Source organism: Paraburkholderia tuberum STM678 (assembly GCF_902833905.1).
Taxonomy (GTDB): Bacteria; Pseudomonadota; Gammaproteobacteria; order Burkholderiales; family Burkholderiaceae; genus Paraburkholderia; species Paraburkholderia tuberum.
Genome location: NZ_CADFGP010000002.1, coordinates 57,672 through 113,186, shown reverse-complemented (window position 1 = coordinate 113,186; position 55,515 = coordinate 57,672). Strand labels below are relative to the sequence as shown.

The 55,515-nt window shown below is 63.5% G+C and carries 54 protein-coding genes and 6 pseudogenes (2 of these 60 running past the window's edge); 43 read left to right on the top strand and 17 right to left on the bottom strand.

The annotated features are described in order from the left end of the window. Both HWY30_RS02165 and HWY30_RS02160 read left to right on the top strand, forming a co-directional pair. A protein-coding gene (locus tag HWY30_RS02165) for an RNA polymerase factor sigma-70 (RefSeq protein ID WP_090808130.1) crosses the window boundary here: on the top strand, positions 1-67 show its end. 542 nt of this gene lie to the left of the window's left edge; 67 of the gene's 609 nt are visible here — the last part of the coding sequence; its start codon lies beyond the left edge, outside the window; its stop codon occupies positions 65-67. Further along, a complete protein-coding gene (locus HWY30_RS02160; RefSeq protein ID WP_176078834.1) occupies positions 48-260 on the top strand; it encodes a zf-HC2 domain-containing protein in 213 nt (70 codons plus the stop codon). The genes HWY30_RS02165 and HWY30_RS02160 overlap by 20 nt, the downstream gene beginning before the upstream one ends. Before the next feature lie 24 nt (positions 261-284). Here HWY30_RS02160 and HWY30_RS02155 read toward each other — a convergent pair whose 3' ends face one another. Together HWY30_RS02155 and HWY30_RS02150 are read right to left on the bottom strand one after the other, a co-directional pair. Next, the gene (locus HWY30_RS02155) at positions 285-575 is read right to left on the bottom strand and encodes a DUF1272 domain-containing protein (protein WP_090808133.1); all 291 of its coding nucleotides are present in this window, start codon (positions 573-575) and stop codon (positions 285-287) included. Positions 576-708: 133 nt separating this feature from the next. After that, positions 709-2,080: pseudogene (locus HWY30_RS02150) on the bottom strand (GntT/GntP/DsdX family permease). Positions 2,081-2,326: 246 nt separating this feature from the next. Here HWY30_RS02150 and HWY30_RS02145 point away from each other — a divergent pair. Beyond that, the gene (locus HWY30_RS02145) at positions 2,327-3,310 is read left to right on the top strand and encodes a sulfonate ABC transporter substrate-binding protein (protein WP_090808135.1); all 984 of its coding nucleotides are present in this window, start codon (positions 2,327-2,329) and stop codon (positions 3,308-3,310) included. Between the two features lie 54 nt (positions 3,311-3,364). Here HWY30_RS02145 and arsC read toward each other — a convergent pair whose 3' ends face one another. Then, entirely contained in the window at positions 3,365-3,724 is a 360-nt protein-coding gene (gene arsC, locus HWY30_RS02140) for an arsenate reductase (glutaredoxin) (protein ID WP_090808137.1), read from the bottom strand. Between the two features lie 726 nt (positions 3,725-4,450). Between arsC and parA the strand changes: the two genes are divergently transcribed. Beyond that, complete coding sequence (gene parA, locus HWY30_RS02135; RefSeq protein WP_013092840.1) at positions 4,451-5,113, top strand: ParA family partition ATPase; 663 nt, start codon at positions 4,451-4,453, stop codon at positions 5,111-5,113. A 24-nt stretch (positions 5,114-5,137) separates the two neighbouring features. Continuing rightward, the gene (locus HWY30_RS02130; RefSeq protein ID WP_090808139.1) at positions 5,138-6,193 is read left to right on the top strand and encodes a ParB/RepB/Spo0J family partition protein; all 1,056 of its coding nucleotides are present in this window, start codon (positions 5,138-5,140) and stop codon (positions 6,191-6,193) included. A 58-nt stretch (positions 6,194-6,251) separates the two neighbouring features. Here the strand turns inward: HWY30_RS02130 and HWY30_RS02125 are convergent, their stop codons facing one another. Further along, entirely contained in the window at positions 6,252-7,601 is a 1,350-nt protein-coding gene (locus tag HWY30_RS02125; RefSeq protein ID WP_090808141.1) for a replication initiation protein, read from the bottom strand. 2,022 nt (positions 7,602-9,623) lie between these two features. Between HWY30_RS02125 and HWY30_RS02120 the strand changes: the two genes are divergently transcribed. After that, positions 9,624-10,853: a DNA-binding protein gene (locus HWY30_RS02120; RefSeq protein ID WP_090808143.1), complete on the top strand. Its 1,230-nt coding sequence runs from the start codon at positions 9,624-9,626 to the stop codon at positions 10,851-10,853. Between the two features lie 77 nt (positions 10,854-10,930). On the opposite strand, the gene HWY30_RS02115 is transcribed toward HWY30_RS02120, so the two are convergent. From HWY30_RS02115 to HWY30_RS02105, 3 genes are all read right to left on the bottom strand, one after another. Next, a complete protein-coding gene (locus HWY30_RS02115; protein WP_090808145.1) occupies positions 10,931-12,013 on the bottom strand; it encodes a tyrosine-type recombinase/integrase in 1,083 nt (360 codons plus the stop codon). A 115-nt stretch (positions 12,014-12,128) separates the two neighbouring features. Next, entirely contained in the window at positions 12,129-12,527 is a 399-nt protein-coding gene (locus HWY30_RS02110; protein WP_090808147.1) for a DUF2471 family protein, read from the bottom strand. A 66-nt stretch (positions 12,528-12,593) separates the two neighbouring features. After that, positions 12,594-13,241 (bottom strand): helix-turn-helix domain-containing protein, encoded by a 648-nt coding sequence (locus HWY30_RS02105; protein ID WP_090808148.1) that lies wholly within the window; start codon positions 13,239-13,241, stop codon positions 12,594-12,596. 137 nt (positions 13,242-13,378) lie between these two features. Between HWY30_RS02105 and HWY30_RS02100 the strand changes: the two genes are divergently transcribed. Next, a complete protein-coding gene (locus HWY30_RS02100) occupies positions 13,379-14,584 on the top strand; it encodes a glycine C-acetyltransferase (protein WP_090808149.1) in 1,206 nt (401 codons plus the stop codon). A 28-nt stretch (positions 14,585-14,612) separates the two neighbouring features. Continuing rightward, entirely contained in the window at positions 14,613-15,644 is a 1,032-nt protein-coding gene (gene tdh / locus HWY30_RS02095) for an L-threonine 3-dehydrogenase (protein WP_090810329.1), read from the top strand. A 41-nt stretch (positions 15,645-15,685) separates the two neighbouring features. Here tdh and HWY30_RS02090 read toward each other — a convergent pair whose 3' ends face one another. Further along, positions 15,686-16,336, bottom strand: coding sequence for a YceI family protein (locus HWY30_RS02090; protein ID WP_090808151.1), 651 nt, complete (start codon positions 16,334-16,336; stop codon positions 15,686-15,688). 123 nt (positions 16,337-16,459) lie between these two features. Between HWY30_RS02090 and HWY30_RS02085 the strand changes: the two genes are divergently transcribed. From HWY30_RS02085 to HWY30_RS02020, 15 genes are all read left to right on the top strand, one after another. Then, entirely contained in the window at positions 16,460-17,125 is a 666-nt protein-coding gene (locus tag HWY30_RS02085; RefSeq protein ID WP_090808153.1) for a TetR/AcrR family transcriptional regulator, read from the top strand. Positions 17,126-17,138: 13 nt separating this feature from the next. Next, a complete protein-coding gene (locus HWY30_RS02080) occupies positions 17,139-17,618 on the top strand; it encodes a nuclear transport factor 2 family protein (protein WP_090808155.1) in 480 nt (159 codons plus the stop codon). A gap of 249 nt (positions 17,619-17,867) precedes the next feature. Then, on the top strand, positions 17,868-18,386 hold the full coding sequence (locus HWY30_RS02075) for a hypothetical protein (RefSeq protein WP_090808157.1): 519 nt from the start codon (positions 17,868-17,870) through the stop codon (positions 18,384-18,386). 635 nt (positions 18,387-19,021) lie between these two features. Next, positions 19,022-20,377: an MFS transporter gene (locus tag HWY30_RS02070; protein ID WP_167368731.1), complete on the top strand. Its 1,356-nt coding sequence runs from the start codon at positions 19,022-19,024 to the stop codon at positions 20,375-20,377. Between the two features lie 35 nt (positions 20,378-20,412). Next, positions 20,413-21,630 (top strand): acyl-CoA dehydrogenase family protein, encoded by a 1,218-nt coding sequence (locus HWY30_RS02065; protein WP_090810333.1) that lies wholly within the window; start codon positions 20,413-20,415, stop codon positions 21,628-21,630. A gap of 20 nt (positions 21,631-21,650) precedes the next feature. Then, positions 21,651-22,172, top strand: coding sequence for a 4-hydroxyphenylacetate 3-monooxygenase, reductase component (gene hpaC / locus HWY30_RS02060; RefSeq protein ID WP_090808158.1), 522 nt, complete (start codon positions 21,651-21,653; stop codon positions 22,170-22,172). Then, on the top strand, positions 22,169-22,879 hold the full coding sequence (locus HWY30_RS02055; RefSeq protein ID WP_090808160.1) for an EthD family reductase: 711 nt from the start codon (positions 22,169-22,171) through the stop codon (positions 22,877-22,879). Before hpaC ends, HWY30_RS02055 begins: the two co-directional genes overlap by 4 nt. A gap of 49 nt (positions 22,880-22,928) precedes the next feature. After that, positions 22,929-23,849, top strand: coding sequence for a LysR family transcriptional regulator (locus HWY30_RS02050; protein WP_090808162.1), 921 nt, complete (start codon positions 22,929-22,931; stop codon positions 23,847-23,849). A gap of 171 nt (positions 23,850-24,020) precedes the next feature. Continuing rightward, positions 24,021-25,328, top strand: a complete 1,308-nt coding sequence (locus HWY30_RS02045; RefSeq protein ID WP_090808165.1) for an MFS transporter — start codon at positions 24,021-24,023, stop codon at positions 25,326-25,328. A gap of 136 nt (positions 25,329-25,464) precedes the next feature. Continuing rightward, positions 25,465-26,367 carry a LysR family transcriptional regulator gene (locus tag HWY30_RS02040; protein ID WP_090808166.1) on the top strand — a complete coding sequence of 301 codons (903 nt, stop codon included), beginning with the start codon at positions 25,465-25,467 and terminating at the stop codon, positions 26,365-26,367. Between the two features lie 208 nt (positions 26,368-26,575). Continuing rightward, entirely contained in the window at positions 26,576-27,784 is a 1,209-nt protein-coding gene (locus HWY30_RS02035; RefSeq protein ID WP_090810335.1) for a CaiB/BaiF CoA transferase family protein, read from the top strand. Continuing rightward, a complete protein-coding gene (locus HWY30_RS02030; protein WP_090808168.1) occupies positions 27,781-28,557 on the top strand; it encodes an enoyl-CoA hydratase in 777 nt (258 codons plus the stop codon). Before HWY30_RS02035 ends, HWY30_RS02030 begins: the two co-directional genes overlap by 4 nt. Before the next feature lie 176 nt (positions 28,558-28,733). Then, entirely contained in the window at positions 28,734-29,243 is a 510-nt protein-coding gene (locus tag HWY30_RS41390) for an MFS transporter (protein ID WP_244144746.1), read from the top strand. Next, positions 29,234-29,626, top strand: coding sequence for an MFS transporter (locus tag HWY30_RS41385; RefSeq protein WP_244144745.1), 393 nt, complete (start codon positions 29,234-29,236; stop codon positions 29,624-29,626). The genes HWY30_RS41390 and HWY30_RS41385 overlap by 10 nt, the downstream gene beginning before the upstream one ends. A gap of 120 nt (positions 29,627-29,746) precedes the next feature. After that, a complete protein-coding gene (locus HWY30_RS02020) occupies positions 29,747-30,715 on the top strand; it encodes a PDR/VanB family oxidoreductase (protein ID WP_090808170.1) in 969 nt (322 codons plus the stop codon). Between the two features lie 15 nt (positions 30,716-30,730). On the opposite strand, the gene HWY30_RS02015 is transcribed toward HWY30_RS02020, so the two are convergent. After that, complete coding sequence (locus tag HWY30_RS02015) at positions 30,731-31,651, bottom strand: LysR family transcriptional regulator (RefSeq protein ID WP_090808172.1); 921 nt, start codon at positions 31,649-31,651, stop codon at positions 30,731-30,733. A 174-nt stretch (positions 31,652-31,825) separates the two neighbouring features. Between HWY30_RS02015 and HWY30_RS02010 the strand changes: the two genes are divergently transcribed. Genes HWY30_RS02010 through HWY30_RS01985 form a run of 6 tightly spaced genes read left to right on the top strand, consistent with a single transcriptional unit; the run spans position 31,826 to position 36,465 of the window. Beyond that, entirely contained in the window at positions 31,826-33,109 is a 1,284-nt protein-coding gene (locus HWY30_RS02010) for an aromatic ring-hydroxylating oxygenase subunit alpha (protein WP_090810337.1), read from the top strand. Beyond that, complete coding sequence (locus HWY30_RS02005; protein ID WP_026226450.1) at positions 33,106-33,606, top strand: aromatic-ring-hydroxylating dioxygenase subunit beta; 501 nt, start codon at positions 33,106-33,108, stop codon at positions 33,604-33,606. The genes HWY30_RS02010 and HWY30_RS02005 overlap by 4 nt, the downstream gene beginning before the upstream one ends. A gap of 53 nt (positions 33,607-33,659) precedes the next feature. Beyond that, positions 33,660-34,037 carry a hypothetical protein gene (locus tag HWY30_RS02000; protein ID WP_018424046.1) on the top strand — a complete coding sequence of 126 codons (378 nt, stop codon included), beginning with the start codon at positions 33,660-33,662 and terminating at the stop codon, positions 34,035-34,037. Between the two features lie 4 nt (positions 34,038-34,041). Further along, entirely contained in the window at positions 34,042-34,560 is a 519-nt protein-coding gene (locus tag HWY30_RS01995) for a nuclear transport factor 2 family protein (protein WP_090810339.1), read from the top strand. Then, the gene (locus HWY30_RS01990) at positions 34,557-35,699 is read left to right on the top strand and encodes an amidase (protein ID WP_090808174.1); all 1,143 of its coding nucleotides are present in this window, start codon (positions 34,557-34,559) and stop codon (positions 35,697-35,699) included. The genes HWY30_RS01995 and HWY30_RS01990 overlap by 4 nt, the downstream gene beginning before the upstream one ends. Positions 35,700-35,721: 22 nt before the next feature. Beyond that, entirely contained in the window at positions 35,722-36,465 is a 744-nt protein-coding gene (locus tag HWY30_RS01985) for an SDR family NAD(P)-dependent oxidoreductase (RefSeq protein ID WP_090808176.1), read from the top strand. Between the two features lie 28 nt (positions 36,466-36,493). On the opposite strand, the pseudogene HWY30_RS01980 reads toward HWY30_RS01985, so the two are convergent. Continuing rightward, a pseudogene (locus HWY30_RS01980) lies at positions 36,494-36,823 on the bottom strand (response regulator transcription factor); the annotation flags it as partial. Between HWY30_RS01980 and HWY30_RS01975 the strand changes: the two are divergent. Next, positions 36,815-36,943: pseudogene (locus HWY30_RS01975) on the top strand (4-hydroxyphenylacetate 3-monooxygenase reductase subunit); the annotation flags it as partial. The pseudogenes HWY30_RS01980 and HWY30_RS01975 overlap by 9 nt on opposite strands. A gap of 119 nt (positions 36,944-37,062) precedes the next feature. On the opposite strand, the gene HWY30_RS01970 reads toward HWY30_RS01975, so the two are convergent. From HWY30_RS01970 to HWY30_RS01965, 3 genes are all read right to left on the bottom strand, one after another. Beyond that, positions 37,063-38,709, bottom strand: coding sequence for an NRAMP family divalent metal transporter (locus HWY30_RS01970; RefSeq protein WP_090808178.1), 1,647 nt, complete (start codon positions 38,707-38,709; stop codon positions 37,063-37,065). A gap of 46 nt (positions 38,710-38,755) precedes the next feature. Next, on the bottom strand, positions 38,756-38,890 hold the full coding sequence (locus tag HWY30_RS42415) for a hypothetical protein (RefSeq protein ID WP_018424053.1): 135 nt from the start codon (positions 38,888-38,890) through the stop codon (positions 38,756-38,758). A 731-nt stretch (positions 38,891-39,621) separates the two neighbouring features. Continuing rightward, on the bottom strand, positions 39,622-40,002 hold the full coding sequence (locus tag HWY30_RS01965) for a BON domain-containing protein (protein ID WP_090808180.1): 381 nt from the start codon (positions 40,000-40,002) through the stop codon (positions 39,622-39,624). Positions 40,003-40,328: 326 nt separating this feature from the next. Here HWY30_RS01965 and HWY30_RS01960 point away from each other — a divergent pair, with 326 nt between their 5' ends. Continuing rightward, positions 40,329-40,535: a hypothetical protein gene (locus HWY30_RS01960; protein ID WP_143037235.1), complete on the top strand. Its 207-nt coding sequence runs from the start codon at positions 40,329-40,331 to the stop codon at positions 40,533-40,535. Between the two features lie 391 nt (positions 40,536-40,926). Here the strand turns inward: HWY30_RS01960 and HWY30_RS01955 are convergent, their stop codons facing one another. Both HWY30_RS01955 and HWY30_RS01950 read right to left on the bottom strand, forming a co-directional pair. Next, on the bottom strand, positions 40,927-41,685 hold the full coding sequence (locus HWY30_RS01955; protein WP_090808185.1) for an SDR family oxidoreductase: 759 nt from the start codon (positions 41,683-41,685) through the stop codon (positions 40,927-40,929). 53 nt (positions 41,686-41,738) lie between these two features. Then, positions 41,739-42,701, bottom strand: coding sequence for a GlxA family transcriptional regulator (locus HWY30_RS01950; protein WP_090808187.1), 963 nt, complete (start codon positions 42,699-42,701; stop codon positions 41,739-41,741). Positions 42,702-42,964: 263 nt separating this feature from the next. Here HWY30_RS01950 and HWY30_RS01945 point away from each other — a divergent pair, with 263 nt between their 5' ends. From HWY30_RS01945 to HWY30_RS01920, 6 genes and pseudogenes are all read left to right on the top strand, one after another. Beyond that, positions 42,965-43,606, top strand: coding sequence for an HD domain-containing protein (locus HWY30_RS01945; RefSeq protein ID WP_090808189.1), 642 nt, complete (start codon positions 42,965-42,967; stop codon positions 43,604-43,606). Positions 43,607-43,673: 67 nt separating this feature from the next. Continuing rightward, on the top strand, positions 43,674-43,958 hold the full coding sequence (locus HWY30_RS01940; RefSeq protein WP_090808191.1) for a YlcI/YnfO family protein: 285 nt from the start codon (positions 43,674-43,676) through the stop codon (positions 43,956-43,958). Further along, a complete protein-coding gene (locus HWY30_RS01935) occupies positions 43,955-44,263 on the top strand; it encodes a type II toxin-antitoxin system RelE/ParE family toxin (protein WP_090808193.1) in 309 nt (102 codons plus the stop codon). The genes HWY30_RS01940 and HWY30_RS01935 overlap by 4 nt, the downstream gene beginning before the upstream one ends. Positions 44,264-44,284: 21 nt before the next feature. Further along, positions 44,285-44,521 (top strand): annotated as a pseudogene (locus HWY30_RS01930) (LysR family transcriptional regulator); the annotation flags it as partial. Further along, a pseudogene (locus HWY30_RS01925) lies at positions 44,514-44,972 on the top strand (beta/alpha barrel domain-containing protein); the annotation flags it as partial. The pseudogenes HWY30_RS01930 and HWY30_RS01925, both read left to right, overlap by 8 nt. Then, positions 44,966-45,121, top strand: a pseudogene (locus HWY30_RS01920) (MFS transporter); the annotation flags it as partial. The pseudogenes HWY30_RS01925 and HWY30_RS01920, both read left to right, overlap by 7 nt. A gap of 393 nt (positions 45,122-45,514) precedes the next feature. On the opposite strand, the gene HWY30_RS01915 reads toward HWY30_RS01920, so the two are convergent. After that, the gene (locus HWY30_RS01915) at positions 45,515-46,246 is read right to left on the bottom strand and encodes a GntR family transcriptional regulator (RefSeq protein ID WP_090808195.1); all 732 of its coding nucleotides are present in this window, start codon (positions 46,244-46,246) and stop codon (positions 45,515-45,517) included. A gap of 170 nt (positions 46,247-46,416) precedes the next feature. Here HWY30_RS01915 and HWY30_RS01910 point away from each other — a divergent pair, with 170 nt between their 5' ends. From HWY30_RS01910 to HWY30_RS01895, 4 genes are all read left to right on the top strand, one after another. Next, complete coding sequence (locus HWY30_RS01910; RefSeq protein ID WP_090808197.1) at positions 46,417-47,637, top strand: pyridoxal-phosphate-dependent aminotransferase family protein; 1,221 nt, start codon at positions 46,417-46,419, stop codon at positions 47,635-47,637. A gap of 155 nt (positions 47,638-47,792) precedes the next feature. Next, positions 47,793-49,079, top strand: a complete 1,287-nt coding sequence (locus tag HWY30_RS01905; RefSeq protein WP_090808199.1) for an MFS transporter — start codon at positions 47,793-47,795, stop codon at positions 49,077-49,079. Positions 49,080-49,082: 3 nt separating this feature from the next. Continuing rightward, complete coding sequence (locus HWY30_RS01900; protein ID WP_090808202.1) at positions 49,083-49,832, top strand: 2-keto-4-pentenoate hydratase; 750 nt, start codon at positions 49,083-49,085, stop codon at positions 49,830-49,832. Between the two features lie 47 nt (positions 49,833-49,879). Then, positions 49,880-52,912: an FAD-binding and (Fe-S)-binding domain-containing protein gene (locus tag HWY30_RS01895; protein ID WP_090808204.1), complete on the top strand. Its 3,033-nt coding sequence runs from the start codon at positions 49,880-49,882 to the stop codon at positions 52,910-52,912. A 38-nt stretch (positions 52,913-52,950) separates the two neighbouring features. On the opposite strand, the gene HWY30_RS01890 is transcribed toward HWY30_RS01895, so the two are convergent. Further along, on the bottom strand, positions 52,951-53,826 hold the full coding sequence (locus HWY30_RS01890; protein WP_090808206.1) for a helix-turn-helix domain-containing protein: 876 nt from the start codon (positions 53,824-53,826) through the stop codon (positions 52,951-52,953). A 235-nt stretch (positions 53,827-54,061) separates the two neighbouring features. On the opposite strand from HWY30_RS01890, the gene HWY30_RS01885 reads away from it, so the two are divergent. Together HWY30_RS01885 and HWY30_RS01880 are read left to right on the top strand one after the other, a co-directional pair. After that, the gene (locus tag HWY30_RS01885; RefSeq protein WP_090808208.1) at positions 54,062-54,964 is read left to right on the top strand and encodes a DMT family transporter; all 903 of its coding nucleotides are present in this window, start codon (positions 54,062-54,064) and stop codon (positions 54,962-54,964) included. Between the two features lie 262 nt (positions 54,965-55,226). Next, positions 55,227-55,515: the start of an NHL repeat-containing protein gene (locus tag HWY30_RS01880; protein WP_090808210.1), read on the top strand. It continues 1,895 nt past the right edge of the window; 289 of the gene's 2,184 nt are visible here — the first part of the coding sequence; the start codon lies at positions 55,227-55,229; the stop codon falls past the right edge of the window.

Here is a 55,515-nt window from a genome sequence, read left to right as displayed (position 1 = left end):
GCTGCGGCTACGCACGTGCCTGAGCGAAAAAGGCCTATCCAGCGAGGATGCGAATGGGGAAATGTAAGGACATCACGCGGCTGCTATCCGATGCGCTCGACCGCTCCCTGTCGACTGGCGAATGGCTCGCGATCCGCCTGCATCTGCCGACCTGCAGCGGGTGCCGGAACTATCGCAAACAGATCCGCCTGCTGCGGGTCGCCGCGCATGTGGCGAGCGGAGCGGCGAACGTGGATGGAGAGGTGAGCGGCGACGAGTGATTTGCCGCTTTGCCACACCGCAGTTCAGCACTCGCCGATCGGCACGTCGCGATAGCGTTCGAAAAAGCGAGCACGCGATGCTTCATCGATGCCGACAGGATGCGCATCGGCACGCGCCGGATGTTGGGCGAGTTGCGCGCGGGTGCGAATCGGCCGTTGCGCGAAATTGCCGCCGCAATTCGGACACACGTTGCGCAGCCTCGTCAGCGCGCAGACCTCGCAGAACGTGCATTCGTAGGTGCAGATCATTGCGTCGGGCGCGTTCGGCGGAAGTGACTTGCCGCAGCCTTCGCAGGTTGGTCGCAATTCGAGCATGACGGTGGCTCCTGTTGTTGATGACGCGAGGCGCGGCTTGCTGCCTGGCGTCGCGTGAAGTTCTGCGCGCGTGTTCCGCTGTGCGCGCGTCAATACGCGGCCCAAATGGGTGAGGCTGTCGCGCGCGCCGTGCTCACGTCAACGCGCTCCACAGCACGAGCGTCAACGCGAGACCGACGACCGATACGATCGTCTGCAAGACCGACCACACCACAGTCTGTTTAAGCTGGAGTCCGAAATATTCGCGGACCATCCAGAAGCCGGCGTCGTTCACATGGCAGAAGAACACCGAGCCGGCGCCGATCGCGAGCGCCATCAGCGAATTGTGCGTCGCGCCGAGGCCCGCGACGACCGGCGCGACGATGCCGGCCGTCGTCGTCGTGGCGACCGTCGCCGAGCCGGTGGCCTGACGCAGCGCGACGGCGATCAACCAGGCGAGCAAGATCAGCGGCATAGGCGCCCCGACCGCGATCTTGCCGATCGTCGCGCTGATGCCCGCTGCGACGAGCGCCTGCTTCAGGCCGCCGCCCGCGCCGATCGTCAGCAACAGCGCGGCGATCGGCGGCAGGCTTTTGCGCAGAATGCCCCCGACGCGCTCGCGCGCCATGCCGCGCGACCAGCCGAGCGCGACCACAGCGAACAGCACGGTGAGGCCCAGCGCGATCAGCGGCTCGCCAAGAAAATTCAGCATATCGAAGAGCAACGTTTCGGGCTCGAGCAGCAGCTTCGCGACCGTGCGGCCGAGCATCAGAACGACGGGCAGCAGGAACGTGATCAGAAAGATTGCGAAGCCCGGCGGCTCGAAGCCGTTCTGCTCGGCGGTGAACAGCTTGCCCATTTCTTCAGGCTCGACGACGAGCATGCGTTTCGACAGCCAGATGCCATACAGCGGACCGGCGAGGACCACCGCGGGAAGCGCCACGATCAGGCCGAGGCCCAACGTCAAGCCGAGATCGGCGTGCAACGCGCTCACCGCGATCAGCGGACCCGGATGCGGCGGCAGCAGCGCATGCAGCGTCGTCATACCGGCGAGCGCGGGAATCGCGATGCGCAGAATCGGCTGCTGCGCGCGACGCGCCATGACGAAGATGATCGGCACCATCATCACGAGGCCGACTTCGAAGAACAGCGGCAGGCCGATGAGCAGCGCGACGACGCATCATCCACGGCAGCGTGCGCGGGGTCGAGTGCGCGAGGATCGTCGACACGAGCCGGTCGGTGGCGCCCGATTCGGCCATCAACGCACCGAGCATCGCGCCCAGCGCAATGATGATGCCGACGTCGCCGAGCAACGCGCCGGCGCCTTTGCTGAACGCGCTCGCGACTGCTTCGAGCGGCAGGCCGGCCGTGAAGCCCGCCGCGAAGGTGCCGACCAGGATCGACAGGAACGGCGCGAGCTTGAGCATGCCGATGAAGATGATGATCAGTGCTAGTCCAAGCGCGCACGACAGGATCAGTTGGGTGTCGTGGGCGGCCCCCGGTGTCAGTGTTGTCGTTACAGGCACGGCGGCTTTTTTCCTCTCTTCGTTTGCAGTCGATCGATGCAGCCGCGAGCTGGTGGTGCGGGCGCTTGTTTTGCCGGTCGATTGCAGCGGGAGGGGATAGGTTGGGCTTTGGGCAATGCTTCGCGACTGTCGCATGATTTGCTTATGCGAATTTATCGGTTCGTCCAGGCCCGCAGACGAATTATCGTCAGAGCCAATCGGACCATCTTTTGGCGTCCGTTAAATTCTTTTTCGACGAGTATTCTCATGTCCCGTGATCCGCTGCTGACGCGCCGTACGTTTCTGGCCGGCGTAGGCGCGACGCTGGCCGCCGCCGCGTTGCCGGTCTTCTCCACCGCCGCATTTGCCGCCGATGAACATGCAAAAGAACTTCGCATCGGATATCAGAAAGCCGCAAGCACCCTGGTATTGCTGAAGGCGCACGGCACGCTCGAAAAGCGGCTCGCGCCACTTGGCATCACGGTCAAATGGACCGAGTTTCCGGCTGGGCCGCAATTGCTGGAAGGGCTGAACGTCGGCGCGATCGATTTCGGCTATGTGGGCGAGGCGCCGCCCGTGTTCGCGCAGGCCGCGGGGGCCAATTTCGTCTACACGGCGTATGAAATTCCGACGCCGCACGCCGAAGGCATCCTCGTGCATCCGGACGCGCCAATCAAAACCTTGGCCGATTTGAAGGGAAAGAAGATTGCGCTGAACAAGGGCTCGGATGTGCACTGGTTTCTCGTCGCCGCGTTGCAGAAGAACGGCGTGAAGTTCAGCGAGATCCAACCCGTGTATCTGCCGCCCGCCGATGCACGCGCGGCCTTCGAGCGCGGTGCGGTCGATGCGTGGGCGATCTGGGATCCGTTCCTCGAAGCCGCCAGGCGGCAAACGAACGCGCGGCAGCTCGCCGATGCCGAGGGTATCGTGAGTCACCACCAGTTCTTTCTGAGCGCGCGGCCCTTCGCGCAACAGAACGGCGACGTCCTCGCGATCGTGATCGATGAAGTCGGCAAGGAAGGGGAGTGGGTGCGCGGCCATTACAGCGAGGCCGCCGCCCAACTCGCGCCGATTCAAGGGCTCGACGCGAGCGTGATCGAATCAGGCTTGCGGCATTACGCGCATATCTACAAGCCCGTCGACGCGAACGTGCTTGCGGAACAACAGCGCATCGCGGATACGTTCACCGAACTGCATCTGATCCCGACGAAGATCGTGACCAAGGATGCCGCGCTGTCCGGCAAAGCGTAGCGCAGCAGTTCGAGTCCGCATTGCCCACATCGTTTTACTTCGACGGTCGCGCGATCAGCCGAAAAGCGCGGCGACATTTTCCGGCGGGCGGCCGATGACAGCCCGTCCGTTTCTGACGACGATCGGTCGTTGCAACAGAATCGGATGCTTCGCCAATGCGTCATAGAGCTGGGCGTCCGTCAACGCCGTGTCGGCAAGATTGAGCTCTTTATATTCGGCCTCGGTGTCGCGGATCATTTCGCGGACGGGACAGCCGAGTTGAGCATTGAGCTTCTCAAGCTCTGCGACGGTGAGTGGCTTCTTCAGATATTCGACGATTTCCGTCGCTTCGTTTGCGGAGTTGTAGGTGTTCGCGACGAGTTCGCAGGTGGTGCGAGATTTGGAGCAGCGCGGGTTGTGGTAGACGGTGATCATGGCTGGATTCGGGGGCTTACGCCGTTGAAGGTTGCTGCGACGGTTAGAACAATTCGGGAATTTTAGCGGGTGACTTGATGACGTGGCGCGGGATGACTGCGCGGCATCCGCGTTGTTGAACCATCGGCGAGGTGGGTCGGTTTATGCGCATAAACCAACGCTGCCTTCGAGGCGAGTGGGAATAGTTTAATGCTGGCACCCTGAGTTCTAGTCGCACCTGAGATTTGCTCGCGCGGGCGCGATTCAAACGACAACCTATATCCCCGCTGATGAGGCGCCGGATGCACGTTTGCCGCTTGCCGCCATGTCTGGGGAGAATCGGCGTCGGACGAATTCATGACGAATGGTCCCTCCGGGCCAATTGGCACGCGAACTTTATGCGCATAAAGTCTGGCACCTCTCACCCCTTTGGTCGCTCAGATGCGTGCGCTCCTTTTCTCTACACATCAGCCCGAAAACCGCGAACAGTCACCGACGACTGTGCACGCAGTGCGCGAGCACTCGTTACTTTCCCTTTGCCACCGCCGGACAGCGATCAGCAACGCTTAAGCCCCAGTCCACGCTTGCCCTGATATCCCGCAAGACCCCGGACACGCGTCCGATGCCTCTTTATGCGCATAAACCCTTTGCCGAATGGCCAATTTCCGAACTGCGCTTACGCAAATCATTTGAAATCGCAATTCAACCAGGTAAAATCCATTTGCGTCTAAAAAGAGGAGGTGAAATTTGGCGGCAGAAATCATCGCGGTAACACAGCAGAAAGGCGGGGTCGGGAAGAGCACCATCGCGATGCATCTCGGCGCTGCATTTCACGAGAAAGGCAAACGCGTTCTCGTCGTCGACGCGGATGGCCAAAACACTCTGATTCACTGGGCCAGTGCTGCCTCCGACGGCGACATCGGTATTCCATTCGCCGTCGTCAACCTGTCCGAAGCAGGCAGCCAGATCCATCGCGAGATCAAGAAGTTCGTGGCTGACTACGACATCATCGTCGTCGACTGCCCGCCCTCCATCACCGAAAAAGTCTCGGGCGTCGTTCTGCTCGCGGCGAGCGTCGCGGTGATCCCAACTTCCTCGTCCCCTGCCGATTACTGGTCGAGCATCGGCCTCGTCAAGCTGGTCCAGCAAGCGCAGGTCATGAACGAAGACCTGCGAGCCGTGTTCCTGCTCAACAAGACTGAAGAGAAACGGATGCTGACGCGCGAACTGAAGCGCGCGCTCGAAGAACTCGGCTTCCCTCTCCTCAAGACCCAGATTCCCACGCGCGAAGCCTACAAGCAGGCAATGGCGTTAGGGCAAACGGTGCTTCAGATGAACGACCGCGGCGCGAAGCTCGCCGCGCTCGAAGTACGGGCGTGCGCCAACGAGATCGCCGCCTTGCTCCCGTGAATTTATGCGCATAAAGGACCCTGAATGAAACCGTCCCAGTTCGCCAAAGGCTTTCAAGCACGTCCTGACACGACCAGCAGCGAAAAGCGCACCGCGCTCGACCGTCTGAATGCGATCGACGGCCTGGTCAGCAACGAGGCGAAAACTCCCACGATCGCCGGGCGTGCGATTCCGGCCGTCTTGCCGTCGCGTCTGCAGGACGCGGAGATTCCTGATCCGGACAACGAATCGGCGGCCTACCGCGCCTGGAGGCTCGAACACGGCTATCGCCCCGGCCAGATCATCGAACTGGCGCTCAAGACGATCAAGCCGAGCCCGTTCAATCCACGGTACTTCTATGTGAAGTCGTCGATTGCGGAGCTTGCCGTCAATCTGGCGAAGCAGGGGCAGCAGCAGGCGATTCACGTCATTCCCGACTATGACAACCCTGGCACCTACTTCGTCAGTGACGGCGGCAGACGGGTGCGTGCGCTGAAAGAAGCGAACAAGGAGTCGGTGAAAGCGATCGTCATCGATCTGCCGGTCGGTATCCAGAGCTACAAGCTCGGTTACGACCTCAACGTGCAGCGCGACTCGCAGACGGTGTTCGACAACGCGGTCGTGTGGCGACGCTTTCTGGACGAGCGGCATTTCCAGAGCCAGAAGGAACTGGCCGAACATCTCGGCCTCGACGAATCGACGGTCGCAGTCGCGCTGTCCATCGCCAAACTCCCGGAAACCGTGATGCAGGAAATGGTCGCGCGCCCTGACCGCTTCGGCTCGAACATGGCGTATCAGGTGGGCCGCTACCACACGGCTCGCGGCGCGGAGGCGACACTGCGACTGATCAACCGGATCCTTTCCGACGATCTGAGCACACGCCAGGTCGCCGACATCGTCAAAGGCCGAGCGACCTCGCAGGAAAGCGCCAAACCGGCGGGCCGGCAGCGCTACGCGCAACGTCTGGAAATCAAGCTTGGTGGTGTGTCGGTCGGCGATCTGAAGTCGTACGGGGACGACCGGCTCGAGTTGCGCCTGAAAGGCCTCACGCGTGAAAAGCGCGACGACATCCTGCGGCAGATCGAGAAGATGCTGAAGTAAGACGTGAGGGCGGTGCGCATGCACCGCCGCCTGGATTTCAAAGGCAGTTATCGACCCATCACGCCGCGCGCGACTGGCTCAGCGTAAAGGCGAGCAGGTCGCCGTCGGTCGGTTCGCCCCAGGTCCTGCGCGCGAGCCAGTCGAAGAACGCCGTTTCGACGATCTTCGAATCGAGCCCGCGACGCCGCCAGTCGTCGCGCATGTGCGTGCCCAGCCCCGGCAATTCATCTTCCTCGAACGACTGTCGCGCGATATCGCGCTCCGACTCGCCCTGTTCGTTGTACAACTCGTAGGCCTGCTTGCGACGGTAAGCCGAGTATTCACCGAGCAGACGCGCCTTCAGATCGTCGGCCGGCGACACCGCGGCCTTGCTGGTGCCGCCACCCGCGGGCAGCGCCTCGACCGGCGGCGCATAGCCTTTCTTCAACGCATCCTTGAACAGCGCCGGCGCACTGCGCACCGGCGGCAGTGACGTGCTGCGCATACGCTGCTCGGTCATCTGCAGCGCCGCGCGGATCCGGTTCTCCTCGCTGTCCGCATAAAGCGTCTGCGCCTCCTTGAGCGGAATGCCGATCTTCACCATCCGGTCGACCAGCGTGCTGTCGAACACGTTCGGATGTTCGTCGAGCGCGAGCATCGGCTGCTTGCGCTCGGTCACGCGGAACTGGATTTCAGCGACGCGCCGACCCTCGCGATGCTCGATCAGCTCGACAAAAATGTTCGTGACCGCGTTGACCTCGGCGATGGCCGGGCGCAGGTAGTCGCGCTTGAAATACTTGTACTCGCGCTTCGCCTCGTCGCCGGCTTCAGTGTCCGGCGTGCCCGACAGAATCGGCCGCCACCATTCCCAGGTCTCGCGCATCGTCAGGTGGCTGGGGTTGGTCAGGTAGCGCACGCAGATCTCGTAGAGTGCGAGGCCCGCGCTACTGCGCAGCTGGCTCTGGAACTGCAGACTCAGCCGCGCATACTGAACCGGATCGAGCAGTTTCTTCTTGATCTTCGGCGCAAACGAAAACTCGACCCAGACGCGACGCGTGGTCGGATCTTCGAGAATTTCCGCGTCCGCGATCAGCGTCGAAATACCCCATTTGCGGCCAGGCTTCTGACTCGATGTGCCGGTGCTCCACTCGACCTGCACCGACACCATGCGGCGCAGATGCTCCTTGACGAGCGCGGTGTCATTGGAATCGAACGCGGAATTGGCGACGATGTCGGACAGCAGCGCCCGATAGGTGTCGCCCGACTCATCCGCTTGCTGGGCCACTGCGAGTAACACGTTAAAAAGCTTGCGCGTGAGCAGCGTGATCTTGCCGCTCTTGGGCTGGATCGCGATCGCCTCGACGGCTTTGCGCAGCTCAGCCGAGCTCGGGCTGACAACATCGGTCTTTTTCGCGCGCTTCGTGGCCATGCGTCGAGGTGAGGAGGGGATTTCGCGAGAGCATACCGGCTGTGGTGATACGCGTCTATAGCGCCCATCTCACCATTGCCGGTGAAGCGAGTTTACGAAGCGCAACTCACCTCGAGCAACTCCCGAAAACCCTCACCTCGTGTGCGTGCCGCCAGGATCGGGCTCTCCTTGCCGGTCGCGGCGTCTGCGAATCCGGCTTGTTTCGCCGCGTGCGGCAACGGGGAGCATGTGATCCCGAATCTTCTCACCTCAAAAATTTTCGCGGATTTTTTCGAGAACCTCGTGTAAACGGATGGCGTCCGGGGCGGCTGATGACTTCGTCGTGCGGCCTCGCGATCGTTTCGTCGACCGTCGCGTGCTGCCGGCCGACGCACAGTCCCGGATCGATAGATGGAATGCCCGCACGGTATTGGGCCCGCAACGCGGCGCGGGCCAGCGACGGGCGCCCCGTCAGCCCTGTTGTCGGTGCATCAAGCTTCCTATCGCCGGGCGCGCCATTCGACTGCTTGGTACCTCCGCTGACAATTCAGCCCTCACTACCGAGAACCTGCCGGAGTTAATCACCTGTTTCGACTTCGAGCCTGGTCCGAAGCCGCCGAAAAAGGGGAGATTCAACCACAGGCAAATCCTCACCGCTCCAATGCTCCCGAAAAACCTCACCGTAGCACCGCGGAACGGCACAACACGACACGCGCTCAGGCCGCGCCAGTACCGCTTCCCCAATGCAACCTCCTGAAAAGCGTCACCTTTGACCTTTATGGAGGCCCCGGCGCCCCCTTCCAAAGAACTCCTGAAAACTCTCACCTTTGCTGGAGGACAGGAAAAAAATCAATGATTTCCGTGACTTGCGATAATCCCATCTAGCGCTCGAACCATCGGTGTTCCCGTAAAATCTCACCTTAAGCCAGTTTTTCGCACCGCAGCACTTTTCATTGCGTCCCCGCGGACCTCCCGAAAAGACTCACCTTTGCAATCAGCGACCAGGTATACCTTCGCTCGCAAATTGCCATCCGCCGGGCATCTCCAGCCGATAGCCCGCGTTTCAGTCCCGAATCTCCTCACCTTAACGCGTAAAACCCTATCCAGACCTTCCCGAAAAGCCTCACCTTTGACGGAATCGCCGGCCAAATCGGCTCCCGGATCTAGCTGATCAGCCAGTTCCCCGAATCCCCTCACCTTTCCAATCGCCAGCGGTTCCCGCCGACCAGTCTTTCGGGCGATCGATGCGTCGAATTCCATCCTGGCTCCCGTAAAACCTCACCTCAGCAGTATCGATGCTCAAAAAGAAAGCAAAACTGGACCCCGCGCCCCGAAAAATCTCACCTTCGTTTTCCGTTTTCTCCCGCTACGGCTCACCAAAGCGGTTAGCCACCCCAAAAAACCGGCAAAAAACCATGCTCGCGAGCCTCCCGAAAGCCCTCACCTTGCTCAGACCAAACCGAACAGACACTTTCGAGGGGTGTCGGGCGCTTCGCGGCCGCGAAGTCCCGCAAAACCTCACCTTTGCCCAAACCCCACGTATACGGCGGTTCCTGAACCCGCTCACGTTCCGTCCCGGAGCCGCTCACCGAGCTTCCCGAACCCCATCACTCGAGTTTCCCGCAGACCCTCACCAAGTCTCCCGCAAAGCTTCACCTTGCTGGCCTGAAAGCCGCGCCAGATAAGGGTTTGCCGAGTCGTTAACGTCTTTAACAAGGGTTCAAAGGTGTTTATTTTTATTACTCTCAAGCCTTACACCCGCGAGCCCCGTGAAACACAGGCCCAACACCCCGCAGCCATTGCCGATCCATCGTGAAACAGTGCGCGACCATGCGGAAATCAAACAAAATTCTTCTAATACAATGGCTTATTAGCTATTCTTCGTTTTGTTTCACGGAGAAAAACGGCAGGCGCGTGTTTACCATCGCAATCTGCACGCAAAAGCCCGTCGATATACGCCAATCCGTTCGCCACCGATAAATCGGTAGCAAACACTACGTAAATTGTTATGATCCATCCAATTCGAGCCACATCGAGGTAAACATGAATCTGGATCAGGAGCGGCAAGCCATTCGCGACGAGCTTGAATCGATGCGTGCGCAGGGCGTGCGCCGCCAGGATCTGTCGCTGCATGCATGCAAACGGCTTTTTTTCGATCTCGGCATCCGGCCATCGATGGCGGCCGTGCGCGATCTCACGCAAACCGGCAGCGCGAGCGACATCCCGAAGGACATCGATCATTTCTGGGAGCGCATCCGCAGCGTGTCGCGGGTCAAGGTCGGAGCGGGCGCGATACCAAAGGCACTGGAAGATCGCGCCGGCGAACTGCTCGGCGCGCTATTCGAAGAAGCGGTCGTGCAGGCCAAAGCGTCGCTCGATGGCGAACGTGAAGAGATCCGCGCGCAGATCAGCGCCGCCGATCTACGCGTACGCGAGGCGGAAATTCGTCGGGATGCGGCCGACGACGCCATCAGCCGCAGCGAAGCGCGCGCCGAAGCCGCGTGGGAGCGGGTTCGCGCACTTGAAACCCAGTTATCGAGCGCGACTACGCACGGCAGCGTTCACCTCGAAGGCATGCAGGCAACCACGCGCCGGCTCGACCAGGAGAACGAGGCGCTGCGGCAACGGCTCGAAAACGAACAGACTGCCAATGCTGCGTTGCGCGACCGGATCGACGCGTTGCACGTCGAATTGCGGCAAAGCACGGAGCACTATGCACAGCAGATCAAGGATGCGGTGGCCGAGGCCGAGCGGCGCGTCAAGCCGATGCTAGTCGAACTCGACTCGCTGCGTAGCATGGCCGCGACGTATCAGTCCGGCGTGCGTGATGCGAGCCGCAAGGAGTTCGAGTTCATTCAGCAGATTGCCGCCGCCAAGGCGCGCGCCGATCGGCTCGACGCGCAGCTGCGCGAGCAGTCGGACGAAGTCGACGCGCTGACGAAAGAAGTCGCCACCCTGCGTGGCCAGCAGGGCATCGATCCAGCCATCGCCGTACTGCTGTGCTCGCTGGTTACTGAGGGGCGGCTCACGAGCAAAGAGTTGAGCATGATCGGCACCGCGGCTGACGGCCACGTGACGCTGCCCGCGAGATGCCCGAAATGCGAGGAAGGTGAGCCGGAGCTGTCGCAGGTCGATCACCGTTTCGAACTGTTGTGCCCGGAATGCGAGCACTCTTCCGGCCTCGGCGAATCGAGGCTCGCGGCGGTGAACCAGTTCCTGTCGAACGATGGCGCCACCGCGCCGTCGTCCCGCTCCGTCCACGCGATGCGTTAACCAGAGGCGCAGAGGCGGCCAATCCAACGGAAAAACGTCAAAGGTGAGGAAATTCGGGACCGCAACGGTGAGGTTCTTCAGGGTTTGCCGGCTCCTGTTTCCCTCCTCAAACGCCCGTCACGGCGGGGCTCGGCCAACGGTGCCGCAGCAGGATCCGGCTCCTCTGTCGCGGGCGAATCCTGCTGATCAATCCAACTTTGCCACGCGCGATATAGCCGGTTCGCGGACACCGCCTGCACGAAGCCGAGCCATTGACCGACCTGTTCGGCCTCTACCCCGCTTTCGAACAGGTCCGCCGCAAACGTGTTGCGCAAGGTCTGCGGACTCGCGCGCGATTGGCGCGACGTGGCAATCCCCGCTGCATCGACGAGCGCATCCACCGCGCGCAGCATCGTGGCCTTATGCATCGGCCTGCCCGACGGCGATGCGGGAAACACAAGCTTGCCGGCCAGTTGCGTCAGCCGGCGTTCGGCTAGCCAGGCGTCGAAAATCGCCGTTGCGAACGGCGCGAGTCGCGTGCGCCGCGTCAGCACTGGATTCGCGGACTCGATCGTGACCCACGGCGAGCCCTCTCTCACGCAACTAACCGTAAGCGCTCCCGCTTCGCCCGTCTTCAGTCCTGCGCCCAGAAACACCGCGATCAACGCGCGATCGCGTCGCTCTCTCCAGCGCTGCGCGGTCGACAACGCCGGCAACGGCGCGAACAGCCGCGCGATCAACGCAGTGCGTTCCGCATGCGTGAGAAACCCGGTCGGCTCATTGTCGCGCGCATTGCGCCACGCGGCTTCCCCGTCCTGAGCGATGAAACGAGCCGGGTTGGTCGACGCCGATTCGATCTCGCGCACGTGATCGAGCACGCGCTCGATAAGCCGCAAATAGCGGATCCGCTGCGTTCTGCGAATCTCGAGGCTGGCGACGAATTCGGCGATCGCGGGCGTGTCGACCGTCGCGAGGCTTTGTTGCCGCGCGCCGAGCCAATCGAGAAACTGACCCCACTGCGCCTGATAGACCAACGCCGAAGAGCGACGGAAGTGCTGCTTCGCGAGCCACGCATCGAACGCGACCTGCGGGTCGCGACGCCAGTCTTCGCGTTGCTGATCGAACAGATCGGTGGAGGGCGCGGGACGGGGAACGGGGTCGGACAGATGAGGAGGTGACATGGGCAATCCTTCCGTTAGTTGCACCGTTTGGTCCGCGTATTGTAGGCGCTGACCGCCGCAAGGCCGACCGCGGGGAATGGATGAGGATCCGAGCCATCCCGACGTGGTGCCGCCATTAGCCGCCCCACGCCCGGGCGCGCTTTAAGGGCGCATCGGCCGGCCGTGGCAGCGCCGCCCGGCGCGCCGCTTCCTCGTACGCATTGACGGCAAACGCAAAAACGGCGGGCAATGCGTTGGAGGTGCCGAAATCCACGCCGTCATCGGTTTCTGGATAAGGCAGATCGGACGGGCGCTGGAACAGCCCGAGCATCAGCGCGTCGTGCCGGCTGGCAAAACCGAGATCGGCCAGCGCCTCGGCTTCGATGGCATGGAGCAGACGCCACGTGAGCGGCACCTGCCTGACGATGTAGCGCGTGGCGATGCTGCGCACGATATGTTCGAGATCGCGCGCGGCGGTCTGGAAGCGCAGCGCGGCGAGAGTTTGATCGGTAGGGTCGGTTTTCAGGTTGTTCATTCTCGGCTCCAATCGACACCTGATACTGTACAAACATACAGTACCGGGCGCAACCTGGCCGAACGACTAACCGTGAATCACGACCAGCAGCGCTTTCGCCTCGCTCTTGCCGACGTTGCGGATCGCATGCGGAACATCCGCGACGTAGCGCGCGGTGTCCGCGACCTTGAGCCGCTTCGTCGCGCCGGCCGCCTCGATGTCGATCGAGCCGTGCAGCACGGTCAGATGCTCGCGCGTGCCTGGCTCGTGCGCGTTCGACACGAGGGCCCCGCCTGGCTGCAGCGTCAACTCGTACCACTCGAACTTGCCGGCCAGCTCGATCGGTCCCCACACACGCAACTGGTATTTCGCTTCGTGACCGCTTAGCGTAGGAATATCGCGCGGTCCGGAAACGGCGATTGCCTCAGGCGACTTCGGCGGCGCAAACAGCGAATCGAGACTTACGCCAAGCGCATTGGTCAGCCGCCATGCAACCGCGATCGTCGGATTGGCCTTGTCGCGCTCGATTTCCGAGAGCATCGATTTCGACACGCCGGCCGCGCGCGACAGATCGTCGAGCGTCATGCGCCGCTCGGCGCGCAGCCGTTGAATCTGTTCGCCGACGCGCGGCGGCGCCGCAATCGCCGCACTTGGCGGTAATGCCGCGCTGGCGGAGGTGGGCGCCGCATTGGACGCGGTGCGGCGTGTACCCGAACTTGCCATTTCCTGACCCATCGTTTAGAGTTGTTCGATATACCGGATTTTAGTTCGGAAAAACGAAAATATCCGATAAAGCTGACAACCGACTATAACAGGCCGCCCTTCCCGCGCGCATGCGAATGCGGCCGCCATCACTCTCAGGAGTCCCGTTCATGCGTGACCAATACCTTGCCCATTTGCGCGGCACCCTCGACCAGATCCGCGCCGACGGCTTCTACAAGAGCGAGCGCGTGATCGCGAGTCCGCAGTCGGCCGACGTGCGTCTTGCCGACGGCAGCGACGTGCTGAACTTCTGCGCAAACAACTATCTCGGTCTCGCCGACGACACGCGGCTGATCGAAGCCGCCAAGCAAGGCCTCGACAGCGACGGCTTCGGGATGGCGTCGGTGCGCTTCATCTGCGGCACGCAAACCGTGCACAAGCAACTCGAAGCGGCGCTCGCCGCATTCCTGCAAACCGACGACTGCATTCTCTACTCGAGCTGCTTCGACGCGAACGGCGGCCTGTTCGAAACGCTGCTCGACGAAAACGACGCGATCATCAGCGACGAGCTGAATCACGCGAGCATCATCGACGGTGTGCGGCTGTCCAAGGCGAAGCGCTTTCGCTACAGGAACAACGACCTCGGCGATCTCGAAGCGCGCCTGCAGGAAGCCGATGCGGCGGGCGCGCGCTTCAAACTGATCGCGACCGACGGCGTGTTCTCGATGGACGGCATCATCGCGAACCTCGCCGGCATCTGCGATCTGGCCGACAGGTACGGCGCATTGGTCATGGTCGACGACTCGCACGCCGTCGGCTTCATCGGTGAACACGGTCGCGGCACGCCCGAGCATTGCGGAGTGATGGCGCGCGTCGACATCATTACCGGCACGCTCGGCAAGGCGCTCGGCGGCGCATCGGGCGGCTACGTCGCGGCGCGCAAGGAAGTCGTCGAACTGTTGCGGCAGCGCTCCCGCCCGTATCTGTTCTCGAACACGCTCACGCCGAGCATCGCGGCGGCGTCGCTGAAGGTACTCGAATTGCTCGCCAGCGATGAAGGGGCGTTGCTGCGCGCACGCGTGCGCGAAAACGGCGCGCATTTCCGCCGCGCGATGAGCGCGCTCGGCTTCACGCTCGTGCCGGGCGAACATCCGATCATTCCGGTGATGCTCGGCGACGCGCAACTCGCGGGAAAGATGGCCGATGCGCTGCTGAAGCAAGGCGTCTACGTGATCGGTTTTTCGTTCCCGGTGGTGCCGCGTGGCCGCGCGCGCATCCGCACGCAGATGAGCGCCGCGCACACGCCGGAGCAGATCGACCGTGCCGTCGAGGCGTTCGCGCGCGTCGGCCGCGAGCTCGGCGTCATCCCCACGTGATCGCCGCGTGATTCGAATGGAGAAGCAGATGAAAGCATTGGCAAAACTCGAACGCGGACCGGGCCTCACGCTGACCGACGTGAAGAAGCCCGAAGTCGGTCATAACGACGTGATGATCCGCATCACGCGCACCGCGATTTGCGGCACCGACATTCATATCTGGAAGTGGGACGACTGGGCGCAGAAGACGATTCCGGTGCCGATGCACGTCGGCCATGAATACGTCGGCGAAATCGTCGAGATGGGGCAGGAAGTGCGCGGCTTTGCGATCGGCGATCGGGTGTCGGGCGAAGGACACATCACCTGCGGCTTCTGCCGCAACTGTCGCGCGGGCCGCCGGCATCTGTGCCGCAACACGATCGGCGTCGGCGTGAATCGCGAGGGCGCGTTCGCCGAATACCTGGTGATTCCGGCCTTCAACGCGTTCAAGATCCCGCCTGAAATCTCCGACGATCTCGCCGCGATCTTCGATCCGTTCGGCAACGCGACGCATACGGCGCTGTCGTTCAACCTCGTCGGCGAAGACGTGCTGATTACCGGCGCTGGGCCGATCGGCATCATGGCGGTCGCGATCGCCAGGCACGTCGGCGCGCGCAACGTCGTGATCACCGACGTCAACGACTATCGCCTCGAACTCGCGCGCAAGATGGGCGCGACGCGCGCGGTGAACGTGTCGCGCGAATCGTTGCGCGACGTGATGCACGATCTGCACATGACCGAGGGCTTCGACGTCGGACTCGAAATGTCGGGCGTGCCGAGTGCTTTTACGGGCATGCTCGAAGCGATGAACCACGGCGGCAAGATCGCGCTGCTCGGCATTCCACCCGCGCAAACCGCGATCGACTGGACCCAGGTGATCTTCAAAGGCCTTGAAATCAAGGGCATTTATGGGCGCGAGATGTTCGAGACCTGGTACAAGATGGTGGCGATGCTGCAAAGCGGCCTCGATCTGTCGCCGATCCTCACCCACCATTTCAAGGTCGACGACTATCAGGAAGCCTTCGCGACGATGCTCTCCGGCGAAAGCGGCAAGGTGATTCTCGACTGGACCTCAGCCTGAGTCGGTGCTTCGCCGTCAGAACGCTGACGCCCGCAGCGCGCTTACGCGCCTGCGGGCGTTTTCACGAACTCGGCCTGGATGCGCACGTGAATATCGTCGCCGACGGCCGGATACCAGGTAGACAGACCGAACTTCGCGCGGCTGAAATGACCGTCCGCGGAAAAGCCGAGCGTGTCTTTCTTCGTTAGCGGATCGGGCGCGAAGCCGTTGAACGTGACGTCGAGCGTGACCGGCTGCGTGACGCCGCGGATCGTCAGATCGCCGCTCAGCGTGCCGTGCGCTTCGCCGGTGCGCTCGAAACGCGTGCTCGCGAAGCGGATCTGCGGATAGCGCGCGACGTCGAGCATGCTGTCGCTTTTCACCATCTTGTCGAGCAGCGGCACGTTCGTGTCGATGCTCGCGGCGTCGATCGCGACCGACGCCGTGCTGCGGTCGAGGCCGCCGTCGTTCCAGTCGAGCTCCCCCTGCTTGCGATCGAAACGCATCGTAAAGCGCGTGTATTTGAGGTGATCGATATCGAACGTGATGCTCGTATGGTCCTGATCGATGTCGTAGCGTCCGGGCGGCACGCGCGCCTCGTTCTGACTGACCGAATGCGTGAGCACCTGGATCGGCGTGCAGGCCACCGCGCCCAGCAGCGTTGCGCCGAGCAGCGCGCGTACCCACGCGGTGCGAACGGAGGATGGTTTCATCGAAGCGATTCCGGTTGAGCGGTGATCAAGCTATCTCCATCACGATAGCAGCAAGCGCACCCACAGCGCCGAAGCTCGAAGAAAAACTTGACGATGGAGAATGATCGTTCTACCTTTTCGTCCATGACACACGAAACGATTCCGACCGATCCAAATGACGCGGCCCAGCCCGGCACGGCGCGCGAGCGGCTGCTCGATGCCGCCGAGGCGCTCATCTACGCCGGCGGCATCCATGCAACCGGCGTCGATGCGATCGTGCGGCAGTCCGGCACCGCGCGCAAAAGCTTTTACACGCATTTCGAGTCGAAAGATGCGCTAATCGCGGCCGCGCTCGAACGGCGCGACGAGCGCTGGATGAACTGGTTTATCGCCGGCACGCAACGGCGCGGCAAGGGCGCGCGCAGACGCCTGCTCGGCATGTTCGACGTGCTGCGCGAGTGGTTCGCATCGGCGGATTTTCATGGCTGCGCGTTTCTGAACGCGGCCGGCGAAATCGAATCCGCCGACGATCCGATCCGCGTCGTCGCGCGCAAACACAAGGCACGGCTGCTCGGTTTCGTGCGTGCCGAATGCGTCGCGTTCGTCGTGGAAGCCGAAATCGATGCGCGTCGCGCGGCGCCGCTCGCGCGGCAATGGCTCGTGCTGCTCGACGGCGCGATCGCGGTGGCGCTCGTGAGCGGCGAAGCCGATGCGGCGCTCGACGCGCGGGCGGTTGGCAAGACCTTGCTCGATGCGGCAGTGAAACCCGCCGCAACCAAACGGCCGCCATCGCGGCGCACCACCACCTGACTGAGGAACCATCATGGCCGATACGATCGAAGCCCGCCCGCCGCTGCCGCCATTCACTCGCGATACCGCGATACAGAAAGTGTGCGCCGCGGAAGATGCGTGGAACACCCGCGAACCCGAGCGCGTATCGCTCGCGTACACGACGGATAGCGTGTGGCGCAACCGCGCCGAATTCGTGCATGGCCGCGCGGAGATCGTCGGCTTTCTGCGCGGCAAGTGGGCGAAGGAGCTCGACTATCGGCTGATCAAGGAGCTGTGGGCGTTCACCGACAACCGCATCGCGGTGCGCTTCGCGTACGAATGGCACGACGATTCGAACAACTGGTTCCGCTCGTATGGCAACGAGAACTGGGAGTTCAACGAGCATGGTCTGATGGCGTATCGTCACGCAAGCATCAATGACCTGCCGATCCGCGAAGCCGACCGCTTGTATCGCTGGCCGCTCGGCCGGCGGCCCGACGATCACTCCAGCCTGTCCGATCTCGGTCTGTAGACGTTCCCACCACATTCATCGCCGGCGGCGCACCCGATGCGCGCCGCGAACTTCTTCACCGCTTGTTCATCACGGCGCCATCGGTTCTCCGTTATCGTGGCGGTTCCGGCAGCGGGGGCACGTCGCGTGCCCGGCCAGCCGAGCGAGTCCTCGACATCGACCGCACGGCTTCAGATACAGTGCGCGACGGGCGGCACGCGGATCGCCAGAACACCATGACACCGGCGCTCGACCGGTGACGGAGAAGAAATGCACTTCAGGCAGATGAACAAGAATATCCGGCGCGCCGCGGTGGCGCTTTTCGCCAGCTTCGCGGCGCTCTCCGCGGCGCACGCGGGCAACTGGTGTGACGGCGGTGTATGGGTCGACGCGATGCTCGGCTCGTATCACATCAACCCCGATCCCGATACGCACTTCGAGCAGTTCAATCCCGGGCTTGGCGTCGAATGCTGGCTGAACAACCAGTGGGCGCTGACGGCCGGCGGCTTTCGCAACTCGCTGCGTCGGCCGTCCTACTACGGCGGCGGCGTGTGGGCGCCGGAGTTCGCGCATTGGGGAATCGTGCGGATCGCGGCGATCGGCGGGATCATCTCCGGCTATAACTATGGCAACTGGGGGCTTGGCAGCAATCACACGATCGGCCCGGTGGTCGCGCCGATCGTGATGCTCGAATACAAGCGCGTCGGCGCGAACTTCATCGTCATTCCGCCGATCCCATCGGACAATCTGCCCTTTACGATTGGTTTTCAGCTGAAGGTAAAGTTCTGACGGAGCCGTACGCAACGTGAGCGATCGCCCCCAGGTGAGGTTTTTCGGGAGCCAAAGGCTTCCGTTCTACCCGGATTGAGCAATTGCCGCGAGCGCGAGGTCTCGAATGCGGGGTCGACCTCCTGGAACTCCTCACCATGGCGCACAAAGCGTCGTTCTCTCGACTCCTGGAAATCCTCACCATCCTGGAAGACCTCACCTCAACAGGCTCGCTTCAACTTTTAGGCCTGCATTCGAGCGTGTTTTTCGCGCACTGGACGTCGACGCGCTCCGCGCTCGCTGGTCCGAAACGCAATCGTTCACCGCAACGTTGAAGCCAGCGAAGCACGTGCTGCGCGCTTCGACGCACCTCATCCCCATCGCCGTTCCGACGCGCACCGCGTGAGCCGTCGCGCATCCCGCCCACCGCTCCCGTAAACCCTCACCGTAACGCCACCTCCTGGAACTCCTCACCATTCGCGCGTCGCTCGATCCGGGCCTCGCCCATGCACGCCATTCATATCGACCATTTTTGGCCCGAATTTGACCGCGTTTATCGCCGCTCATATCGTGCAGCCATGTCGTCCGGATGTGATTCGCCCCGCTGCGTAGAGCCATCGTCATGCGGGAACCTCAATCTTCGTTCTCCCTGAGCCATGAACTCTGACGCCGTGAATTCCGATCTGAGCGCCCCGCTCGCATCACGCCGATCCGCCGCCGCGACGAGCGGCGTACGACGCGCGGTCACGACCGCCGTGCTGGGTCAAATCCTCGAATGGTATGACTTCTTCCTGTATGGAACGGCCGCCGCGCTGGTATTCGGCAAGCTGTTCTTCCCCGTCGGCAGCGATCCGCTCACCGGCACCATCGCCGCGTTCGGCGGCTTCACGGTCGGCTTCATCGCGCGGCCGATCGGCGGTGTGCTGTGCGGACATCTCGGTGACCGCTACGGGCGCAAGCTCGTGACGATGCTGACGCTGTTCGCGATGGGCACGGCGACTATGTTGATGGGCGTGCTGCCCACCTACCAGCAGATCGGCCTCGCCGCGCCGGCGCTGCTCGTGTGTCTGCGCATCGTGCAGGGGCTCGCCGCGGGCGGCGAATGGAGCGGCAGCATCCTGCTGATCCATGAGAACGCGCCGCAATCGAAGCGCGGCGCGCTCGCCGCATGGAGTCCGTGCGGCGCGGCGCTCGGCTTCGTGCTGTCGACCGGTGCGTTCCTGCTGGTGCGGAACCTGTCGTCTGCCGATTTCCTGAGCTGGGGCTGGCGCATTCCGTTCCTCTGCAGCGCCGCACTCGTCGCACTGGGTTTGTGGATGCGCCGCTCGGTCGGCGAAAGCGCCGCGTTCGCTCGAGCGAAGGCAACGCGTCGCGACACCCGCATGCCGGTGATCGAAGTGTTGCGGCAATGTCCTCGCGAAGTGCTGACGATCTTCGGTTTGCGCTTCGGCGAAGGCGGTGCGTCGTACATCTTCTTCGCGTTCTCGATCGCGTATGGCCAGTTCCTCGGCATCAAATCGAGTTGGATCCTCGGCGGCCTGACTCTTTCGATGCTGCTGATGATTCCGTTCTCGCTGTTCTTCGGCTACCTGACCGACAAGGTCGGACGCAAGCCCGTGTATCTCGCCGGCGCGATTGCGTTGGTGCTTGTCGCATGGCCGTACTTTGCGCTGCTCGGCTCCGGCGAATACTGGAAAGTGATCACGGCCCTCGTGCTGGCGAACAGCCTCACGCTCGGCATCCTCGAAGGCGCGCAGCCCGCGTTCATCAGCGAACTGTTGCCGGTACATCTGCGCTTCTCGGGGCTTGGCATCGGGCGCGAAATCTCCTCGGTGCTCGGCGGCGGCCTGTCGCCGATGATCGCCACGGCGCTGCTCGCGCACTATCGCAGCGCGACGCCGGTCGCTCTGTATCTCGGCGTGCTCGGTCTGATCACCGTGATCGCGACGCTGCTCGCCCGGGAGACCTATCCGAAAGCGATGCGCATCGAAGCGCATCAGGAAACCGAATGACATCGTTCACATCACCGAATCAAGAGGTAACGCGCATGCACGCCGTTCATACCGCCAGCGCCCGCGCTTGCACCGCCGACGCACCCATCATCGACACGCAGGAGGACTACCCCGAATACACGGGCCCGCTGTCGCTCGATGACCTGATCACCGAAGTCGAGCGTCGCCGCGACGAGTTCGATGCGGTTTCACACGTCCCGCGCGACATGATCGTGAAGATGAAGCGCGCGGGCATCTTCCGCGCGAGCACGCCGAAACGCTTCGGCGGCGACGCGCTGCCGCCGCCACAGTTTCTGGCGATGCTCGAACGCATCGCGATCGCCGATGGTTCGACCGCATGGGTCGCGGCCTTTGGCTCCGCGAACACGTATCTTGCGTCGCTGCCGGTCGAGACTCAGGCCCGCATCTACGCGTCCGGTCCGGACCAGGTTTTCGCGGGCGGCCTGTATCCCCTGCAACCGGCCGAGCGTGCGCCCGGCGGCTACGTCGTGTCGGGTCAATGGCGTTTCGCGAGCGGCTGCAAGGGCGCGGACTGGCTCGGCGTCGGCATCGGTGGCGCGCCGGGCAAGGTCGGCGACGCGAACGCGGGCAAGCCGTTCACGGCCGTGTTTCCGGCGAGCGAAGTCGAGATCGTCGACAACTGGAACGTGGTCGGCATGCAAGGCACCGGGAGCCACGATCTGCGCCTGAAAAACAGGTTCGTCGACGAGCAATGGACCTTCGTGCGCGGCGGTGCGCCGCTGATCGACGAGCCGCTCTACCGCTACCCCGCCGTCGCATATCAGGCACAGGTGCATGCGGCGGTGAACCTCGGGCTCGCGCGCGCGGCGCTCGACCTGCTGGCCGGTATGTCCGGCGTAACCAGAACGACGACCGGCGCGCCGCGTCTTGCCGACCGCGCGTACTATCGCTCGGGTCTCGCGCAGGCGGAAGCGAATCTGCGCAGCGCGCGCGCGTTCTTCTTCGAGTCGGCGCAAACTTCGTGGCGCACGGTCATGGCGGGCGACCCCGTGTCGCCCAGCGAGGCCAATCTGCTGCGGCTCTCCGCGACGCATGCCGCGCATACGTGCGCCGAGGTGGTCATGCAGGCGTACAAGATGGCTGGCATCGGCGCGATCTATCGCGAGAGCCGCATGCAGCGGATGGTGCGCGATTCGATCGTCGTCACGCAGCACGCGTTTCTCGGCGAAGGCACCTACGACGCGTCGGGCGCGCTGTTCGTCGGCATACCGCCGGTCACGCCCTATCCCTGAGCGACGTAGGAGCGACTGTCATGACGCACGACGAAACGCGCACGCACTTCCGCAACGCGATGGCTTGCCTCGGCGCGGCCGTCAACATCATCACGACCGATGGTCCGCGCGGGCGCTGCGGCATCACCGCGAGCGCGGTCTGTTCGGTGACCGATACGCCACCGACCATGCTGGTGTGCATCAATCAATCGAGCTATGTGCATGACGTGATGCACGAAAACGCGAACCTGTGCATCAACATCCTTGGCGCGCACTGCCAGGAGCTGGCGCGCGTGTTCGCGGGCATGACGGGTTGCTCGATGGACGCGCGTTTCGATCAATGCGCGTGGCAGCCGGGAGCGCTCGGCGCTCCGGTGCTTGGCGACGCGCTCGCGAGCCTCGAAGGACAGATCGTCGACAGCAAGACGGTGGGCTCGCACTCGGTGATGTTCGTGCGGATCGAACGGATCGCCACGCGCGATGACGGCGATGGCCTCGTCTACTTCGGCAGGCAGTTCCACCGGCTTGCGCGTGCCGGTGTCGCGGCTTGCGAGGCGGCATGACGATGCAGGTCTGTCTCTTTCTGATCGGCACGAGCGACGCGCGGCAATCGCTCACGGACCCGCGCGCGCTGCTGCGGGCCACCACGCAAGTCGCGGGGCTGCGCAAGCTGATCGTGCACGAGCCGATCGCGGGACAGGTCGATGCGCGTATCGCGCCGGCGGCCGATGCGCCGTCATGCGTGCTGCAGTGGTACTTCGACGAACTCGAGCCGCTCGAAGCCGCGCTCGAACCTGACGGCGCGATCGCGCACGCGTTGCATTCGGCCATGCGCGCCGGATTCAGCCCGCAAAGCTTCTCGCAGCAGGTGATGGCCGTGCGCATCTTCGCGCCACCGCAGGCTGCGTCGGTCGAAGACAACGCGCAACGCTGCACCTATCTGGTCGCATACGAAGGCGTCGCGCAAGACTTCAACGCGTGGCTTACGCACTATCTGGCGCATCATCCGCCGTTGATGCTGCAATTGCCGGCGCTGCGCGAAATGGAGATCTACACGCGCATCGACAGCCGCAGCGGTTTGCCGTTTGCGCGCGCGAGCGCGATGCAACGCAACAAGATCGTGTTCGACGATGCGAGCGCGCTCACCGATGCGCTCGCGTCGCCGGTGCGCGATGCGATGCGCCGCGACTTCCACGCGCTGCCGCCATACAGCGGGGCGACGCCGCATTTTGCAATGCGCAGCATCTACGGTAACCTCGCCGCATATTGACCGGCGCGTCGCGCGGCCAGCGACATGCCTTAGTTTGCGAGAGCTGCGCATGAACAAGCTGAATCCCGGCATCGCCGATCTGAATCTTCTACGCGTGTTCCTCGCGATCTGGGACCTGCGCAGTCTGACGGCGGCCGGCGATCGGCTCGGTCTCACGCAACCGGCGGTCAGTCATGCGCTGCGCCGTCTGCGCACTCTGTTCGAAGACCCGCTGTTTTCGCGCACGCCCAATGGCATGGTCCCCACCGATGCCGCGTACCGCCTCTATCCGCCGCTCGCGCAAGCGTTCGCGATCATCAACGAAGCCGTGCAGCAGCTGGCGAAGTTCGAGCCGTCGACCGCGCGACGGGTGTTTCGCGTGTCGATGTCGGACATGTCGGAGTTCTACTTCTTGCCCCCGCTCGCCGCGCTGCTCGATCGCGAAGCGCGCGGCATCCGCATCGAGGTTGCCAACGTGCCGGTCGAGTCGGTCAGCGCGGCGATGCGCGCCGGCGAAGTCGATCTCGCGCTCGGCTATGTGCCGGGTCTCGACGCGGGCTGCGTGAGCCGGACGCTGTTCGTCGACGAGCACGTGTGCGTGGTGCGCGCCGGTCATCCGCTGCGCAAGACGAGGCCGAGCCGCGAAGATCTGACCGCGCTACGCTACGTGTACGCGAGCACCAATGCGACCGGGCATCGGATGGTCGAGCAATGGCTCGACGAGCTGAACCTGAAGCGCGAGGTCGTGCTGCGGCTGCCGCATTTCGTCGTCGCGCCCGAGATCGTGATGAATACCGATCTTGCCGTGATCTTTCCGAAAAGCATCGCGAAGCGCTTCAACCGCGGCAAGGCGTTCCGGATTCTGCCGCTGCCGTTTTCGCTGCCGCCGATCGAAATCCAGGTGCACTGCCACTCGCAGTTCGCGGCGGACCCCGGCATCGCGTGGCTGCGCGAGACCATCCATACGATGTTTCATCAGCCGGCACGCTGAGCGCCCGTGAGCTTGCCCGCGGGTGCCCGGGCACGCCGGGCATATTAGCTGCACTGATACCCGCCCTGCTTTTCGGCTAATTTGACGCCACTATCTGTCGCCTCGACACTGCGTATCGTGCGAAGCCTTTTCTGAAAGGCCGCCATCCCCCCAATTCAAATGCGAGCAGACATGTCCTCCGTTCAATCCCCGATCGCGGCCGGGCGCGCCACAGAAGAGTCGGATCGCGCACTCAGGAAAATCATCATTGCGTCGGTGGCCGGCAACGCGATGGAGTGGTACGACTTTTTCGTGTACGGCACCGCGGCTGCGCTCGTGCTCGGGCAACTTTTCTTTCCCGCGCACGCGGACCCGTTGATCGGCACGATCGGGGCGTTTGCCGCGTTTGCGATCGGCTTCGTCGCGCGTCCGCTGGGCGGCATCGTGTTCGGGCATATCGGCGACCGCTATGGACGCCGCGCGTCGCTCGTCTGGACGCTGCTGATCATGGGCTTTGCGACCTTCGGCATCGGGCTGTTGCCGACCTACGAGCACGTCGGTCTGGCCGCCCCCGCGGCGCTCGTGGGCTTGCGCTTGCTGCAAGGCATCGCATCAGGTGGCGAATGGGGCGGCGGCGTGCTGATGATCAGCGAGAACGCTCCGCCCGAAAAACGCGGCTATTTCGCGGCGTGGAGTCAGCTCGGCGTGGGCGGCGGCTTCGTGCTGTCGGCAGGCGCGTTCCTCGCGGCGCAAGCGCTGCCGCACGATCAGTTCATGTCATGGGGATGGCGTCTGCCGTTTCTCGCGAGCATCGTGATTTTCGCGCTCGGCGTGTACATCCGTCACAACCTGCCGGAGAGTCGCGACTTCGAGAACGCGGAGAAAGCCGGCAAGACCGCGCATATGCCGGTGCTCGAAGCGATCAAGCGTCACCCGAAAGAGATCCTGATGGCGATGGGTCTGCGGGTCGCGGAAAACGGCGGCGCCTATATCTTTCTCGCGTTTTCGCTCGTGTACGGCAAGTTCGTCGGCATTTCGAATTCGGTGATGCTGACCGGCGTGATGCTCGCGATGGTGGTCGAAATGGGCGCGATGCTCGCGTGGGGCAAGCTGTCGGACCGCATCGGGCGCAAGCCGGTGTATATGATCGGCGCGGTGTCGCTCGTGGTGATGGCGTTTCCGTTCTTCTGGCTGCTCAACACGCAGTCCACGCCGCTGATCTGGCTCGCGCTTCTGCTCGGCACGGCCGTCTGCCACGGCGCGATGATCGGCACGCTGCCAGCGCTCGTCGGCGAACTGTTCAGCACCGAAGTCCGTTATTCCGGCGTGGCGCTCGGTCACGAAGTCGCGTCGATCTTCGCGGGCGGCCTGTCGCCGCTGATCGCGACCGCGCTGCTCGCGCACTACCAGGCCTACTGGCCGGTTGCCGTGTTCCTGATCTTCCTCGGTCTCGTTACCGTCGTCACGCTGAAGTTCACGCACGAAACGCGTCAGCCGTAATGCTTCGCCTGCCTGGCGTGCAAGCCTTCGCGCGGTGACGTGTATCGCGCGAAGGCTTCGCTTTGGCCCGCGCAGTATGAGGTAAAGGAGTGCGGTAACATGGCACTCCCCCAAGACCCGGTCCTCATGTCAGCGCATGAAAGTCGACACCACCACCGTTCGTCTCGTCGTCGCGATGGTCGAAGAGGGCAGCATCTCGCGGGCGGCCAACCGGCTGGGGCTCGCGGTGGCGGCGGCGTCGCGGCGCGTGTCGGATCTCGAGGAGCAACTCGGCACGAAGCTCTTCAGGCGCGTACCGCACGGCGTGGAAATGACCGAGTCGGGTGGCAAGCTGCTCGGCTATCTGCAGCAGGTCGACACGCTGGTGGACCGGCTCGCGAGCGAGGCGCAGGCACTCGTGAGCGGGTTCGACGGACGCATCGTGATCGGCGCGCCGAAAGCCGTGATCATCGAGTTTCTCGCCGCGGATATCGCCGCGATCCGGAATGCCTATCCGGGCATCTCGCTGAAGATCGTCGAAGAGAACAGCCGCATCGTGCAGCAGATGTTGCGCGACAAGATGATCGACATCGGCATCTACGAAAAGAAGAGCGGCTTTCTCGATCTGCCGCAAATGCGCTATCGCGAGGACCGGCTGGTGCTCGTTTATAGCCGTGCACATTTCCATCTTGATCCGCAGCCGATCACGCTCGACGCCTTGCTCGAGCTTCCGCTCGTCAGCCTCGGCAAGGGCTCGGCAATCCTCGCCGCCGTGCAGCGCGCGTTTCACAGCCGCGGCCGCCGCTTCGATTGCGACTATCTGGTCAATGGTTTCGACACGATGCTCGCCGTCGTGCGCCACGGGCTCGGCGTGGGTCTGATGCCGCCCGACGTGCTGCGCAGCTTCCATCCCGAGGACGGCCTCGGCGTCGTCGAGCTCGCGGGTGACTGGCATCAACGTAGCTACGTACTGTCTTGTGTGGAAGGACATGCGCAGGCGCAGACGCTGCGCAACGTCGAAGCCGCGCTCACGGCCGGACGGCGCGTGGCCGGCCGCTGAAGCGCGGGCGCAGCAGTTCCTGCGCTCGACACCCTCGACTGCAAAGCACCACCCCCTTCGTCTTTTGCGAAACCAGGTATGACTGTCGCATTCTTGCGGCGGCACCTCGCGTGCGCGACAGTTGACGCACGCCAACACGGTGCTGCAACGGCCGGCCGCGCGACGCGCTTCGCGCGACAGCGGCCCGGCAGGAAAAACAGGAGACGACATGACGCAAAGCCACGCACAAACACCATCCAGCGACGACGCGGATACGGACAACCGGCCGTTGCCGCTGCAGGGCATCCGTGTGCTCGACGTCAGCCAGGTGATGGCCGGCCCGTTCGCCTGCATGATGCTCGCCGATCTCGGCGCGGACGTCATCAAGGTCGAACCCCTCGAAGGCGACCAGACGCGCGGCGCCATGGGCTTCAAGATGAAAGGCCCGGACAGCATGGGCTTTCTGAACATGAACCGCAACAAGCGCTCGGTCGCGCTGGACCTGAAGACCGACGAAGGGCGCGAGTTTTTCTACAAGCTGGCCAAGACCGCCGACGTGATCGTCGAGAACTATCGGCCCGGCGTGGTTCAGCGGCTGCGGATCGATTACGAGACGATCCGTGAAATCAACCCGAAGATCGTCTACGCGAGCATCTCGGGCTTCGGTCAGAGCGGCCCGTGGTCGCAGCGCCCCGGCTTCGACCTGATGGCGCAGGCCATGTCCGGCGTCATGAGCGTGACGGGCTACAAAGGCGGCAAGCCCGTGAAGGCCGGCGTGCCGGTGGCCGACATCGGCTGTGCGCTGTTCGCCGTGTACGGCGTGCTTTCCGCTTATATCGGCGCGCAGAAGACCGGGCAGGGGCAACACGTCGACGCGTCTCTGTTCGATTCGGCGATGGCCTTCTCGATCTGGGATATGTCGGATTACTGGGGAACGGGTGTCGAGCCGACGCCGCTTGGCACCAGCAACAAGATGAGCGCGCCGTATCAGGCCGTGAAGGCGCGCGACGGTTACTTCGTGATGGGCGCAACCAACCAGAAGCTGTGGTCGCGTCTTTGCGAACTGCTGGAGCGGACCGATCTGCTGACGAATCCCGAGTTCGAGACCGTTTCCCTGCGCCTGAAGAACCGCGAAGCGCTGATCGAATCGCTCGAGAAGTCGTTCGGCCAGCGCGACTGCGAGGCATGGATCGAGACGATGCTGGCCGCGGGCATTCCCGCCGGACCGATCCTGTCGTATCCGCAAGCCTTCAGCAGCGAACATGCGCAGTATCGCCGCATGTGCATGGAGATCGACCATCCGGTTGAAGGCAAGGTCAAGAACATCGGCTTTCCGGTCAAGATGCTCGGTACGCCGCAGCGCGTAAGACGCCATCCGCCGCGGCTGGGCGAGCACAACGACGAGCTTTACGCAGAGATCAACGGGGCCGCGAAATGAGCGAAGCGACGAGTGAGAAAGTCAGGCTCGAACGTCTGACGGAGTCGGTCGCGCAGATCGTGATCGACCGCCCCGAGCGGCACAACGCGATGTCGATTCCGATGTACGAGACCTTGCTGGCATTGATCGACCAATGCCGCGCGGACGAAACCGTAGGTTGCATCGTGCTACGCGGCGCGGGCGGCAAGTCCTTTATCTCGGGCACCGACATCGACTACTTCCGCGACTTTACGGCAGGCTCGCAGGGCGTCGAATACGAAGCGCTCGTCGAACAGGTGATCGACGCGGTCGAACGCATTGCGGTGCCCACCGTCGCCGCGATCGACGGTTGGGCCGTGGGTGGCGGACTCGCCATCGCTACCGCGTGTGACTTCCGCATCTGTGCGCAGGGCTCGCGCTTCGGCGCGCCGATCGCAAAGACGTTATCGAACACGCTGTCGTCACGCAATCTCGCGAGGCTCGTGGCGGCATTCGGCGTGCCGCGCGTGAAGAAGATGCTGCTGCTCTCCGATTTCCTCAGCGCCGCCGAAGCGCACGCGTGCGGCTATGTGTATGACGTCACGGCGAAGGAACAGGTCGGCCACGCGGCGTGCGCGCTCGCCGAGCGGCTCGTTGCGCTATCGCCCGTGACGCAGCATGCGGTCAAGGAGAGCTTGCGGCGCATCGTGATCGATCAAAGCCTCGCAGACGAGGATCTCGTCGAGCAGGTGTACGGCAGCCAGCGGTTCCGCGACGCCGTCGCGGCCTTCGGCTCGGGAACGCCGAAGGGCTGAGCGTCCTGCGCTGCACGCGCAATGGCAGGGCTTCACCGCAAAAAATAAATGACATCTGGAGGACGACACATGAAACGCCTGTCGCTGAAGGCCACCACCACCGTGCTGGTGATGTTGTGCCTGATGTGCTGCTGGGTCTCGGCGAAGGCGCGACGTTTCCGGCCTCGACTAGCGCGATGGCCTCGTGGATCGCCCGTGACAAGCGCGGCATGGCACAGGGCATCGCGCACTCGTCCGCGCGGCTGGGCAACGCCATCGCACCGATGCTGGTCCTCACGCTGATGACCGCGTTCAACTGGCGCTTTTCGTTCTATCTGCTCGGTGCAATGAGCGCCGTCTGGCTGGTCCTCTGGTATCTGACCTACACGGAGCGTCCCGTCGATCACCCGCGCATCACGCGCGCCGAACTGGATAAACTGCCGCCTCCCAAGACGCGTCCGGTCGATCCGCGCGGCACGTGGATGCGCCTGTATAAACGCATGGCACGTGATCTCGGCGGTGTACTTCTGCTACAACTGGATCCTGTGGCTGATGCTCGACTGGATGCCGCTGTACTTCATGCATTCGTTCCACCTGAACATCAGGAAGGCCGTGGTGTTCACCTCGGGCGAGCGACCGCCTGTTGCGCAGGACCGGCAACGTCAAGCTTGCGCGCAGCTATCTGGTGGCCTCGTGTATGGCGTTGACCGCGCTGTCGCTGGTTCCCGTCGTGCTGCTGCACGATCCGATGATTTCGCTGATCTTCCTTGCCGCGGCGATGTTCTTCAACGAAATGAACGTCGGCCCGATGTGGGCGATTCCGATGGACGTCGCCTACGACCGCTCCGGCACGGCCAGCGGCATCATGAGCGGCACCGGCTTCACTGCGGCGATCGTGAGCCCAGTCATCGCCGGGTTGGTCGCCGACCGGTTGCACAGCTGGGATCTGACGTTCGTACTGTCGATCGGCGTAATGCTCTTCGGCATCGTGCTGAGCTTCTTCACGAAGCCGAACATACCGTTTTCGAATGACGCGACGCAGCCGCGCAGCGAATCGCAACGCAAGGAGGACGCGCTGTCGGGCGCTTGACACTTCAGCATAAAATAAATCGCATTGATGCAAGCACGGTTTTTTAATCTATTTTGCTTATCCGATGCGGGGCGCTAATCTCGGCATATCGTCCCCCCAGGAATACATCGGAAGGCAATCATGCAAGCTTCAACCCTGAAAGTCCGCGTCGATGCCTTGTGCGAAGAAGCGCACGGGGTCCGCTCGTTCAGCATTTCGCGGCTCGATGGGCTGCCGTTCGAGCGCTACGAACCCGGCGCCCATATCGACGTCACGAGTCCTTCGGGCGTCACGCGGCAATACTCGTTGTGCGGCGACCCGGAGTGTATCGAGTCGCAGATTTTCGCGGTGAAGAAGGAGGAGCAATCGCGCGGCGGCTCGCGCTCGCTTCATGAAGAGGTGAGCGTCGGCACCGAACTGTCGGTCGGCGCGCCGCGCAACCTTTTTCGTCTCGAAGAAAGCGCGGACGAGCACATCCTGATCGGCGCGGGCATCGGCATTACGCCGTTGCTGTCGATGGCTTATCGGCTCGCCGCGCGGCACGCGCGCTTCGCGCTGCACTATTTCGCCCGCAGCGAGGCGCACGCGGCCTTCATGACGCTGCTCACGCGCGAGCCGTTCGCACGGCACGTGAAGCTGCATTTCGGCGTGCAGCCCGAGGAGCTGAAACCCGCGCTCGATGCGTGCCTGCTCGATGCAGGCGCGAACGCGCATGTCTACACGTGCGGTCCCTCGCCGTTCATGGATTTTGTCGTAGCGAGCGCTCAGCAACGCTTGCCCCCGGAAGCGATTCATCTCGAACGCTTCAAGGCGGAGCCGGCTCCCGTGGCCGAAGCGTTGCTCGATAGCTTCGACGTGCAGCTCGCGAGTAGCGGTCAGACGGTGCGAGTCGATGCGAACACGTCGATCGTCGATGCGCTCGCGTCGATCGGTATCGAAGTGGACACGTCATGCGGCGAAGGCGTGTGCGGTACCTGCATGGTCGATGTGGTCAGCGGCGAGCCCGAGCATCGCGATCACTGCCTGAGCAAGGCCGAGCGCGCGAGCAATAGCGTGATCTGCTGCTGCGTGTCGCGCTCGCGCACTCCCGTGCTCGTGCTCGACCTCTGATTCACCTGCGCGTAATCACATTTTCTCGAAGCCCGCGAGGATCTCGGTGATGAGGCCGCGCATCCACGCGATGCCTTCGTCTTCGTGGAAGTGCTCGTGCCAGTGCATCGTCACGGCGGCCTTCGGCAGCGGCACGGGCAGTGCATAGATCCGGAACGCGTCGCCGCGATTGAGGATATGCGCGAGCCGTTCGGGCAGCGTCGCGAACAGATCCGTTGCGGCCAGCACGCCAGGCACCGCGACGAAGTGCGGCAACGCGAACGCGATATTGCGGCCGACGCGTTGCGCGCGCAGCGCGTCGTCGAGCGCATGGTGGCTATGTTCGAGCGAGCGCACCTGAATGTGCGACGCGGCCAGAAACCGTTCGAGCTTCAGCGTGTCACCGCTCGGCAGGTCGCGGCGCTTGCGCGTCATGCACACATACGATTCCTCGAACAGCAGGCTATGCCGCGTGCGCGGCAGCAGCGACGGCAGATTGCCGATCGCGAAGTCCAACCGGCTCGAGCGCAGCGCCTCCTCGATCTCCTCCACCGGCAACGGCTCGACGACCAGCTTCACGCGCGGCGCGGACTTCTGCAGCGCCGCGCACAGCGCGGGCAGATAGGCCATTTCGCCCGCATCCGATAGCGACAGACGAAACGTGCGCGTGCTCGTCGCCGGATCGAAACGTTCCGCGTAACGCAGCGCCTGACGCACGGTATCGAGCGCGTGGCCGACGATTTCCGCCAGCTCGAGCGCGACGGGGGTCGGCTGCATACCCGCGCGCGTGCGGATAAAGAGCGGATCGTCGAACATCGTGCGCAGACGGCCGAGCGAGTAGCTGACCGCGGGCTGCGACAGCGCGAGGCGTTCGCCCGCTTTCGTCAGGCTGCGCTCCTCGACGATCGCCTGAAACACCCTCAGCAGATTGAGATCGACGTGGTCGATGGAGGTCATGGGGTCTCTTGTGATATCAGCCGAACTTATTCGGCAACCTGTTTTTAATCGATTTGACGCATGATCGTCGCAAAGCGAGACTGATGTCAACGAGAGGATGCGCTGATGTGTTGCACGCGACTCGTCGCGTCGATGTGCGTCTTCATTCCAACCACGCAACTGCCCCCGCATACGATGAGTACACCGACCTATCAAACCATCGACACCAGCGCTTTAGCCAAGCGCGCCGAGGCCGATCGCATCGCGCCTTCCCTGTACTACGATCCCGAGCTGTTCGAAGTCGAACTGGAGCGCATTTTCTACAAGACGTGGATCTGGGTCGCGCATGACAGCGAGCTGCCGAAGCCCGGCGATTTCATCACGACGACGATCGGCCGGCAGCCGGTGATCGTCGTGCGCGACAAGAGCGGCGCGGTCAACGTACTGCAAAACCGCTGCCGGCATCGCGGCGCGACCGTGTGCGAAGAGCACAAGGGCAATGCGAAGGGCTTCACGTGCCCGTATCACAGCTGGTCTTATGCGCTCGACGGCACGCTGCGCGCTCTGCCGTACGGCGACGGTTACGAAGGCGTATGCGAAAAGGGCGATCTGCCGCTCAAGAAGCTGCGCGTGGGCGTCTATCAGGGCCTCATTTTCGCGAGCTTCAACGAAACGATCGAACCGCTCGAAGACTTCCTCGGCGGCGCGAAGCCGTGGATCGACCTGTTCATGAAGCAGGGCGCGGGCTATCCGATCAAGGCCAACGGCGAGCACAAGTTCAAGTTCAAGGGCAACTGGAAGATCCAGCTCGAAAACACGACGGATCTGTACCACTTTCCGGTCGTGCACAAGTCGTGGATGAAGTCCATCGACGACGAAACCGCCGCCGCGATCACCAGCTTCATGACGAGCGACCAGGCGTTCTGCCGCTCGCTCGGCAACGGTCACAGCCTCGCGGTGCTGATGCCCGAGATCGTCGATCTGGACCGCGACGATGGCGCGCCGCTGCCCGAGCGCTTCAGCGAACTCGCCGCGCAACTCGCGCAAAAGCACCCGCCGGAAGAAGTGCGCCGCATCGTGCGCTCGCTGATGGGCGTCGGCTTCAACCTGAACCTGTTCCCGAATCTCGCGCTGTCGATGGCGTTTTTCCGTGTGCTGCGGCCGATTTCCGCCGAGGAAACGGAGATTCGCCACGTCGCGCTCGCGATGGACGGCGGTCCTGAAGAAGCGAACCGCGTGCGCCTGCGCATTCACGAGCACTTCCAGGGCCCGTTCGGCTTCGGCAGTCCCGACGACGCCGAAGCGTGGGAGCGCGTGCAGCGCGGCTCGCATGCGGGACCGGACGTACCGATCCTCGTCAATCGCGGTCTGAATCGCGAAACGACCGCCGCGAACGGCGAGAAAACCGCCCACGCAACCGATGAAACCGGCATGCGCGAAGCCTACAAGCAATGGCGCGCAATGATGGAGCAGGCATGATGGACGACAGAAACGCACTCTTTTCCCATCAGACCTTTGCGCGCGCGATCGAGTTCATCTGGCGCGAAGCCGAATTGCTCGATCGACGCGACTATCGCGAGTGGCTCGAGTTGTGGGACCCGGCGGGCCACTACGTGGTGCCGATCGATCCGAACACGACCGATTACGCGGCAACGCTGAACTACGCGTACGACGATCAGCACATGCGCGAGCTGCGCGTGCAGCGCATGACGTCGGGCTATTCGGCATCCGCCTCGGATGCCGCGCGCACGGTGCGCACGGTGTCGCGCTTCACGCTCGCGAGCGATAGCGCGGACGTGGTCGAAGTGAAGTCGTCGCAGATCATCATCGCGTACAAGCGCGGCACGTCGACGATCTTCGCGGCCGATCTGACGCACAAGATCAGCATGGCGAGCGGCGAGCCGCGTCTCGTCGAGAAAGTAATCCGCCTGATCGATTCCACCGATGCGCTGAGCGCGATCGGCTTCCTGCTCTGACCGGTCATCATGCCGACACTCGAAGGCTATCAACCGAACCAAGGAACGTTCCCATGAGCGACAACCGAAACCTGCCTTTGCGTGTGCTGTTCTGCTGCGGCGTCTCGCAGAACTTCTTCGACTTGCCGCGCGAACAGATCGGCGAAGTGTGGCAAGCGTACGGCAAGATGCTGAACGCGATCGAAGCGATGGAAAACGTGCGCGTGCTGGGCGTGATGGACGACGATCGGCTCGTGGTCGGCAACGCCGATGGCGCGCCGTGGACGTTCTACATCATGGCCGACGTCGCCGACTTCGATACCGCGGTGGCCGTGTGCAATCTGTATCGGACGACGCCGGTCGGCGACTACAACCTGTGGCGCTACGGCAAGATCGAGGCGCGCGTGGGCCGTGCGCTGACGGTGCCGCCAGCGGTCTCCAACCATGCGTGACGCGATGACCGATCCGGCTATCGACGCGCTGCTCGCGCGCGTCAAAGCGCTAGAAGCACAGAACGCGGTGCGTAAGACGATCGCGCGCTACATGGCGCTGTGCGATGTGCCCATGCGCGCGCTCGAAGGCGAGGCGCTCGCCGCGCTGTTCGCCGAAGACGCGATCTGGGAAGGCATCGGCCCGCAGTACGCGAACAAGTTCGGGCGTCTCGAAGGGCCGGCGCAGATCGTCGCGATGCTGCAGCGTTATCTGCCGCCCACGCCGCACTTCGCGACCAATGCCCACTTTCTGACTGCGGAGCATATCGAAGTGAACGGCGACACGGCGAAGGGTCGCTGGATCATGTTGCAGGCTTCGGGTTATGTCGATGCGAAAGCGGAACTGATCGCGGCGCGCCTCGAAATCGACTTCGTGGCCGCCACTCACGATGCGGACGCGACATGGCTGATCCGCCATTTCCGTACCGAGCGTCTTTTCGATGCACCGTGGCAAGTCAACCCGGCCCAGGGAGTTTCGGCATGAGCGCATTTCTGCAGACATTCGATCTGAGCGCGACGGACAGCGCCGACGCGCCGACGATTGCGATCAAGGACAGCATCGACGTCGCCGGCTACGCGACGACAGCGGCAAGCCGCGCGCTTGCCGACGCACCGCTTGCATCGGAGCACGCCGAAGTCGTGCGGCGTTTGCTCGACGCCGGCTGGCGCGTCACTGGCAAGACCAACATGCACGAACTCGCGTTCGGCATGACCGGCATCAACGACTTTTCCGGCACGCCGGTCAATCCGCAGGACGAGGCACGCATTCCGGGCGGATCGTCGAGCGGGTCCGCGTCGGCGGTCGGGCAGAAGTTCGTGGACGCCGCGCTCGGTACCGACACCGGTGGCTCGGTCCGCGGCCCGGCCGCATGCTGCGGCGTTATCGGCCTGAAGCCGACGTTCGGCCGCGTGTCGCGGCACGGCGTGGCGCCGCGCGTCACGACACTCGACTGCGTTGGACCGTTTACGCGCGAGACGGACACGCTGATTCGCGTGATGACGGCGATCGATCCTTCGTTTCGCGCTGACGATGCGCGTCGAGACGTTTCGCAGTTGCGCATTGGCATGGTCGCAGTCGACGCGGATGACGACATCGCCAAAGCAATCGCTGACGCGGTCGGAAAGTCCGAACTCGCCGTACAAGCGATCGAACTCGCGTCGCTGAAGGACGCATTCACGGCCGGCCTCGCGGTGATCAACGCGGAGACATCGCGCGCATTCGGCCATCTGGTGGCAAGCGGCAAGCTCGGCGCCGATATCGAAGCGCGCCTGCGCGCGGCCGCGGCCACGAGCGCCGCCGATCTCGACGCGGCGGAACGCGTGCGCCGCACCTTCACCGACGAAGTGGACCGCGCGCTCGACCGGGTCGACGTACTCGTGCTGCCGACGCTGCCCTCATTGCCGATCACGCTCGAAGCGGCACGCGCCGGCACGTCGGTGATCGGCATGTCGTCGTTGATCCGGCCGTTCAACCTGAGCGGGCATCCGGCGCTGAGCCTGCCCGTTCCGATCGAACGCTCGACGCTGAAGGCGGGCCTGCAAATCATCGGTCGCAAGAACGACGACGAAACGGTGTGCGCGGTCGCCGCGCACCTCGAAGCGCGCCTCGGGCAATCCGCCTGAACGCAATCAAGGAGTCAGCAACATGTCGAACAGAATCGCGCTCGTGACGGGCGCCGCGCGCGGACTTGGCGCCGTCGTCGCGCGTCGTTTTCACGAAGCAGGCTACAGGGTCGCGCTGGCCGATATCGCGATCGAACCCGCGCAAGCGCTCGCGCATGAACTCAGCAGCGACGGCTCGAGCGCCTGCGCAATCCGGCTCGACGTCACGCGCAAGGCGGACTTCGAAGCGGCGCGCGACGCGTTGCTCGAACGTTGGGGCGGCGTGGACGCGCTCGTCAACAATGCGGGCGCCTCGAAGGTCGTGCCCGTGATGGACATTACCGCCGAGCAGTTCGATCAGGTCATCAACGTGAATCTGCGCAGCGTGCTGTTCGGCTGCCAGGTATTCGGGCAGTACTTCGCGCAGCGCGGCGTGGGCCGCATCGTCAATATCGCGTCGCTGGCGGGGCAGAATGGCGGCTCGGCAACGGGCGCGCACTATGCGGCCGCGAAGGGCGGCGTACTGACGTTGACCAAGGTCTTCGCGCGCGATCTCGCCGCGCGCGGTGTGACAGTCAACGCGATCTCGCCGGGGCCGCTCGATTTGCCGATCGTTCACGAGAGCGTGGCGGCGGACAAGCTGGCAAAAGTGATCGAAGCGATACCGGTCGGCAAGCTCGGGGCCGCGTCGTATGTTGCCGATGTCGCGGTGATGCTCGCTTCCGGTGACGCTTATTTCGCCAATGGCGCGTGCTGGGACGTCAACGGCGGCCTGTACATGCGCTGATGCGTCTGCAAGGGCCGAGGCGGCCGGGTCATTCCGGCCGCTCGTCCGGCGGGCTCCACACTTCGGGCACGCGGCGCACGAGGGGCGGAATCGACGAAGCGCCGAGCTTTTCCTTGATGCTCGCGCGATGCACGTCCACGGTTTTCACACTGATCGACAGGTCCGCCGCAATGACCTTGCTCGGCTTCCCCTCGATCAAACCGTGCAGCACTTCCTTCTCGCGCGACGTGAGCGAGTTGATCCGCTCACGCAGTTCGAGTTGGCGCATGTGTTTCGCGTGACGCTGGGACGCGAGTTTCATTGCGCGTTGAATGCGCTCGAGCATCTGCTGCGAGTTGTACGGCTTCTCGACGAAGTCGGCTCGGACTCGGTCATGTTCGTGAAGACCACGCAGATTCGCGTGCGCGCCGACGGCGACAGCCTGATTTACTTCGACCGGAATTTTCACCGGGTGCCGCGCGCGTGGAAGGGGCAATGAGTCATTTGAAGCGCTGCCGGCCAGCTCGGGCTCCGGCAGCGCTTAAGTTGTCGCTCCGGACATGGCTCCCGTAAAACCTCACCATTGCCCGGACCTCCTGGAACTCCTCACCATTCGAACTACTTCAGCAACGCCATCTGCACGACCTTGACGATCACGAGCGCGATCGCGAGCAGCAGATAGCCGCGCAGCACGCCCATCCATACGCGTTTGGCGAGCGTCAGACGCGGCGGCGGCAGTTCGTCGAGCGGCGGCATGCGCCACGTGTTGCGCGCGTCCTTCGTATAGACCGGAGCCGGCTCGGCCGCGGACTCGCCGCGCAGCTTGCGCATCCCGAAGCTCGCCACATACCCGACGACCGCGAGCAACGTGCCGCCCGCCAGGACTTCGACGATCGTTTCCGCCGCGATGTCCGGATAGATCACCGACGCGGTCAGGATGATCGACAGCATCACGAGCACCCAGATCACCGCGCCGGTAAACAGATTGAGCTTCTTCGAATTGGCCCACGGACCGAGCACCGCGCGATCGTTGCACAGCAGCAGCAGGAACACGGTCGCGCTCGGCAGCAGTACGCCGGCGAGCGTCTGCACCGCTTCGGTCAACAGACCGAGCGGGCTGCCTGGAATCAGCACCAATGCCGCGGCGGCCGCGACGATCGCGAAGTACACGACGTAGAAGCCCTTCGCATCCGACACGCTACGGTGCAGCGAATGGCGGATCTTGAACACGTCGCCGATCGCATAGGCGGTCGATAGCGACACAGCCGCCGCGCCGATCACGCAAGCGTCGAACAGCGCGATCGCGAACAGCACGGCCGAGGTACGTCCCGCGTATCTCTCGAGACCGGCGATCACACCGCCCGCGTCCGTGAAGTTGCCGAACCCGGGCCGTCCGTCGAACAGCGCCGCGCTGAACGAGATCATCGCGACCGCGCCGATCAGTACGAACACGATGCCGATCCACAGGTCGGCTTTTTCGTAGTTCATGAAGCGCGGCGTGATGCGCTTGTCGACCACATAGCTCTGCTGGAAGAACAGCTGCCACGGAGCAACCGTCGTGCCGACGATGCCGATTACGAGCAGCATCACGTCGGACAGCTTCGAGTGCGCGGGCCAGTTCGGAATGAAGAAGTCGCGCGCGATCTGGCCGACCGGCGGGTGAATCGACACGAGCACCGGCACGAGCAGCAGGCTCAACACGCACAGCGCGACCGCGAAACGCTCGAAGCGGCGGAAGTCGCCGGTGCTGACGGCGGCCATCGTCAGCGCCGCGGCGATACACACGCCCGCGATCTTCGAGACGCCGAAGAAGTCGAGCACGAACGTGATGCCGATGAATTCCGTCACGATGGTTAGCGCGTTCAGCAGGAACAGATCGACGACGCTGAACGCGCCCCAGAACTTGCCGAAGCGCTCGAAAATAAGCCGCGCGTGGCCCACGCCCGTGACCGCACCGAGCCGCAACACCATCTCCTGATTGACGAACAGCACCGGCACCAGCAACAGCATGGTCCACAGTAACGTAGTGCCGTAGTTCTGGCCGGCCTGCGTGTAGATGCCGAATGCGCCCGCGTCGTTGTCGCCGACCATCACGATCAGACCGGGGCCGAGGATCGCGAGCAGCGTGCGCAGGCGCGCCCACCAGCTCGTGCGTGGCGCGATGTCATGGTGAGCGATCGTGCCGAGCGCGCCCTTGATATCGCCGACGTGTGCCGAATCGAGCACGGCGCTGCGCGCGGAGGAAATGTTCGTCGGAGTAGACATGTCGTTCTCTCCTGGTTGTATTTGTCGAAGGTCGGATCGCGAAACGCTATGCCACGCGCGACATCACGCGACGGCAGAAGGCGATGAACGGATGCGGTGCGTGCAGCACGAGCATGCCGTCGTAATGGGCGCGCGATTCCTGCACACGCGGGAACTGCGAAAGAAGGAGGCCGAATTGCATGAGGGATCTCCGGGCGCCGGTTTCGACGCGCTGGTGGAAAGCCAGCAGACACGGAGGCCGCGTATGTCCGGGCGCGGCGGTGGAGGTCTACTCGCTTTCCTCAGTTGATAGAACGGGGAAGCGGCATAAGGGATAACTGTCACTGTCGGGCATGGCGGCTCCTTGTCGGTGTGTAGCGGGGACTGCGTTCGAGCGTCTGAAGCGTTCGCTACGCACGCTCGCTACACGTTCGCTACGCATGTGTTTATCCACGCGTTCGCGCGCATTGCGTTGAACTGTTTGCGTTGACTGACAACGCGCGCGCAAACGCGACCGCAAGCGCAAGGCTCGCGATGCGACGCCGTATCGGCGCGGGAACGCGCGTGAACGCGGCGTTCCTGTCATGCGGATACGACGTTACTTTAGGTGCACGGGAAGAAACTGCGGCGCGCACCGTCTGCCAACTGGCAAGACGGCGGCTGATGAAGAGAGCGCGGACGTCCTGCCGGTCAGGCAGCGAATCTGTTCGAAAGTCGGCTACTGCAGGTGTCCAAGGCACGAGCCCCATCGGTGATGATTTTTGAATTCTAGGGTTCGCCTTCCGCCGAGGTCAACCTGTTTCTTAAGCAGAGCAGAAAAAATGTGCGGCGCGCGACGGTGGGCACTTTGAATGACATGCGGGTCGAGGCCGATATAGGGGGGAGGTCGAACAGGCGGCACCGATCCGTCCGGCCGATGCCACCACGCCGTGCTCACTGATTGGCGCGCCGTCGCTCGGTCAGCCGGTTATGCACGCTTCTGACGCCGCGAACCGATCGCGCGGCGTTGCCGGCTCGCGCGATTTGCGATTGCCGCGGCACGGTGCCGGTCAGCGTAACGATGCCGTGACGCGCTTCGACACGGATGTTCGCCGAATTGAGGTTCGTGGTGCGCGTGAAAGCGCGGCGGACGTCGCGGACGATTGCGCTGTCGGACCGGTTGTTGTTCCGGTTCGAAGCCGCTGGGACCGACTGGCTTTGCATCGACGCATCGTTCGGCATCTCGCGCGTCTGTGCGTTTGCATAGGTCGCGCAAGTCGCGATGGCCACCGCGAACAGTGCACCGAGGATTCTGCTCGCGCCGTTTGTTTTCATTCTTCCTCCTTTGCCGGTTTGTCAGGAACTGCCGTTCGAGCCGCGTGCTGCCAGCGGGGAAGAGGCGGCGCAACGCACTACCGCCTCGCGACGAGTCATCGACCGTCGGCCCCGATTATATTCTGCGGCGCACGCGCCGATACTGATAGGTGAGAAGATTCGGGAGCCGCCGAGGTGAGAATATGCGCACCTGTACGCGCACTTCAAAATTGAAGGTGAGGGAATTCGGGAGTCGCCTGGACGGCGCTACAAATTGCGAATGGTTTCCTCTGAAACTCATATCGCATTCCCAACGTTGCTTCCTTCTCGTCAGGTTCGTCGACGCGATGAAGAACGTCGTCGCGGTGCGTGGGGCTGAAGAACGTGCCGATCGAATGAACGTGGCGCGTGTGCATCGCGTCAAAGGTGAGGACTTTCGGGAGTCGCGCGCGGGCGGTTCTTTTGCAACTAACCGGCCGGGCCAGGAACCGCACAAACCGCGCGGCAAGAGGCTCGCGGGAATGCGCGCATTCATGCCTGTCAGCCATAGGTGAGGATATTCGGGAGCCGTCGATGCTGTATCGGGCGACGGCCCGTCGTGCTGACGTACAAAACGCGCTTCATGCAGTCGCCAATCATGGCATCCGTCGCGGTGACCGTGCGCCGGCTGTGTAACGTAAGTCGTTGAATGTCCAGGCGATCTGCCGCGTGCGCGGCCGGCATCGGCGAAGCGATCCGGCTGCGTTCGATCAAAGGTGAGGGATTTCGGGAGCGGTGTGTGAGCGCCGCAATGCGCTCGCTGAAATGCCTCCTCGAGTCCTCTTTTCACCTCAAAGGTGAGGCTTTTCGGGAGAAACGACGACGGTAGCTGACGCCGATCCGCCACTGCTCCGTGCTTGAGGTGAGGATTTTCGGGAGCGCAAATACCCGGCAGCAATAGCCCGTTCAGGCCGATTTCGCGATCTCGCGAATGTCCGCGACCGGCGTCTGCCCGAACGCATCGCTGAGCGCATAGTCGATCAGCTGCGCCGCGCATTGCTCGGGCGTCGACAGTTGGCCGTTGCGCTTCAGCTCGTCGAAGCGCTGGCGCATCGGGAACTGCTCTTCGCCGCTACCGCGAATTTGCGCCTGCATGTCCGTATCGATCACACCCGGCGCGAGGCTGCAGATGCGCAGCGCGCGATTCGCGTCGAGCGCGACGGCGCGCGCGTGATGATCGAGCGCGGCCTTGGTCGCGCAGTAGATGCTCCAGCCCGGATACGCGTTGCGCGCCGCGCCGCTCGAAATGTGCACGATGCGGCGGTCGGTTGCGTCGACGGCCGCGGCGGCGAGCGCGCTCGCGAGCATCAGCGGCGTCGCGACGTTCAGGCTCACCGCGTCCGCGACGCTCGCGGCGTCCTGTCCTTCGATGGGCCCGATCGGCTGCATCATGCCCGCGTTGTTGATCAGCAGCACCGTCTGCGCGCCGCGCACGAAGTTGCTCAGTGCGTCGGTGGCGATCCATTGCGCGACGCGTGCGGGCTCGGCCAGCGGCAGCTCGATCTCTTCGAGCCGCGCGGCAAAGCGCGCCTTCAGCGCGGCATGCCGCGAGCGCGACATACCCAGCACCGTGACGTTGCGCGCGAGCAGTTGTTCGGCGAGCGCCGCGCCCAGGCCGCGCGTATGGCCGGTGACGATCGCGCGAATCGGAGAAGAGGAGGTCATGTCGTTCCTGGTGATCGTTGACGTGCAGAGTCGACGATTTTCTCACGCCTTATTCAGACCGGGCGAAAGCGCTCGCGATACTGCGTCGGCGTCACGCCAAGCCGCTTCGTAAACACGATGCGCATGCGGTCGGCGGTGCCGAAGCCGCAATCGTAGGCGATCGTCTTCAGCGCCGCGGCGCTGCTTTCGAGCAGCTTGCGTGCGGCATCCACGTGCGCGCGTTCGACGAATTCATGCGGCGTCACGCCGGTTTCCTGCACGAACACGCGCGCGAAGTTACGCGCGCTCATGCCCGCGACGTCGGCGAGTTGCTTGACGGTGAAGCTGTCATGGATACGCGCCATCACGTGCGCCTGCACTTTCGCGGCGGGCGAGGTGTCGTCGGCGGGCGCGGTCAGATAGGGGCTGAATTGCGACTGACCGCCTTGCCGCTGCGCGAACACGACGAGCCGCTTGGCGACCGCGAGCGCGCTATGCGCACCGTGATCCTCGGCCACCAGCGCGAGCGACAGATCGATGCCGGCCGTCACGCCCGCAGAGGTGACCAGCGGCCCGTCGCGCAGATAGATGCGATCGAAGTCGACCCGCGCGCGCGGAAACTGCGCGGCGAGTTGCGCGGCGTGCTGCCAGTGCGTCGTCACATGGCGCCCATCGAGCAGGCCCGCGTGACCGAGCGCGAAAGCGCCGGTGCAGATCGAGCCGTAGCGAGCGCAACGTGTCGCGACGTTGGCGAGCCAGTCGAGCAGGCGCGCGTCCGGCACTTCGTTGCGCGGTAGCGCGGGGCCGCCGGCGACGAGCGCGAGATCGAACGGTTCGCGCGACTGCTCGAAGGTCGCGTCCGCCACCAGCGTCATCCCGTTCGATGCGCGCAGCGGCGCCGGGTCCGCGGCCAGCAGCTTGACCTCGTAGTGCCGCGTGGGCGCGACGAAGCGGTTCGCTTCGGAGAACACGTCGACGGGACCGGCGACGTCGAGTGCCTGCACTCCTGGGAAGATCGCGATCACGACGGTGGGCATCGGATGACTTCCTTTGACGGGGAACGTGAAGGGCACGCCGCGGCAGTCAACGCTGTGCGTTTGGCAGTGTTCAACGGCTCGCGACAATTGTTCGCGGCGCCGCGCTGGCCAATACTGGATCGGTCGGACGCGCGGTCTCACAGGCAGGCGACAGGCATCGACATCACGGCGCGGACCAGCATACCAAAACGCGCTCTGAAGCGGCGGCGCGCGTCCCGTTGATTACTTTCACATTCACGTTCGCATACGAAGGAGTACGCCGCATGACTACGACGATCGCAGGTATCCAGATTCCCGACAGCATGATGGCGCGTGAAGCCACCGAGCTCGTGCGCGACACCGAAACGGAGTTGCTGTATCACCATTCGCGGCGCGTGTTTCTGTTCGGCGCGCTGGCCGGGCAATGCAAGCAGCTGAAGTACGACCCCGAACTGCTGTACATCGGCGCGATGTTTCACGACATGGGTCTCGTCGCGCCATACAGCAGCGAGCAGGAGCGCTTCGAAGTCGACGGCGCGAATGCCGCGCGTGAATTTCTGCGGCGGCATCGGATCGGCGAGGACGACATCGAGCAGGTGTGGACCGCGATCGCGCTGCACACGACACCAGGCATTCCGCAGCATATGAAGCCGGTGATCGCGCTCGTCACGGCGGGTGTCGAAATGGACGTGCTCGGCCTCGCCTACGACGAATTCAGCGAACAGCAACGGGAGGAAGTCACCCATGCGCATCCGCGCGGCGCGCACTTCAAGGAAGGTATCATCGATGCGTTCGCGCACGGCACGATCCACAAGCCGCACACGACGTTCGGCAACGTGAAGGCCGACGTGCTCGCGCTGAAAGACCCGCATTATCATCGCGAGAATTTCTGCACGATGATTCTGGGTTCGGCGTGGAAGTCGTGAAGGGCTGCTTGCGGCAGACATGAGGTAGCGCGATAATGCATCGCTAATGCGATGCATGGAGAGAACGATGAAAAGCGCTACTTTCCCGTCGGTTCGGGTCAAGCCCGAGCTGCGGGCCGCGGCCGAGGACGTGCTGCAGGACGGCGAAAGCCTGTCCAGTTTCGTCGAGCAGGCGATCCGCGACAACATCGCGCGGCGCCTGAATGTGCGTGAATTCGTCGTGCGAGGGCTCGAGTCGCGTGCTGAAGCGAAGCAAAGCGGCGACTACGTATCGGCCGACGACGTGCTCGCCGGTCTTGAAACGCGGCTCCGCGAAGCAAAAACGAAGGCCCGCGCGAAGAAGCACCGATGACGTATCAGGTTCGTTTCACACGCGCAGCGGCGGCGGACCTGCAGAGACTGTACGATTTCATCCTCGAGCGGGACGACACGGATTTCCCGCTCGCCGAACGCGCGTTGCAAGCCATCCGCGATGGTATCGCCACGCTGCGTACGTCGCCGTTCACTTGCCGAAAGGTTCAGCGCGATACGCCGTTTTTGCGCGAGCTGCTGATCCCATTCGGTCGCGCGGGCTACGTCTCGCTGTTCGAAATCGACGACAGCCAAACCGTGACCGTGTTGGCGGTGCGCCATCAGCTAGAGGATGATTATCACTGACCGAACTTTCGTCGCCGCGCCATGGTCATCAAAAATCTTCTCCGCAAGCTCGACCTCACCACGTTGCAGCTTTTTCTCGCCGTCTTCGAAGAGGGCACGCTCACGCGCGCCGCCGAGCGCGAGGCGATCGCCGTGTCCGCCGCCAGCAAGCGGCTGGTCGAACTCGAACAGGCGGTCGGCGCGTCGCTATTCCAGCGCAACGCGCGCGGCATGACGCTGACGCCGGCCGGAGAAACGCTGTCGCATCACGCGCGCCGACGAACTGAACCTCGTGATGTCCGCGAGTTAGACGCATAACCGCGCGAACATGCGCATGAGCTGCGAGTCGTCGCTCGCGGCGTTCGACGACATCGTGCGTTGCGCGATGGCCGCGGGCGTGCGGCTCAACGCGACCGTGGCGACCGCGTTCGGCTGTCCGTTCGAAGGGCGCATCGACGAAGACCGCGTGATCGGCATCGTCGACGCGTATCGCGAGATGGGCATCGAGGGCATCACCGTCGCCGATATCACCGGTATGGCGAATCCGCGCCAGGTGGCGCGACTTGTCAGGCGCACGCTCGAGCGGCTGCCGGCCGCCGCGCTCACGCTGCACTTTCATAACACGCGCGGCCTCGGTCTCGCCAACGTGCTCGCCGCGTATGAAACCGGCGTGCGCCGTTTCGACGCGGCGCTCGGCGGGCTTGGCGGCTGCCCGTTCGCGCCGGGATCGTGAGCCCGGTGATGGTCGGACGTGTGAAGGATCTGACCGGCAGCACGACGCCGGCGCTGTATGTGATCGGCGCGATGAGCGTGGTGTGCGCGCTGATCGTGCTGTATGGGTTGCCGGAGTCGTTGCGCAGTCGTGAAACGACGCAGTGAAATCGAGGGTGGAGGGCGCGGCCGTTGGCTTGCATCGCGTGAGGTGCCGCGCCGCTGCCCGCTCCCGCATCCGCGCACGATAGGCCTGCCGTATCAAACACTTGGCAGGCCTGTGCGCAGGTTGTCCACAAGCTTGTTCCCAAATTATGTGGACAACTGGACTTCGAGGTCGGCGTGAGTGAAACGGCATCCTTGCGAAGCCCACTCGCCAGTATCACGGACTCCATAGCGACGCTCACTGCCTACGCGTGCACCGCGCGCGGATAGTTCTCATGCTTCAAGCACTTAAGCTCGCTGTGCGAAGGTTGTCCACAGGCTTGCCAACAATTTAGGTGGACAAGTTTTGTTGCCGACGGAGTGGCGAGGAGCGGGATTCGGCATCAGTTGTCCGCATCACGCCTTCAACCCGGAGGCCGAAGCGACCACCTCCTCCTGCGCCTGCACCTGCAAAACCGCATCCCGCTTATCGAGCAGATGCTGCCGCAAAATCGCGCTGAGCTTCTTGCCGTCGCGAGCCTCGAGCGCCTTCAGCATTTCATCGTGATCGTGAATCGCGCGGTCCCACTTCGGCGTCTGATAGTTCGAGCGAAAGCGTAGCGCCTGCAGCCGCCGGTTGACCGACACATACGTCTGCCGCAGCGCCGAATTTCTCGCCGCTTCGTTGATCTTGTCGTGGATCGCCTGGTTGCGACTGTAGTAGCCCGGCAGATCGTTCTGCGCGCGGCACGCCAGCATCGCGTAATGCAGCGCCTTGATCTCTGCGAGTTCAGCCGCGGTGATGCGCTCGGCCGCGAGTTCGCCGGAAAACGCTTCGAGGCCGCTCATCAATTCGAAGGTTTCGCGCACCTCCGCTTCCGACATCTTCGATACCGACGCGCCCCGGTTCGGCGAAATCTCGATCAGACCTTCGGCAGCCAGCACCTTCAGCGCCTCGCGCAGCGGCGTGCGCGAAATGCCGAGCGTTTCGCACAACTCCCGCTCGTTCAGTTTCTTGCCGGGCTCCAGCGCTCCCTCGACGATAAAGCGGCGGATGTGCTCCACCACCGTGTCGTGCAGGCGCTGACGCTCGACCTTCGGCATCAGCGGGGCAGCGGTCAGACCCGCGTCGAAATCCGAATTTTGCATACAAAAATCCTCAGCTTCACATGAACTGGATTTTATCGGAACCATATCAATTAGTTAATCCATGCGCACATGCGGGTAAACACGGGCCTTAAAGGCCAATTTTCGTCTTGGGAGCATCACGGTTCGTCTGATATAGTTTTTTGCATGCAAAATTCAATTGGAGGGGTCCGATGCTGAAGCTAGATTTTCATCCCGCTGGCCGTCATTTCCTGCAGATTCCGGGGCCGAGTCCGGTGCCGGATCGCATCCTTCGAGCGATGAGCTATCCGACCATCGACCATCGCGGACCCGAATTCGGCGAGCTGGGTCTCAAGGTGCTCGACGGCATCAAGAAGATTTTCAAGACGCAGCAGCCGGTCGTCATCTATCCGGCGTCCGGCACGGGCGCATGGGAAGCCGCATTGTCGAATACGCTGAGCCCCGGCGATCACGTGCTGATGTTCGAGACCGGCCACTTCGCGACGTTGTGGAAAAAAATGGCCGAGCAGCTCGGCCTGAAGCCCGAATTCCTGGGGTTGCCAGGCATCGAAGGCTGGCGGCGCGGCGTGCAGCCGCAGATGATCGAAGAGCGTCTGCGCGCCGACACGCAGCATGCAATCAAGGCGGTCTGCGTCGTGCACAATGAAACCTCGACCGGCGTCACGTCCGACATCCCCGCCGTGCGTCGCGCGATCGACGCCGCGGGCCATCCGGCGCTGCTGCTCGTCGACACGATCTCCGGTCTCGCGTGCGCTGATTATCGTCACGACGAGTGGGGTGTCGACGTGACCGTGTCGGGCTCGCAAAAGGGCTTGATGCTGCCGCCGGGCATCAGCTTCAACGCGATCTCGCCGAAGGCGATGGCCGCCAGCCAGCACGCGAAGCTGCCGCGCAGCTTCTGGGACTGGGCGGAAATCGTCGAGATGAACAAATCCGGCTACTGGCCGTACACGCCGAACACGAACCTGCTGTACGGGCTGCATGAAGCGATCGAAATGATACTCGGCGAAGGGCTCGACAACGTGTTCGCGCGCCACGAGCGGCTTGCCGAAGCGACGCGCCGCGCGGTGCGCGCGTGGGGGCTCGAAATCCAGTGCGCCGATCCCGCCGTCTATAGCCCGGTGCTGACGGGCGTGATGATGCCCGATGGTGTCGATGCCGACGCGGTGCGCAAGCTGATCTACGAACGCTTCGACATGTCGCTCGGCACGGGCCTCGGCAAGATGAAAGGCCGCATGTTCCGCATCGGCCATCTTGGCGATTGCAACGATCTGATGCTGCTCGCGACACTGGCTGGCTGCGAAATGGGTCTGCGGCTTGCTAGCGTGCCGCTCAAGGAAAGCGGCATGCCGGCCGCGATGGAGTGGCTGAGCCAGGCACCGAAGACGTCGGGATTGAAGGCCGCGGCCTGATTGTCGGGCGCAGGGAGCGCTTCCCTCATCGAGCCGCGCGCAGAACGCGGCCAGAACAACATGCAATGCGTCCATAGCGGCTCTCGCGGCCGACGGGCGACGAACGCAGCGCGCCACTTCAGGCGCGCCGTCGACACATGCCATGGAGAGAGACGATGAAGCGGTTTCGTTTGACCAGTGCGACCAGTATCGTTCTAGTGATGCTCTGCATCATGTACTTCATCACGTACCTCGATCGCGTGAACGTCAGCACCGCTGCCGCGGGTTTCGGCAAGGAATTCAATCTCACGCATACGCAGGTCGGCCTCGTGTTCTCGGCCTTCGCGTATCCGTATCTGCTGTTTCAGGTGATCGGCGGCTGGGTCAGCGATCGCTTCGGCGCGCGACGCACGCTGCTGTTCTGCGGCGCGATCTGGGGTCTCGCGACAGTGCTCACGGGCTTCGCGGGCGGGCTCGCTTCGTTGCTCGCCGCGCGGCTCGTGCTCGGTTTCGGTGAAGGCGCGACATTCCCGGCTGCAACGTCGGCGATGTCGCGCTGGGTCGCGAAAGAAAAGCGCGGCTTCGCGCAGGGCATCACGCACGCGGCGTCGCGAGTCGGCAACGCGGTCGCGCCGGCGCTCATCGTGATCGTGATGACCAACTGGGGCTGGCGCGAATCGTTCTTTATCTGCGGCGCGCTGAGTCTGGTGTGGGTGGTCACGTGGGCGCTCACGTTCACCGAGCATCCGAAAGATCATCCGCGCATTACGTCCGAGGAACTCGCGGTGCTGCCCACGCCGAAGCCGAAGGTCTCCGGCCTGCCGTGGGGCAAGCTGTTTCGCCGCATGACGCCGGTCACGATCGTCTACTTCTGCTACGGCTGGACGCTGTGGCTGTTCCTGAGCTGGATTCCGCTGTACTTCCTGCATAACCACCATCTGGAATTGAAGAAGTCGGCGATCTTCGCGTCGGTCGTGTTCTTCGCGGGCGTGATTGGCGACACGCTCGGCGGCATCGTCACCGATGCGATCTTCAAGCGCACCGGCAGCCTCAAACGCGCGCGCAGCTGGATGGTGTCGGTGTGCATGCTGTTCTGCCTGCTGTCGCTGATTCCTCTGATGTTCACGCATGACCTGACGCTGTCGATTGCCTGTCTCGCGTCGGGCTTCTTCTTCGCCGAGATGACGATCGGCCCGATGTGGGCGATCCCGATGGATATCGCGCCGGACTTCTCCGGCACCGCGAGCGGCATGATGAACACGGGCTCGGCGCTCGCCGCGATCATCTCGCCGGTGATGGGCGGCTTTCTGATCGACCGCTTTGGCAACTGGGATCTGCCGTTCGTGGGCAGCATGTTGCTGATGGGCATCGGCGTCGTGCTCGCGTTCCGCATGCAGCCCGAGAGCCGCTTCGAAGTTGGCGCGTCGGAGAAGGCGCACGTTTCCACCCGGATGGGCGTGTAAAACATGACTTCATCATTGAGTCAGCTGCTTGCCGATGCGCGTCGCAATCGCACGGTGCTCGATACGTTGCCGCCGGAGCTGCTTCCTTCCGATGCCGACGCGGCCTACGCAATCCAGCACGAAATCTTGAGCGCGTGCGGCGCGCGAATCGGCGGCTGGAAGATCGGCGCGAAATCGGCGAGCGGACCGATTCAAGGCGCGCCATTGCCCGACACCGATCTGCACGCCGACGGCGCGCGTCTGTCGCGCGAAGGCTTCGCGCCGCTCGGGCTCGAACTCGAAGTCGCGTTCCGTTTCGGCCGGCGTTTCGAGCCGTCCACGAAACCGTACCGCGAGGACGAAGTGCTCGCGGGCATCGGCTCGATCGGCGCGACCATCGAGATCGTCGCGAGCCGCTATGCCGCGTGGCCCGCCATCGACAAACTCGCGCAGCTCGCGGACCTGCAAAATCACGGTGCGCTGATCGTCGGTGAATTCACACGGTATCGCGAGGATTTTCCGTTCGTCGCGCCGTCGCTGCGCTTCGCGTTCAACGCAGGCAATGTCGTCGAAACGACGCCCGCGAATCCGGCCGGCGATCCGCGGCGGCTGTTGACGTGGCTCGTCAATCACGCGAGTTCGCGCGGCATTGCGGTGACGCGGGAGATGGTGATCACCGCCGGTTCGTACACCGGCATGTTCTTTCCGCGCGAGGCGGGCGACGTGAGCGGGCATATCGAAGGACTCGCGCCGGTGCATCTGACGCTGTACTAGGTAATTCGAGCTGCGCGGTTCAGGCGCGCTCCTCACAGGCCGACGAAATGACGAATCCCACTGCGGGCTTGCTCGTCAAGCCGATCCATCTGGTCCCCTCCGCCGCGCGCGCAACGAGTCCGCTCGCGCAGCATCTGCGCAAAGCGCTGCGCGGCGACGTGCTGTTCGATCTCGCCAGCCGCGGCCGCTACGCGACCGATGCGTCGATCTATCAGATCACGCCGGTCGGCGTCGTGGTGCCGCGCGATCAGGACGATCTGCGCATCGCGCTCGAGATCGCGCGCAGCGAGAAAGTACCGCTGCTCGCGCGCGGCGCGGGCACGAGCCAGTGTGGGCAGACGGTCGGCGAAGCGCTGGTGGTCGATACGAGCAAGTGGCTCAACAACATCGTCGCGTTCGATGCCGACGCGCGCACCGTGACGGTCGAGCCCGGCGTCGTGCTCGATCATCTGAACGCGTGGCTGAAGCCGCATGGACTGTGGTTCCCGGTCGATGTATCGACGGCTGCCCAGTGCACGATCGGCGGCATGGCCGGCAACAACTCGTGCGGCTCGCGCTCGATCGAGTACGGCAACATGGTGCACAACGTCGAGGCGATCGACGCGATTCTCGCCGACGGCAGCGAAGCGCGCTTCGCGTCGCTGCGCGAGCCGCCGCAAGGTGAGCGCTTGCAGCAGATCGTCGCGGGCGTCACGCGGATCGCGCAGCGCGAGCGTGACGAAATCATTGCGCGCGTGCCGAAGGTGCTGCGCCGCGTCGCGGGCTACAACATCGATCTGTTCGATTGCCAGAATCCGCGCGCGTATACCGATGACGGCAGCGCGAACCTCGCGCATCTGCTGGTCGGCTCGGAAGGCACGCTCGCATTCAGCCGGCAGATCACGTTGAAGCTCGCGCCGCTGCCCGCGCACAAGGCGCTTGGCGTGGTCAACTTTCCTACCTTCCGGCAGTCGATGGCGCTCACGCAGCACATCGTCAAGCTGAAGCCGGTCGCTGTCGAACTCGTCGATCGCACGATGATCGATCTGGCGTTGAGCAATCCCGCGTTTCGTCCGGTGATCGAGAAGGCGCTGGTCGGCGAGCCGCAGGCGATTCTGCTCGTCGAATTCGCGGGCGAGGATCGCGACGCGCAGCTCGCGTCGCTGAAGCAGCTCACGGAGTTGATGGGCGAGTTGGGCCTGCCCGATGCGGTCGTCGAGATGCCGGACGCAAATGCGCAAAAAGCGCTGTGGGAAGTGCGCAAGGCTGGTCTCAACATCATGATGAGCATGAAGGGTGACGGCAAGCCGGTGTCTTTCATCGAAGATTGCGCGGTGCCGCTCGAACATCTGGCCGACTACACGAGCCGGCTGACCGACGTGTTTCATCGCCACGGCACCGAAGGCACGTGGTACGCGCATGCGAGCGTCGGTACGCTGCACGTGCGGCCGATTCTCGACATGCGCCGCGACGGCGCGACGAAAATGCGCGCGATCGCCGAGGAAGCGGCCGCGCTCGTGCGTGAGTACAAGGGCGCGTATTCCGGCGAGCATGGCGATGGGCTATGCCGTGGCGAATGGGTCGCATGGCAATACGGGCCGCGGCTCAACCAGGCGTTCAGCGAGATCAAGGCGTTGTTCGATCCGGACAACCGCTTCAATCCCGACAAGATCGTGCGTCCGCCGAAGATGGACGACGCGCGCAATTTCCGCTTTGCGCCGGGCTATCGCGAACAGCGCATCGAAACGGCGCTCGACTGGTCGACGTGGAACGTGAAGCGCGACCCGCTGACGGGAGAAGAAAGCGCGCCCGGCAGCGGCGACGATCTGAGCGGCGGCCTCGCGAAAGCGGTCGAGATGTGCAACAACAACGGCCACTGTCGCAAGTTCGACGCGGGCACGATGTGCCCGAGCTATCGCGTGACGAAGGACGAGCAACATTTGACGCGCGGGCGGGCCAACACGTTGCGGCTCGCGATTTCGGGGCAGCTCGGCGAAAGCGGGCTCGCGAGCGATGACGTGAAGGAAACGCTCGACCTGTGCGTATCGTGCAAGGGCTGCAAGCGCGATTGCCCGACCGGCGTCGATATGGCGAAGTTCAAGATCGAGGCGCGGGCGGCGCGTGTCAAGACGCATGGGGTGCGGCTGCGCGACAGGCTCGTCGCGTTCATGCCGCGCTATGCGGGCGCGGCGAGCCGCATGCCGAGGCTGCTGGCGCTCGCGGACAACGTGCCGGTGCTGTCGACGTGGTTCAAGCGCTCGGTCGGCTTCGCGACCGAGCGGAGTTTGCCGCGGTTCAAGAAGGCGTTTCTGGCCGATGCGGTGTCCGCGAAGCCTGCACGCAACGCTGCGCAGGCGTGCGCGCTGAAAGAAGTCCTGCTGTTCGTCGATACCTTCAACAATCACCTCGAGCCCGACAACGCGCGCGCCGCGCAACAGGTGCTCGAAGCGGCGGGCTACACGGTCCACTTCAGTGCACGCCCGGGAGAGCGTCCCGTGTGTTGCGGCCGCACGTTTCTCGCGGCGGGTCTCGTCGACGAAGCGAAAGAGGAAGCGCGGCGCATGCTCGAGCTGTTCAGGCCGTTCGTCGAACGTGGCGTGCCGGTGGTGGGGTTGGAGCCATCGTGTCTGCTGTCGTTGCGCGATGAATTCCTGCAGTACGGTTTCGGCGAAGAGGCGCAGCGCCTCGCGCGGCACGCGTTTCTATTCGAGGAATTCCTCGTGCGCGAAGAAAAGGCCGGACGATTGCAGCTCGAATTGAAGCCGCTGCCGATGCAGCAGGCACTCGTGCACGGCCACTGCCATCAGAAGGCGTTCGACGCATTCACGCCGGTGCAGACCGTGCTGAAGTGGATTCCCGAATTGAAGGTATCGACGGTCGAATCGTCGTGCTGCGGCATGGCCGGCAGCTTCGGCTATGAAGCGGAGCACTACGCGAGCTCGCAGGCGATGGCCGAGCTGTCGCTGCTACCCGCGGTGCGCAAGCTGGACGCGGCCACGCTGATGGTCGCCGACGGGACTAGCTGCCGGCATCAGATTCACGACGGCGCGGGCGTCGACGCGATCCACGTCGCGCGCGTGCTGGCGATGGCGCTGCGATGACGCGGAGCTAACCGCAAAGCGAAACTCAAACGCGAATCTCAAACACCGATAGCCTGCCGGAACCCACTCGGCGTCACCCCGACAGCCTCGCGAAACCGGTGACTAAAGTGACTCGCGTTTGCATAGCCGCACTGCCCGGCGATCTGCGCGAGCGGCAACGTCGTCGTGCGCAGCAGCGTGCGCGCGCGATCGAGCCGCTGCCGCGCGATCCAGGCGGCGGGCGGCAACCCGAACGACTCGCGAAACATCCGCGCAAGATGAAACTCCGACAGCGCCGCGACACCCGACAACTCCCCGAGCGTCAACGGCTGCGCAAGATGAATGTCGATATAGTCGCGCAGGCGGCGCCGCGTCGCGGCCGACAGCCCGCCTTTCAGCGCCACGTTCGCGCGCCGTACGCCTTGGCCGCGCAATAGCAGGCTCAGCACTTCGTGCGCGGTCTCGTTGGTGCGCAGCAGACCGTCGGGACTTTCCCACTCCTCGTTGACGAGCGACTGACACAGACTCGCAATGCGCGGGTCCTCGAAATAGGTGCGATCGGCGAGCGTCAGTTCGCGCGGTTCGCGGTCGAGCTCCTGCACCGCGCGTCGCGTGAAGTGCTCGGGCAGGAAGTACAGATGCATGAAGTGCATGTGGCCGCGCACCCACCAGCGCGATTCGTGATCGCCGGGCAGTGCGCACAGCCGCGACGGCGCGCCGTAGTGGCCCGGCATTTTCTGGCGCTCGGTGCGATAGCCGCCGTCCAGATAGCACGACAGCGTGTGATGGCCGGGCCGTTCGTAGACGGTCTCGTCCTCCTTCGTGTCGCGCGTCCATAGCGCGATCGCGAGTCCGTCGCCGAGCCACGCGAAGCGGTCCAGATGCGCGTTCGCACTGGCCAGCGTGTGACAGACCGACTGGAGGCCAAAAGGCATGCCGGCGGTGGATATCACGGGGACGGACGGGGTGGGGTTCACGGCGGCGCGCGGAGGTTTTCCGGTGTACGGTGGTGGTTGAGCGGCCAGTATACGGCGCGTCCCGTCAGCCTGCGCATCGGCGCGAAAAAGTGCGCAATTTTGGACAATTGCGGGCGGCGGCGCGGTTCCATAGTCGGGCTTTCTTCCATGCTGCGCGTCATCGCAGTTCGTCATTGCAGTCTGAGGCCCGACCATGAATCTCCTCCTTTACGCCATCACCGTGCTGATCTGGGGCACCACGTGGATCGCAATCAAATGGCAACTCGGCGCGGTGCCGCCACCGGTATCGATTGCGTGGCGTTTCTGGATCGCCGCGCTGCTGATGTTCGCACTGGCGCGCATCATGCGCCGCCCGATCTGGCCGCCGCGCGACGCCTGGCGCTACCTCGCCGCGCAGGGTCTCGCGCTGTTCTGCCTGAATTTCCTGTGCTTCTACTACGCCGAACAGCTCGTGCCGAGCGGGCTCGTCGCGGTGGTGTTCTCGACCGCGCCACTGCTGAACTCGATCAACGGGCGGCTGTTCATGGGCCGGCCTCTGCAGCCGAGCGCGATTGCGGGTGCGTTGCTTGGGCTCGTCGGCATCGTCTGTCTGTTCGTGCAGCAGATGGCCGGGCATCTCGGCGACCACACCGCTTGGCTCGGGCTCGGCGTCGCGTTTCTCGGCACGCTGTGCTTCTCGGCCGGCAACCTGCTGTCGAGCCGCATGCAGTCGATGGGCCTGCATCCGTTCGCGACCAACAGCTGGGCGATGCTGATCGGTGCTGCCGTCCTGACGCTCGGTAGTCTGTTCGCCGGCTATTCGTTCGCGGTGGAACCGTCGGCGCGCTATCTCGGTGCGCTCGCGTATCTCGTGGTGTTCGGCTCGGTGATCGGCTTTACGGCGTACTTGATGCTCGTCGGCCGTATGGGCCCGGAGCGGGCCGCCTATTGCACGGTGCTGTTTCCGATCGTCGCGCTCGCGGCATCGACGCTGTTCGAGGGCTATCGGTGGTCAGCGCTCGCGGTGGTCGGTCTATTGCTCGTGGTGGCCGGCAATCTGGTGGCGTTCGATCTGACGCGGCGGATTTTCGAGCGTCGCCGGGCAGCGCGGACATGATGAGCGTCTCGCTCAAGGTGAGGATTTACAGGAGCAGAAAAAGCAACTGAATCTCTGATCGGTGAGTCTTTACGGGAACCGGTTTTTACCGGTTTCGTGAAGGAAAGATTGTGTCGGAAACATGATTCGATGCAAATCGAATGAATTGGATGAATCGGCATTCAATAATCATTTTTTCATCAATAAATTTACTATTTTTATATGAGAGGATAAAACGCCAAATCTGATGTTCGCGTCTCGCGCCTAGCAAGGACCGACTGCCGTGAAGCCTTTCTCCCGCCTTGGCTTGGCCGTGGTGTTAATCCACAGCCTGATCTCGCCGAATGTTTCCGCGCAATCCCAATTGAATTACACGACCTCATGGATCGGTAATAGTTTCGGATTTGGCGACGGCAAATGGATGCAGCAGGATATTCAGGCCATTAGCGTCGGCGCCAATGGCACCGTTTATACGAATGCGCCGTGGGACGAAAGCGGCAGTGAAATCGCCGCCTATCGCGCGGGCGACAAGCTCGCGGTGGCCGGTTCGACGCATGGCTGGGGCGCGGCCG

Bases quoted from the DNA above. Each gene is read 5' to 3' on its own strand.
- HWY30_RS02160 (WP_176078834.1), top strand. From the start codon at position 48: ATGCGAATGGGGAAATGTAAGGACATCACGCGGCTGCTATCCGATGCG.
- HWY30_RS02155 (WP_090808133.1), bottom strand. From the start codon at position 575: ATGCTCGAATTGCGACCAACCTGCGAAGGCTGCGGCAAGTCACTTCCG.
- HWY30_RS02145 (WP_090808135.1), top strand. From the start codon at position 2,327: ATGTCCCGTGATCCGCTGCTGACGCGCCGTACGTTTCTGGCCGGCGTA.
- arsC (WP_090808137.1), bottom strand. From the start codon at position 3,724: ATGATCACCGTCTACCACAACCCGCGCTGCTCCAAATCTCGCACCACC.
- HWY30_RS02130 (WP_090808139.1), top strand. From the start codon at position 5,138: ATGAAACCGTCCCAGTTCGCCAAAGGCTTTCAAGCACGTCCTGACACG.
- HWY30_RS02125 (WP_090808141.1), bottom strand. From the start codon at position 7,601: ATGGCCACGAAGCGCGCGAAAAAGACCGATGTTGTCAGCCCGAGCTCG.
- HWY30_RS02120 (WP_090808143.1), top strand. From the start codon at position 9,624: ATGAATCTGGATCAGGAGCGGCAAGCCATTCGCGACGAGCTTGAATCG.
- HWY30_RS02115 (WP_090808145.1), bottom strand. From the start codon at position 12,013: ATGTCACCTCCTCATCTGTCCGACCCCGTTCCCCGTCCCGCGCCCTCC.
- HWY30_RS02110 (WP_090808147.1), bottom strand. From the start codon at position 12,527: ATGAACAACCTGAAAACCGACCCTACCGATCAAACTCTCGCCGCGCTG.
- HWY30_RS02105 (WP_090808148.1), bottom strand. From the start codon at position 13,241: ATGGGTCAGGAAATGGCAAGTTCGGGTACACGCCGCACCGCGTCCAAT.
- HWY30_RS02100 (WP_090808149.1), top strand. From the start codon at position 13,379: ATGCGTGACCAATACCTTGCCCATTTGCGCGGCACCCTCGACCAGATC.
- tdh (WP_090810329.1), top strand. From the start codon at position 14,613: ATGAAAGCATTGGCAAAACTCGAACGCGGACCGGGCCTCACGCTGACC.
- HWY30_RS02090 (WP_090808151.1), bottom strand. From the start codon at position 16,336: ATGAAACCATCCTCCGTTCGCACCGCGTGGGTACGCGCGCTGCTCGGC.
- HWY30_RS02085 (WP_090808153.1), top strand. From the start codon at position 16,460: ATGACACACGAAACGATTCCGACCGATCCAAATGACGCGGCCCAGCCC.
- HWY30_RS02080 (WP_090808155.1), top strand. From the start codon at position 17,139: ATGGCCGATACGATCGAAGCCCGCCCGCCGCTGCCGCCATTCACTCGC.
- HWY30_RS02075 (WP_090808157.1), top strand. From the start codon at position 17,868: ATGCACTTCAGGCAGATGAACAAGAATATCCGGCGCGCCGCGGTGGCG.
- HWY30_RS02070 (WP_167368731.1), top strand. From the start codon at position 19,022: ATGAACTCTGACGCCGTGAATTCCGATCTGAGCGCCCCGCTCGCATCA.
- HWY30_RS02065 (WP_090810333.1), top strand. From the start codon at position 20,413: ATGCACGCCGTTCATACCGCCAGCGCCCGCGCTTGCACCGCCGACGCA.
- hpaC (WP_090808158.1), top strand. From the start codon at position 21,651: ATGACGCACGACGAAACGCGCACGCACTTCCGCAACGCGATGGCTTGC.
- HWY30_RS02055 (WP_090808160.1), top strand. From the start codon at position 22,169: ATGACGATGCAGGTCTGTCTCTTTCTGATCGGCACGAGCGACGCGCGG.
- HWY30_RS02050 (WP_090808162.1), top strand. From the start codon at position 22,929: ATGAACAAGCTGAATCCCGGCATCGCCGATCTGAATCTTCTACGCGTG.
- HWY30_RS02045 (WP_090808165.1), top strand. From the start codon at position 24,021: ATGTCCTCCGTTCAATCCCCGATCGCGGCCGGGCGCGCCACAGAAGAG.
- HWY30_RS02040 (WP_090808166.1), top strand. From the start codon at position 25,465: ATGAAAGTCGACACCACCACCGTTCGTCTCGTCGTCGCGATGGTCGAA.
- HWY30_RS02035 (WP_090810335.1), top strand. From the start codon at position 26,576: ATGACGCAAAGCCACGCACAAACACCATCCAGCGACGACGCGGATACG.
- HWY30_RS02030 (WP_090808168.1), top strand. From the start codon at position 27,781: ATGAGCGAAGCGACGAGTGAGAAAGTCAGGCTCGAACGTCTGACGGAG.
- HWY30_RS41390 (WP_244144746.1), top strand. From the start codon at position 28,734: ATGGCCTCGTGGATCGCCCGTGACAAGCGCGGCATGGCACAGGGCATC.
- HWY30_RS41385 (WP_244144745.1), top strand. From the start codon at position 29,234: ATGGCGTTGACCGCGCTGTCGCTGGTTCCCGTCGTGCTGCTGCACGAT.
- HWY30_RS02020 (WP_090808170.1), top strand. From the start codon at position 29,747: ATGCAAGCTTCAACCCTGAAAGTCCGCGTCGATGCCTTGTGCGAAGAA.
- HWY30_RS02015 (WP_090808172.1), bottom strand. From the start codon at position 31,651: ATGACCTCCATCGACCACGTCGATCTCAATCTGCTGAGGGTGTTTCAG.
- HWY30_RS02010 (WP_090810337.1), top strand. From the start codon at position 31,826: ATGAGTACACCGACCTATCAAACCATCGACACCAGCGCTTTAGCCAAG.
- HWY30_RS02005 (WP_026226450.1), top strand. From the start codon at position 33,106: ATGATGGACGACAGAAACGCACTCTTTTCCCATCAGACCTTTGCGCGC.
- HWY30_RS02000 (WP_018424046.1), top strand. From the start codon at position 33,660: ATGAGCGACAACCGAAACCTGCCTTTGCGTGTGCTGTTCTGCTGCGGC.
- HWY30_RS01995 (WP_090810339.1), top strand. From the start codon at position 34,042: ATGACCGATCCGGCTATCGACGCGCTGCTCGCGCGCGTCAAAGCGCTA.
- HWY30_RS01990 (WP_090808174.1), top strand. From the start codon at position 34,557: ATGAGCGCATTTCTGCAGACATTCGATCTGAGCGCGACGGACAGCGCC.
- HWY30_RS01985 (WP_090808176.1), top strand. From the start codon at position 35,722: ATGTCGAACAGAATCGCGCTCGTGACGGGCGCCGCGCGCGGACTTGGC.
- HWY30_RS01970 (WP_090808178.1), bottom strand. From the start codon at position 38,709: ATGTCTACTCCGACGAACATTTCCTCCGCGCGCAGCGCCGTGCTCGAT.
- HWY30_RS42415 (WP_018424053.1), bottom strand. From the start codon at position 38,890: ATGCAATTCGGCCTCCTTCTTTCGCAGTTCCCGCGTGTGCAGGAATCG.
- HWY30_RS01965 (WP_090808180.1), bottom strand. From the start codon at position 40,002: ATGAAAACAAACGGCGCGAGCAGAATCCTCGGTGCACTGTTCGCGGTG.
- HWY30_RS01960 (WP_143037235.1), top strand. From the start codon at position 40,329: ATGAAGAACGTCGTCGCGGTGCGTGGGGCTGAAGAACGTGCCGATCGA.
- HWY30_RS01955 (WP_090808185.1), bottom strand. From the start codon at position 41,685: ATGACCTCCTCTTCTCCGATTCGCGCGATCGTCACCGGCCATACGCGC.
- HWY30_RS01950 (WP_090808187.1), bottom strand. From the start codon at position 42,701: ATGCCCACCGTCGTGATCGCGATCTTCCCAGGAGTGCAGGCACTCGAC.
- HWY30_RS01945 (WP_090808189.1), top strand. From the start codon at position 42,965: ATGACTACGACGATCGCAGGTATCCAGATTCCCGACAGCATGATGGCG.
- HWY30_RS01940 (WP_090808191.1), top strand. From the start codon at position 43,674: ATGAAAAGCGCTACTTTCCCGTCGGTTCGGGTCAAGCCCGAGCTGCGG.
- HWY30_RS01935 (WP_090808193.1), top strand. From the start codon at position 43,955: ATGACGTATCAGGTTCGTTTCACACGCGCAGCGGCGGCGGACCTGCAG.
- HWY30_RS01915 (WP_090808195.1), bottom strand. From the start codon at position 46,246: ATGCAAAATTCGGATTTCGACGCGGGTCTGACCGCTGCCCCGCTGATG.
- HWY30_RS01910 (WP_090808197.1), top strand. From the start codon at position 46,417: ATGCTGAAGCTAGATTTTCATCCCGCTGGCCGTCATTTCCTGCAGATT.
- HWY30_RS01905 (WP_090808199.1), top strand. From the start codon at position 47,793: ATGAAGCGGTTTCGTTTGACCAGTGCGACCAGTATCGTTCTAGTGATG.
- HWY30_RS01900 (WP_090808202.1), top strand. From the start codon at position 49,083: ATGACTTCATCATTGAGTCAGCTGCTTGCCGATGCGCGTCGCAATCGC.
- HWY30_RS01895 (WP_090808204.1), top strand. From the start codon at position 49,880: ATGACGAATCCCACTGCGGGCTTGCTCGTCAAGCCGATCCATCTGGTC.
- HWY30_RS01890 (WP_090808206.1), bottom strand. From the start codon at position 53,826: ATGCCTTTTGGCCTCCAGTCGGTCTGTCACACGCTGGCCAGTGCGAAC.
- HWY30_RS01885 (WP_090808208.1), top strand. From the start codon at position 54,062: ATGAATCTCCTCCTTTACGCCATCACCGTGCTGATCTGGGGCACCACG.